The 57,671-nt window shown below is 44.6% G+C and carries 55 protein-coding genes and 4 pseudogenes (1 of these 59 running past the window's edge); 19 read left to right on the top strand and 40 right to left on the bottom strand.

Annotated elements, in window-relative coordinates; genetic code table 11:
• On the top strand, window positions 1-1,257 hold a 1,257-nt coding region (locus tag V7K97_RS02845; RefSeq protein ID WP_334799193.1), incomplete at its 5' end, for a group II intron reverse transcriptase.
• A 268-nt stretch (window positions 1,258-1,525) separates the two neighbouring features.
• Here V7K97_RS02845 and V7K97_RS02850 read toward each other — a convergent pair.
• Complete coding sequence (locus V7K97_RS02850; RefSeq protein WP_334799194.1) at window positions 1,526-2,911, bottom strand: beta strand repeat-containing protein; 1,386 nt, start codon at window positions 2,909-2,911, stop codon at window positions 1,526-1,528.
• Window positions 2,912-3,650: 739 nt separating this feature from the next.
• Window positions 3,651-3,920, bottom strand: coding sequence for a hypothetical protein (locus V7K97_RS02855; protein WP_334799195.1), 270 nt, complete (start codon window positions 3,918-3,920; stop codon window positions 3,651-3,653).
• Window positions 3,921-3,970: 50 nt separating this feature from the next.
• Here V7K97_RS02855 and V7K97_RS02860 point away from each other — a divergent pair, with 50 nt between their 5' ends.
• Entirely contained in the window at window positions 3,971-4,612 is a 642-nt protein-coding gene (locus V7K97_RS02860) for a HEAT repeat domain-containing protein (RefSeq protein WP_334799196.1), read from the top strand.
• A gap of 176 nt (window positions 4,613-4,788) precedes the next feature.
• Here V7K97_RS02860 and V7K97_RS02865 read toward each other — a convergent pair.
• The 3 genes and pseudogenes from V7K97_RS02865 to V7K97_RS02875 form a co-directional block, all read right to left on the bottom strand.
• A pseudogene (locus V7K97_RS02865) lies at window positions 4,789-5,004 on the bottom strand (integrase); the annotation flags it as partial.
• On the bottom strand, window positions 4,970-5,221 hold the full coding sequence (locus V7K97_RS02870; protein ID WP_334799197.1) for a hypothetical protein: 252 nt from the start codon (window positions 5,219-5,221) through the stop codon (window positions 4,970-4,972). The gene V7K97_RS02870 and the pseudogene V7K97_RS02865, both read right to left, overlap by 35 nt.
• 149 nt (window positions 5,222-5,370) lie before the next feature.
• Window positions 5,371-5,784 carry a hypothetical protein gene (locus tag V7K97_RS02875; protein WP_334799198.1) on the bottom strand — a complete coding sequence of 138 codons (414 nt, stop codon included), beginning with the start codon at window positions 5,782-5,784 and terminating at the stop codon, window positions 5,371-5,373.
• Between the two features lie 292 nt (window positions 5,785-6,076).
• Between V7K97_RS02875 and V7K97_RS02880 the strand changes: the two genes are divergently transcribed.
• Entirely contained in the window at window positions 6,077-6,688 is a 612-nt protein-coding gene (locus V7K97_RS02880; protein WP_334799199.1) for a phosphatase PAP2 family protein, read from the top strand.
• 266 nt (window positions 6,689-6,954) lie between these two features.
• Here V7K97_RS02880 and V7K97_RS02885 read toward each other — a convergent pair whose 3' ends face one another.
• Window positions 6,955-7,404 carry a P pilus assembly/Cpx signaling pathway, periplasmic inhibitor/zinc-resistance associated protein gene (locus tag V7K97_RS02885; RefSeq protein ID WP_334799200.1) on the bottom strand — a complete coding sequence of 150 codons (450 nt, stop codon included), beginning with the start codon at window positions 7,402-7,404 and terminating at the stop codon, window positions 6,955-6,957.
• Window positions 7,405-7,941: 537 nt separating this feature from the next.
• Window positions 7,942-8,190 carry a hypothetical protein gene (locus tag V7K97_RS02890; protein ID WP_334706745.1) on the bottom strand — a complete coding sequence of 83 codons (249 nt, stop codon included), beginning with the start codon at window positions 8,188-8,190 and terminating at the stop codon, window positions 7,942-7,944.
• 624 nt (window positions 8,191-8,814) lie between these two features.
• On the opposite strand from V7K97_RS02890, the gene V7K97_RS02895 reads away from it, so the two are divergent.
• Window positions 8,815-9,408, top strand: a complete 594-nt coding sequence (locus V7K97_RS02895) for a DUF1003 domain-containing protein (RefSeq protein ID WP_334799201.1) — start codon at window positions 8,815-8,817, stop codon at window positions 9,406-9,408.
• 225 nt (window positions 9,409-9,633) lie between these two features.
• Here the strand turns inward: V7K97_RS02895 and V7K97_RS02900 are convergent, their stop codons facing one another.
• Both V7K97_RS02900 and V7K97_RS02905 read right to left on the bottom strand, forming a co-directional pair.
• The gene (locus V7K97_RS02900; RefSeq protein WP_334799202.1) at window positions 9,634-11,958 is read right to left on the bottom strand and encodes a beta strand repeat-containing protein; all 2,325 of its coding nucleotides are present in this window, start codon (window positions 11,956-11,958) and stop codon (window positions 9,634-9,636) included.
• A gap of 559 nt (window positions 11,959-12,517) precedes the next feature.
• Window positions 12,518-12,766 carry a hypothetical protein gene (locus tag V7K97_RS02905; RefSeq protein WP_334799203.1) on the bottom strand — a complete coding sequence of 83 codons (249 nt, stop codon included), beginning with the start codon at window positions 12,764-12,766 and terminating at the stop codon, window positions 12,518-12,520.
• Here V7K97_RS02905 and V7K97_RS02910 point away from each other — a divergent pair.
• Entirely contained in the window at window positions 12,765-12,992 is a 228-nt protein-coding gene (locus V7K97_RS02910; RefSeq protein WP_334799204.1) for a hypothetical protein, read from the top strand. The two genes, V7K97_RS02905 and V7K97_RS02910, sit on opposite strands and share 2 nt — an antisense overlap.
• Window positions 12,993-13,437: 445 nt before the next feature.
• On the opposite strand, the gene V7K97_RS02915 is transcribed toward V7K97_RS02910, so the two are convergent.
• The 3 genes from V7K97_RS02915 to V7K97_RS02925 form a co-directional block, all read right to left on the bottom strand.
• Window positions 13,438-15,066 carry a right-handed parallel beta-helix repeat-containing protein gene (locus tag V7K97_RS02915; RefSeq protein ID WP_334799205.1) on the bottom strand — a complete coding sequence of 543 codons (1,629 nt, stop codon included), beginning with the start codon at window positions 15,064-15,066 and terminating at the stop codon, window positions 13,438-13,440.
• Between the two features lie 612 nt (window positions 15,067-15,678).
• On the bottom strand, window positions 15,679-15,870 hold the full coding sequence (locus V7K97_RS02920) for a hypothetical protein (RefSeq protein ID WP_334799300.1): 192 nt from the start codon (window positions 15,868-15,870) through the stop codon (window positions 15,679-15,681).
• Window positions 15,871-16,004: 134 nt separating this feature from the next.
• Complete coding sequence (locus V7K97_RS02925; RefSeq protein WP_334799206.1) at window positions 16,005-16,136, bottom strand: hypothetical protein; 132 nt, start codon at window positions 16,134-16,136, stop codon at window positions 16,005-16,007.
• A gap of 451 nt (window positions 16,137-16,587) precedes the next feature.
• On the opposite strand from V7K97_RS02925, the gene V7K97_RS02930 reads away from it, so the two are divergent.
• Together V7K97_RS02930 and V7K97_RS02935 are read left to right on the top strand one after the other, a co-directional pair.
• The gene (locus tag V7K97_RS02930; RefSeq protein WP_334799207.1) at window positions 16,588-17,367 is read left to right on the top strand and encodes a DUF2092 domain-containing protein; all 780 of its coding nucleotides are present in this window, start codon (window positions 16,588-16,590) and stop codon (window positions 17,365-17,367) included.
• 31 nt (window positions 17,368-17,398) lie between these two features.
• The gene (locus V7K97_RS02935) at window positions 17,399-18,166 is read left to right on the top strand and encodes a DUF6515 family protein (protein ID WP_334799208.1); all 768 of its coding nucleotides are present in this window, start codon (window positions 17,399-17,401) and stop codon (window positions 18,164-18,166) included.
• Window positions 18,167-18,397: 231 nt separating this feature from the next.
• On the opposite strand, the gene V7K97_RS02940 is transcribed toward V7K97_RS02935, so the two are convergent.
• Complete coding sequence (locus tag V7K97_RS02940) at window positions 18,398-18,619, bottom strand: hypothetical protein (protein ID WP_334799209.1); 222 nt, start codon at window positions 18,617-18,619, stop codon at window positions 18,398-18,400.
• A gap of 294 nt (window positions 18,620-18,913) precedes the next feature.
• Between V7K97_RS02940 and V7K97_RS02945 the strand changes: the two genes are divergently transcribed.
• Complete coding sequence (locus V7K97_RS02945) at window positions 18,914-19,057, top strand: hypothetical protein (RefSeq protein WP_334799210.1); 144 nt, start codon at window positions 18,914-18,916, stop codon at window positions 19,055-19,057.
• A gap of 51 nt (window positions 19,058-19,108) precedes the next feature.
• Here the strand turns inward: V7K97_RS02945 and V7K97_RS02950 are convergent, their stop codons facing one another.
• Window positions 19,109-19,252 carry a hypothetical protein gene (locus tag V7K97_RS02950; protein ID WP_334799211.1) on the bottom strand — a complete coding sequence of 48 codons (144 nt, stop codon included), beginning with the start codon at window positions 19,250-19,252 and terminating at the stop codon, window positions 19,109-19,111.
• Between the two features lie 149 nt (window positions 19,253-19,401).
• Between V7K97_RS02950 and V7K97_RS02955 the strand changes: the two genes are divergently transcribed.
• The 3 genes and pseudogenes from V7K97_RS02955 to V7K97_RS02965 all read left to right on the top strand — a co-directional run.
• Window positions 19,402-19,620: a hypothetical protein gene (locus V7K97_RS02955; RefSeq protein ID WP_334799212.1), complete on the top strand. Its 219-nt coding sequence runs from the start codon at window positions 19,402-19,404 to the stop codon at window positions 19,618-19,620.
• Window positions 19,621-19,941: 321 nt separating this feature from the next.
• On the top strand, window positions 19,942-21,741 hold the full coding sequence (locus V7K97_RS02960; RefSeq protein ID WP_334799213.1) for a beta strand repeat-containing protein: 1,800 nt from the start codon (window positions 19,942-19,944) through the stop codon (window positions 21,739-21,741).
• Window positions 21,742-21,960: 219 nt separating this feature from the next.
• Window positions 21,961-22,251: pseudogene (locus tag V7K97_RS02965) on the top strand (ParB/RepB/Spo0J family partition protein); the annotation flags it as partial.
• A 172-nt stretch (window positions 22,252-22,423) separates the two neighbouring features.
• Here the strand turns inward: V7K97_RS02965 and V7K97_RS02970 are convergent.
• Both V7K97_RS02970 and V7K97_RS02975 read right to left on the bottom strand, forming a co-directional pair.
• Entirely contained in the window at window positions 22,424-22,915 is a 492-nt protein-coding gene (locus V7K97_RS02970; protein ID WP_334799214.1) for a hypothetical protein, read from the bottom strand.
• 348 nt (window positions 22,916-23,263) lie between these two features.
• On the bottom strand, window positions 23,264-23,824 hold the full coding sequence (locus tag V7K97_RS02975; RefSeq protein WP_334799215.1) for an IS607 family transposase: 561 nt from the start codon (window positions 23,822-23,824) through the stop codon (window positions 23,264-23,266).
• Window positions 23,825-23,947: 123 nt separating this feature from the next.
• Here V7K97_RS02975 and V7K97_RS02980 point away from each other — a divergent pair, with 123 nt between their 5' ends.
• Window positions 23,948-24,298: a hypothetical protein gene (locus V7K97_RS02980; protein ID WP_334799305.1), complete on the top strand. Its 351-nt coding sequence runs from the start codon at window positions 23,948-23,950 to the stop codon at window positions 24,296-24,298.
• Window positions 24,299-24,474: 176 nt separating this feature from the next.
• On the opposite strand, the gene V7K97_RS02985 is transcribed toward V7K97_RS02980, so the two are convergent.
• Together V7K97_RS02985 and V7K97_RS02990 are read right to left on the bottom strand one after the other, a co-directional pair.
• Complete coding sequence (locus tag V7K97_RS02985; protein WP_334799216.1) at window positions 24,475-24,954, bottom strand: hypothetical protein; 480 nt, start codon at window positions 24,952-24,954, stop codon at window positions 24,475-24,477.
• 167 nt (window positions 24,955-25,121) lie between these two features.
• The gene (locus V7K97_RS02990; protein WP_334799217.1) at window positions 25,122-25,358 is read right to left on the bottom strand and encodes a hypothetical protein; all 237 of its coding nucleotides are present in this window, start codon (window positions 25,356-25,358) and stop codon (window positions 25,122-25,124) included.
• Window positions 25,359-25,542: 184 nt separating this feature from the next.
• Here V7K97_RS02990 and V7K97_RS02995 point away from each other — a divergent pair, with 184 nt between their 5' ends.
• A complete protein-coding gene (locus V7K97_RS02995) occupies window positions 25,543-26,484 on the top strand; it encodes a peptidoglycan-binding protein (RefSeq protein ID WP_334799218.1) in 942 nt (313 codons plus the stop codon).
• 199 nt (window positions 26,485-26,683) lie between these two features.
• Here V7K97_RS02995 and V7K97_RS03000 read toward each other — a convergent pair whose 3' ends face one another.
• The 22 genes and pseudogenes from V7K97_RS03000 to V7K97_RS03105 all read right to left on the bottom strand — a co-directional run bounded on the left by V7K97_RS03000 (window position 26,684) and on the right by V7K97_RS03105 (window position 51,033).
• Window positions 26,684-27,592: a slipin family protein gene (locus tag V7K97_RS03000; protein WP_334799219.1), complete on the bottom strand. Its 909-nt coding sequence runs from the start codon at window positions 27,590-27,592 to the stop codon at window positions 26,684-26,686.
• Window positions 27,593-27,857: 265 nt separating this feature from the next.
• Entirely contained in the window at window positions 27,858-30,401 is a 2,544-nt protein-coding gene (gene glgP, locus V7K97_RS03005; protein WP_334799220.1) for an alpha-glucan family phosphorylase, read from the bottom strand.
• On the bottom strand, window positions 30,398-32,092 hold the full coding sequence (gene pgm, locus V7K97_RS03010) for a phosphoglucomutase (alpha-D-glucose-1,6-bisphosphate-dependent) (protein ID WP_334799221.1): 1,695 nt from the start codon (window positions 32,090-32,092) through the stop codon (window positions 30,398-30,400). Before pgm ends, glgP begins: the two co-directional genes overlap by 4 nt.
• 202 nt (window positions 32,093-32,294) lie before the next feature.
• Window positions 32,295-32,501 (bottom strand): annotated as a pseudogene (locus tag V7K97_RS03015) (hypothetical protein); the annotation flags it as partial.
• Between the two features lie 37 nt (window positions 32,502-32,538).
• Window positions 32,539-32,718 (bottom strand): rhodanese-like domain-containing protein, encoded by a 180-nt coding sequence (locus V7K97_RS03020; RefSeq protein WP_334799222.1) that lies wholly within the window; start codon window positions 32,716-32,718, stop codon window positions 32,539-32,541.
• A gap of 12 nt (window positions 32,719-32,730) precedes the next feature.
• Window positions 32,731-32,886 (bottom strand): hypothetical protein, encoded by a 156-nt coding sequence (locus V7K97_RS03025; protein WP_334799223.1) that lies wholly within the window; start codon window positions 32,884-32,886, stop codon window positions 32,731-32,733.
• Window positions 32,883-33,671 carry a ribulose-phosphate 3-epimerase gene (gene rpe, locus V7K97_RS03030; RefSeq protein WP_334799224.1) on the bottom strand — a complete coding sequence of 263 codons (789 nt, stop codon included), beginning with the start codon at window positions 33,669-33,671 and terminating at the stop codon, window positions 32,883-32,885. The genes V7K97_RS03025 and rpe overlap by 4 nt, the downstream gene beginning before the upstream one ends.
• 53 nt (window positions 33,672-33,724) lie before the next feature.
• On the bottom strand, window positions 33,725-33,865 hold the full coding sequence (locus tag V7K97_RS03035; RefSeq protein WP_334799225.1) for a hypothetical protein: 141 nt from the start codon (window positions 33,863-33,865) through the stop codon (window positions 33,725-33,727).
• A 694-nt stretch (window positions 33,866-34,559) separates the two neighbouring features.
• A complete protein-coding gene (locus V7K97_RS03040; RefSeq protein WP_334799226.1) occupies window positions 34,560-36,152 on the bottom strand; it encodes an ABC transporter permease in 1,593 nt (530 codons plus the stop codon).
• Window positions 36,153-37,274, bottom strand: a complete 1,122-nt coding sequence (locus tag V7K97_RS03045) for an ABC transporter permease (protein ID WP_334799227.1) — start codon at window positions 37,272-37,274, stop codon at window positions 36,153-36,155.
• An 11-nt stretch (window positions 37,275-37,285) separates the two neighbouring features.
• Window positions 37,286-39,265: an ATP-binding cassette domain-containing protein gene (locus tag V7K97_RS03050; RefSeq protein ID WP_334799228.1), complete on the bottom strand. Its 1,980-nt coding sequence runs from the start codon at window positions 39,263-39,265 to the stop codon at window positions 37,286-37,288.
• A gap of 52 nt (window positions 39,266-39,317) precedes the next feature.
• Complete coding sequence (locus V7K97_RS03055) at window positions 39,318-40,673, bottom strand: HlyD family secretion protein (RefSeq protein ID WP_334799229.1); 1,356 nt, start codon at window positions 40,671-40,673, stop codon at window positions 39,318-39,320.
• A 101-nt stretch (window positions 40,674-40,774) separates the two neighbouring features.
• A complete protein-coding gene (locus V7K97_RS03060; RefSeq protein WP_334776479.1) occupies window positions 40,775-40,951 on the bottom strand; it encodes a hypothetical protein in 177 nt (58 codons plus the stop codon).
• Window positions 40,952-41,009: 58 nt separating this feature from the next.
• On the bottom strand, window positions 41,010-43,418 hold the full coding sequence (locus V7K97_RS03065; protein ID WP_442936915.1) for a phosphoketolase family protein: 2,409 nt from the start codon (window positions 43,416-43,418) through the stop codon (window positions 41,010-41,012).
• A gap of 22 nt (window positions 43,419-43,440) precedes the next feature.
• Window positions 43,441-43,965: a universal stress protein gene (locus tag V7K97_RS03070; protein ID WP_334799230.1), complete on the bottom strand. Its 525-nt coding sequence runs from the start codon at window positions 43,963-43,965 to the stop codon at window positions 43,441-43,443.
• Between the two features lie 31 nt (window positions 43,966-43,996).
• Complete coding sequence (locus tag V7K97_RS03075; protein WP_334799231.1) at window positions 43,997-44,560, bottom strand: DUF3611 family protein; 564 nt, start codon at window positions 44,558-44,560, stop codon at window positions 43,997-43,999.
• Window positions 44,561-44,674: 114 nt separating this feature from the next.
• Window positions 44,675-45,229: an HdeD family acid-resistance protein gene (locus V7K97_RS03080; RefSeq protein ID WP_334799232.1), complete on the bottom strand. Its 555-nt coding sequence runs from the start codon at window positions 45,227-45,229 to the stop codon at window positions 44,675-44,677.
• Window positions 45,230-46,076: 847 nt separating this feature from the next.
• Complete coding sequence (locus V7K97_RS03085) at window positions 46,077-47,717, bottom strand: alpha/beta hydrolase (protein ID WP_334799233.1); 1,641 nt, start codon at window positions 47,715-47,717, stop codon at window positions 46,077-46,079.
• A 23-nt stretch (window positions 47,718-47,740) separates the two neighbouring features.
• Window positions 47,741-47,947 (bottom strand): alpha/beta fold hydrolase, encoded by a 207-nt coding sequence (locus V7K97_RS03090; RefSeq protein ID WP_334799234.1) that lies wholly within the window; start codon window positions 47,945-47,947, stop codon window positions 47,741-47,743.
• A gap of 172 nt (window positions 47,948-48,119) precedes the next feature.
• A pseudogene (locus V7K97_RS03095) lies at window positions 48,120-49,304 on the bottom strand (cation:proton antiporter); the annotation flags it as partial.
• Window positions 49,305-49,724: 420 nt separating this feature from the next.
• The gene (locus tag V7K97_RS03100) at window positions 49,725-49,931 is read right to left on the bottom strand and encodes a hypothetical protein (protein ID WP_334799235.1); all 207 of its coding nucleotides are present in this window, start codon (window positions 49,929-49,931) and stop codon (window positions 49,725-49,727) included.
• A 25-nt stretch (window positions 49,932-49,956) separates the two neighbouring features.
• On the bottom strand, window positions 49,957-51,033 hold the full coding sequence (locus tag V7K97_RS03105) for an AI-2E family transporter (RefSeq protein ID WP_334799236.1): 1,077 nt from the start codon (window positions 51,031-51,033) through the stop codon (window positions 49,957-49,959).
• A 554-nt stretch (window positions 51,034-51,587) separates the two neighbouring features.
• Between V7K97_RS03105 and rppA the strand changes: the two genes are divergently transcribed.
• From rppA to V7K97_RS03135, 6 genes are all read left to right on the top strand, one after another.
• Entirely contained in the window at window positions 51,588-52,322 is a 735-nt protein-coding gene (rppA, locus tag V7K97_RS03110; RefSeq protein WP_334799237.1) for a two-component system response regulator RppA, read from the top strand.
• 45 nt (window positions 52,323-52,367) lie between these two features.
• Window positions 52,368-53,702, top strand: a complete 1,335-nt coding sequence (rppB, locus tag V7K97_RS03115; protein ID WP_334799238.1) for a two-component system sensor histidine kinase RppB — start codon at window positions 52,368-52,370, stop codon at window positions 53,700-53,702.
• A gap of 112 nt (window positions 53,703-53,814) precedes the next feature.
• Window positions 53,815-54,825, top strand: coding sequence for a DUF389 domain-containing protein (locus V7K97_RS03120; RefSeq protein WP_334799239.1), 1,011 nt, complete (start codon window positions 53,815-53,817; stop codon window positions 54,823-54,825).
• Window positions 54,826-55,102: 277 nt separating this feature from the next.
• The gene (locus V7K97_RS03125; RefSeq protein WP_334799240.1) at window positions 55,103-56,104 is read left to right on the top strand and encodes a mechanosensitive ion channel family protein; all 1,002 of its coding nucleotides are present in this window, start codon (window positions 55,103-55,105) and stop codon (window positions 56,102-56,104) included.
• 72 nt (window positions 56,105-56,176) lie between these two features.
• Complete coding sequence (locus V7K97_RS03130) at window positions 56,177-57,196, top strand: pentapeptide repeat-containing protein (RefSeq protein ID WP_334799241.1); 1,020 nt, start codon at window positions 56,177-56,179, stop codon at window positions 57,194-57,196.
• 13 nt (window positions 57,197-57,209) lie between these two features.
• Window positions 57,210-57,671: the 5' end (the start) of a Na+/H+ antiporter gene (locus V7K97_RS03135; RefSeq protein ID WP_334799242.1), read on the top strand. The gene runs 1,110 nt beyond the window's last position; only the first 462 of its 1,572 coding nucleotides appear in the window; its start codon is at window positions 57,210-57,212; the stop codon falls past the right edge of the window.

Here is a 57,671-nt window from a genome sequence, read left to right on the forward strand (position 1 = left end):
AAAACCTTTACCATAGCCTGGACGCAGTTGTTTTCGATGAATAGTGACCGAGAACTCTATGGAAGTTTTTGCAAGATTGTAGGAGGGGTAATTTCTCCACTACTTGCTAACATAGCCCTCCACGGTCTTGAAGAAAGGATAAAACGAGAATTTCCCGAAATGAGTTATTCAGGAAAGGAAACTTGGTTTCACAAAAAAGGTGTGGAATTCAAAACGCCCAATATAATCCGATACGCGGATGATTTTGTGATTCTCCATGAAGACAAAACCGTTGTCCAAAGATGCCGGGAAATTGTCTCGGAATGGTTAAAAGGCATAGGTCTGGAATTGAAGCCTGATAAAACACGGCTAACCCACACGTTCCACCCGGAACTAAGCGAGGATGGAATTGCCGGATTTGACTTTCTAGGTCATCATATTCAGCAATACCCGGCAGGCAAGTACAGAAGCAATAAAAATGCCCAAGGTACACTATTAGGTTTCAACACTTTCATCATCCCATCCCAGAAGTCAAGTAAGGCGCATCAAGAGAAAATTAGGAGGATTATCCTAAAACATAGGTCTTCGCCACAATCGGCAATAATCAAAGACCTTAACCCTGTCATCAGGGGATGGACATCCTTCTACTCAAAATCCGACGCTCAAACCGTCGGAGAATTATCAAAACAAGACCACCTCATCTACCTGAAACTTCGACGATGGGCAAAACGCCGATGTGGAAACATTAATGATGGTCACATCAAATACTGGACAACCATTGGCGGTGATAACTGGGTATTCGCAACCAGGGAAGGAAATGCAAACCCCCTCCGGTTACTAAAACATAAGGAGTTCTCTTGCAGTAGCACTAATTATGTAAAAGTTAAAAGCGATAAAAGCCTCTACGACGGCGACTTGGTTTATTGGAGTACAAGAATGGGCGCACACCCCGAAATGTCTTGTCGTCAAGCATATCTGCTTAAAAAGCAGAAGGGAAAATGTACTCATTGCGGATTACACTTTCAAGAATGGGATGTCTTAGAAGTACATCATATTATCCCTAGAGCTTTAAGCGGTAAGGATGAATACAAAAACCTACAACTATTGCATCGGCATTGCCATGACGAAAAGACCAAAGAAGACCTGATTGAAATAAGGAAAAAGGACACTTCCAAATTCCTAGATAGGATTAACAAATTCATGTCGAAATTCAATTGGGAATGGTGTAATGATATTCCTACATTTTTGGGGATTAACGGGTCAGAAGTCCATTATTGACAAGGATGTACACATTGAGTAGCCGTGTGCCATGAAAGTGGCAAGCACGGTTCCGCATGGGAGGGGTGACGCAGTAATGCTCACCTCGACCCTAACCACTTAAGCGGTATCCTTAAATCCTAGCCAGCCACTTTGTAAGTGCTAAATCTGGTAGTGATTCTAGAGAATTAGAAACATTGTTGTTTCGCCTAATTTCGGTCTAATGAATAATAAACTTGTTAAAAATTCTCCGGTTTATACTTATGATTATCCGATTCATTGTCCATAGCTACACCATAAAAGTTTCGCCAATAACACTAGAGAAACTAAAAGCGGCAGCAGGATCACTGGCACTACCAATAAACTCGAAGTTCTTTACGAACATATCTGTCGTTCCATTGTTTACTGTATAGAAGCCCTGGAGATTTGCGGTATGTGAGACTGTATAGCTTCCAGTGCCAAAGAGCAGCTTATCTTTGTTGCCATTGCCGCCATCAAAAAATCCGCTGCCAAATCCTTTGATGATGTCATTGCCATCTCCGAGAATGGTAATGCCATTGCCACCAAAGCCACCATTGAGAGCATCGACGATATCGTTACCACTACCGGTATTGATAGTGCCGTCGTTAGAGATACCGAAACCGTGAGTGGAACTGCCAATGATGGTGTCGTTACCAGCACCAGTATTAATAGTGCCTCCCAGGTTGAGGATGCCAGTGGCAAGGCCTGCAGAAGTGCCATCGGCATTGCCAATGATGGTGTCGTTACCAGCACCAGTATTAATAGTGGCACTCAGGTTGGCAATTCCACCGGCAGTGCTGGGGGAAGTTCCAATGAAATTGCCAATAATGATGTCGTTACCATCGCCAGTATCGATGGTGGATGAGTCGTTTACGATGCCAGTGGCAATGCCATTTGTAAAGCCACTGCCACTGCTAGTGCCACTGATAATGCCAGTGATTGTATCGTTACCATCGCCAGTATTGATTGTGCCGCCCTCGGAGATGCCGATGCCAAAATTGCTGCTATTGCTAGTGATTGTGTCGTTACCAGCGCCAGTATCGATGATGCCAGTGCCACTGCCGATGAGACCAGTGGTTGAGATACCCCTACCGTCAATGCCATTGGATTTGCAAGTGATTGTGTCGTTACCATCACCAGTACTTATAGTGCCGTAGTTTACGATGCCAAGTCCATCGCCACTGGCAATTGCAGTGATTGTATCGTTACCAGATCCAGTATCAATAGTGCCTTCTGGTTGGTTATTGATGCCATAGCCATTGGCAGTAGAAATTCCAGTGATTGTGTCTTTACCAGCACCAGTATTGATTGTACCACCATCGTTGTAGATGCCAATAAAGTCGCCAATTCCAGTGATTGTGTCTTTACCAGCACCAGTATTGATTGTACCACCATCGTTGTAGATGCCAAGGTAGCCTGTGGCACTGATTGTGTCGCAGCCAGCACTGGTATCGATGATGCCAGTGTTTGTGATCCCGCGGGTGCGAAGGCCAGAATAGCCGGAGGTAGGCAGGGGGGTTGTTCCAGTGCCAGTGATCTGGTCTTTACCACCAAGGGTATTGGCAATGCCAGTATTGACTATCTCCGCAGTCCCTAATGGAGGAATGATGTCAGCCTTGTTGGTAAACGTTAGCGTGGAAAGGTCTATAGCCATATTTAAAACAGTAATAACTATTAGTTAGAAATACCTTCGCCAATTTAGGCGAGACTGTGCCAAAACGGGCGAAATGTACGCTAAGCAAAAACTTGAAATGCTGAAATTCATGTCTAGTTTCAAACCCTGTGCATTTATACCAGAGTGAGTCAACACTTAATACCTATCAGCAATTAAGGATTTGGTACAATCTCTCTAAAGGCATAGGAAAGCATATACTTCAAGGTCATCTAGGGGTTCAGCCGGGATACCCGCAAAATAGGACACGTTGTAAATTAATGTTGCAGAGCGTGTTTTATTGATTTACTAACTTGCCCAAAAATGATATTGCGACAATCAAAATTGTTGCACGGTGAAATCAACTCTTCACCCCAATAGTCCCTCAAACTTGCCCATAAACAATCATTTTTGGGAATGTTTCAACTGGAGGAATCAAGTCAAGCTTGGGATTGAAACAACAGTATATCAAGGGTTTGGCTTGATATACTGTTACATAACTTTACAAGGTGTCCCATTTTGCGGGTATCCCGGCTGAACCCCGTCATAGGCATCGCTGTTGGGGTGCAACTTTGACTCTCTTGATTTGATGGGGGCGATGGTCTATGGGTTCGCTTGTATTTGCTGGGGAGCGATGCCCAACTCTTAGAGACGCTCCGCGTAGCTTGCTTCCCCTCCGGGGTACGGCGCAGGCTCAGGGTAAGACCTGCGGCGGTAAACTACGCCAAGTGTAGTTTCTTTCTCAATCAACATTGCGCTTAAACTCCATTTGGGCGAAGTGCTCTTGCAGTAGTTTGTGGAGGAAGCGGTAGCGACCACCAACACGCTGAAGGAATAGGCGATCGGTGCAGTAATTGAGAAATCGGGCGTAGTTCCAGGGGATGTAGCCTGCCCATTTTTCAAGCGAACGCGAAGAGCGTCTCGTAGAGAGGAAACTTGAGCGATCGCCTGATGCCCAGATGGGGAGCGATCGCGGTGGGAGCGTCAATGAAGATAGAATGCTTTCAGGCACGAAATACAAGTTTTCCTAATACCTTAGATTTTCAGGAATAACCAAAGCCAATGCTGCCTAAAGCTTTTGCGCTAAGTGATGAAAATATAAAAACTTTGATTGATTATCTATCCATACTGAGAAAATTTATGACAAGGCTTGCAAGACAACTAGCTCTTCCAACTACCGTTTTCTGTTGCTTTTTATTTCTGCTGCCAACCTATGCAGTCTATGCTCAATCCTTAGGCAAACCCAAGATTAAGGCTGAAATTCAGAAATTGGATACTACGTGTGCAAACACTAACCAAAAGGCGATCAAGACTTTGAGGCAAGCAAGTAAAGAGTCTGTTCCTTTTTTAATTGAAGTACTTAAGAATAATCAGAATACAAAACTTCAGGCATCGGCTGCCTGGGCACTCGGACAAATTAGCGTGGAGTCTAAAGCAGTAGATGCTCTAATCAATGCTTTGAAAAACCAGAATGAACCTGTGCGCCTTCAAGCAGTTGAGGCTTTGGCAAATATCAGTGGAAATAATGTTGATATTACTTTACAAAATAAAAATGCTGTATCTGCACTGATTGCTTTAATAAAACAAGATACTAATAATGAAGACATTCAAGTCGCTGCCATTTTTACTTTAGGAAACATCGAGACAAAAGGAAAAGCAGCAATCCCTATATTGCGGGAAAAACTCAATATAAATAATACTTGAAAAATGTTTACTAGGCAGTAAAAGTAGCAAAGAGATAATTTGCTGTCATGCACAGACTGAAAGGCCTGTTGCAAAAGAGTTACAAAAATAAAGCGCTTTTTTACCAAAAAACGGAGAAAATGCGTCGCAAGCTGGTTGCACTGTCGGGGCTTAGTTGTAGTAACGGAAAATTCACTATCAGCTGCTCGTCCATACTCATCCGTGGACATTAACCCTAACCGCCAAGCTTCCTTGAGCGTCCGCTGCAACGCACATAGCATTTTGTTCGCCATCGCCGGACTGTATTTTTCCATCAGCACCGACCTAACTGCGGCTGTGTGCTGGTAACGCAACTTTGACCAATCCAAAGTACTTGCATCACAAGTACCACTGGTTAGCAGTTGGGCGATCGCCTATTGCCATTATTTGCAAGATATCCAGGCTACTTTTTACAGGGCGTGATGATGCAGCGGGGATTCGCAGATGTAGGGGTGCGTAGCTTGCCAACCTAGGCATCGCCTGTCTGCTACGTTTCCTCTCTTCTCTTCTTAGGCTGCGCCAACGAGACGCTATTCGCGAACGCTTGTATTCTGCACAGATGTCAGGGCGATCGCTGGAATGTTTTTTCATAACATCAACTTCTTGCCATTGCTCCGTGTCATTGCTTTCCCATTTTCAAAGAGGAAAGGAGCGATCGCACCCATTCTGAAGGGAAGACTAACAGTAGGAGCGTAGCTTGCCGCCAACTCTTGGAGACGCTCTGCTGGCCCATTCAGTCTCTATTTATGATGTTGAACATCGTAAAGGGCACGCTTAGTCGCTTTGAGTGCAGCATCGATATGCACAAGAGAACGATGTTGTAAGCCCCGGGCTGTTGGATCGTCTTCCTCACGCCTGACATCGGAATGCACTTTCTTCAATATTTCTTCTGCCTTGTGTAACCGTCCAGGATGATTATTGGGGACATCGACATTTGGATGCTCGTGGATGTCTTTGCCATCATCAATAGATGCCTTCTTAATGTCGTTAATAGTGTAATCTATCTGCCCAATTGCAACATCTTCTTGTCTACTAACGGCAGCATCGCCTGGGCGATGTTCCAGCAACCACCGTGCAGTGCGTAAATCAGTCAGGGCGTGCAGGTAATAAGGATGCTTCCCTGGCAAGTTGGCATACGCAGATCCCGAAGTCATCAAGAGACGATCAATTACACAGTGGTGGTAGACAAGGTTCTGCGATCGCAGATGATTTAATTAAGTTTGCTCACTTATCTGATTGGCGTAATCAAATCCTAGAGTATGCAACCAGCTACTCTTTGCAAGTAAAATTAGATTATCAAGAATTCTGTCAAAAATCATGAGTCTTGCCTAGTCAAGAATCGCCATGTAATTAATTCTGTTTGGTTAGTTATGCCTCTAGTATTAGAGAAAGATTAATTAATGCGGGAGCAAGTTGATGCGCCTCACCAGAAGTCGGAGGGCAGTATTGCTCCTACTGCTTGGCGGATTTATTCCCTTACTGATATTTGGGGACTTAGCAGAGGATGTCTGGAAACAAGGCGGATTTTGGTTCGATGTTCCCCTATTATTAGCTATTCACAGCACTGCCCAACCGAAACTAGATGTTTTTGTCTCACACTTGACGAAGTTAGGGGTGTTTTGGGGGGTATTCCCAGCAGCAGCAATGATTGTGCTGTTCCTACTGATTCGACAACGGTGGCGTGCTTTAGAGTACTTTTTCATCGCCTCGGTGGGCAGTATAATCATTAATCAGACGGTTAAGCTGTTGCTGCACCGGGCACGTCCTCATCTGTGGACATCACCCGCTCCAGAATTTGATTATGGCTTTCCTAGTGGTCATGCTATGGCTAGTATGACTTTGGTGGCAGCTTTGAGCATTTTGAGTTGGAACAGCCGTTGGCGTTGGTTTGTTCTGATTATCGGAACCCTGTTTGTCTTAATAATTGGTTGGACACGTTTGTATCTAGGAGTCCATTATCCAAGTGATGTATTAGCAGGATGGATGGTGGCATTGGGCTGGACACTTGGAGTCAGCGTGCTAATCAACCCACATCAAGTTCGCCGGAGATATCAATAGTAAACAGACTGCTAGAGGGGTGAGTGAGACTTCTGATGTACAGAGTGATGAAGTCAGTATCGGATAAAATATTGGGAATTAAATATTAGACATCTCCGAAAAAGAATTGTTTTGACGTAGCACTGCTACGTCTCTACAAGGGTTCTGGGTAATGCATATTTAATTTCACCAGATGTCTGATCGCATAAATGTTGAGGCAAGTCGATGGGGCCGATTCTAGGGTGTTGAAAAGTTCAATTCATTTGACCCCAATACCAAAATTTATCTTACTGATGCTGTTGCTGCCATTGTGCGCGTTGCTGTTCGAGTTGCTGCCTCTGTTCGGGAGTGAAAACAGAGTCCATCTTCGCTTTTTGCGCTGTTATAATCTGCTTGATTTGAGCCTTTTGACTGTCAGTTAGATTTAGAGATTTCATGACATCACGACGATTAGTATGTTGCCCTTGTTGATGCTGTGTTCTTGCTGCTTTCAGCTGTGCAAGTTGTTGTGGTGTATAAACACCTTCGATTTGCTGCCTGCTATCTTTTTCAATTTGACGCAGCTGTTGTTTTTGCGCGTCAGTCAGATTTAATTTTGCCCAGCGACCGCCTTCTTTTTTGTGAGAATTTTGTTGAGCTTGTGCTAGCAATGGCTGTCCATTATGAATCGCATCTGCTTTAACAATAAAGGGAACTGCTACAACACTTACTGCTACAAGACTTGCAAGAACAGACATGAACTTATTAAGTTTCATCATACTTTAGAGGTAAATTTGCTTTTTGTGTATGTCATCATCATAGGAATCTATGATCAAAACTGAATGAGCTAAAAGTCATGATTTATACTATGACCTTTGTAATAGTGGCGCATGGGAAGGTTCGGAAACCCACCAGTTTCCAATGTTCGGGTTGGGAGTGAAATTCTTGCTAGCCATAGCGTTGTTTGATTAACACTGGCGATCGCACAGTGATCAAGCGAGGAAAAAAGAGCGACACCGAATAGCCCGTCGTAGACATCGCTCTCAATTAATTCTTAGAGGAAACCTATGGGGAATTCAAAAGATTATCGAAGGTTCGTAAGAGAAGTACGAAAGCCAGATTTGCTACATTAAAGGAGTGAAGTGCTGGGCACAAGAAGCTCGATTTGGCGGTATTGTGATTGAAACAATGATAAATGATGATTTGCCTAATCACTAAGAACGCGATCGCCCAGCCTCCCCAATCGTTGCTCCCATATTTCCAGGACTGAATAGTTGTTAAAGGAGGAACATAAGTTATTCTCTGTCAAACAGATTTTCAGTGTCTTGGATCATTCCACCGAAGCCTTTGTTAACTTCAGTATTGATATCGTTATTGATAACTTGATCAACTTCAGTGTTTAGCATTTGCTCAAATCCCTCAGCACCAGGAATGCGATCAGCTACACCGTCAAGAATTGGGTTGATCAGGTTATCTGCGGTTGTGTCGATGGCTGCATCAACGCCGAACTCCCCTGCTTGCTCTGGAAAATTTGGATCTGACATTTGACTCAACTCCCTGAGAAAAAAACTCGGATATCAAAGCAATACTGAATGCTTCTTTATTAAACCTGATTGTGGGGACAGTGGTAGTTATTTCAGTGGTAGAGTTCAGTTTTAGCGTTGCATCCCACCCAATGTTCAATTGGTTACGCTTAGGCGACCACCTAAAATCTCTCTCCTAAAAGGAGAGAGACTTTGAATTTTCATCGGGAAGGGGGTTTGGGGGTTAGGTGTTTCGTGGCTTTTCCACATAACGTGAAAAGTCAGAAAAGTTACCTGGAGACGCTTTACTTTATAATTGATTGCTATTTTGCTTTTAGAAAGGGTGCATTTCCCACCAACAAGCGACTTTCACGCCGATTAATACTGAAGATAACAAACTCTCTTCAAGGACTGCAACTCCATTTGCAGAGGAGGAAAAAGAAGATTCTGATGGAGAAACATTCAGCCTTGATTTTGATTTGTAACGGGAATGTATTGGCACAAGAATGTAACAGCTTTGGCACAGTAAGCTCAAGACTTGAGTTTATAATTAAATCCGACTTCAAGACTTTGAGTTTAAGTAAGCAAAGTAGTCCAGTTAATCTAATTTTTGAAAGGCACTATTCATTACAGGACATTGAAATTATGCAGCAAGTTGGCATGAATGAGGAGGAATTTGAATATTATGAAGACAATAATCCAGCACTGTCTAAAATAATACAACGTAACATTCGGACTCTGATTCGCCTTCGACTTCAGGCTGCTAATAAACGAAATCTGCAAGACCGAATTGCGGATACGATTACCTCTTTTTCAGGACATATAGTTTTTGTTTACGTACATATAGTCTGGTTTGGAGCTTGGATTGTTTTGAACACGGGAAGAATTGGCGTGCATCCGTTCGATCCATTCCCCTACGGACTATTGACAATGGTAGTATCTCTGGAAGCAATTTTTCTGTCAACATTTGTGTTAATTAGTCAAAACCGTCTGAGTGAAGAAAGTGAGTATCGAACAAACTTAAATTTACAAATTGCACTACTGACAGAGCATGAAGTCACACGAGTATTACAGATGCTTGATGCGATTCAAGACAAAATGGGCATTGATAATGATGAAGACAGTGAACTTGCCGACTTAGAAATGGAAACCAAGCCCGAAGATGTGCTAACTGAAATTGAGCGGCTTCAGCAGTTAGCGTTGAAGAGAAAAAAGCGGCTCTTACGTAATTCCAGATAGAGACCATCTGTTCTACAGTTTTTATCTCGCCAGCTTATTCGAGCAGTATTGCAACGCTTCATCATCTTCAAAGAAAAAAGTGATTTGTGTCAATTAGTACCAGAAAAATTCTGAGAGGAAAACTCCATAAGGCGATCGCCCAACAGCAAAGATATGAGCTTCGGCGCAATCAGGGTAAGAAAATAGTCTGTTTATTTGAGCGCCCGCCCTACTAGCAACGCCTGGTTAATTATAAGAAAAAGTACTGCCGCTGAGGTTGCAAATCCAGTTATCATGTCCTTTGCTGATGAATTTCCCTGCCAGATCATCAGACTTGATATACTTACTTGAATCCTCTTGGGGTGTGTCAAAGTTACAAGCGATCGTGCTGTAGTCTACTGTGGCGGTGGCATAGCTAGAGTTAGAGTTGTAAATGCCACCACCATCGCCCGACTCTTCTCCACCAGAACTAAGCTCGATCCCGAAAGCTTTATTGTGCCTGATAGTGCTGTTGCCCACCGTTAGGGTGCCATCATTGTAGATGCCACCGCCAAAGTGTGACTGATTGTTACTAATGGTGCTATCACTTACGGTAACGATGCCTAATTGAGTAGATGGAACGACTCCATAAAAGGAGTCGCCGGCAAAGGCGACGAATTGAGTATCTATATTAACAGAGCCAGAATAGTCGCCACCGTCGTCGGCATTATTGTAGATGCCACCACCCGCTTGACCCGCCGTATTACCACTAATACTGCTATAAATAAGGGTAACGAAGCCTAATTGATTGTTGCTGCCATTTCCGTTAGAGCTAGAGTTGTAGATGCCGCCGCCGTAGTCCCTGGCATAATTATTACTAATGGCGCTGTGACTCACTGATAGAGTTCCATTATTATAGATGCCGCCTCCAGTGGTTGCATGATTGTCACTGATAGTGCTACTGATAACGATGAGACTGCCATAGGACAGCGCAAAAATAGTTCCCAAAACTTGTGCATCAACAGAGGAAAATTGAAGAATGCCATAGTTGTATATACCACCGCCCTCCTGTGCTGTGTTGCCACTTATGGTACTATTGTTTATTACGGTAACATCGCTTACATGGGAATCAGCCAAGTTGTTAGTGTTGAAAATGCCGCCGCCCTCGCCCTTTGCTGTGTTGTCACTAATGGTGCTGTAGTTCAATGTGACATTACCATCGTTCGAAATGCCACCGTTCAAAATGCCGCCGCCCTGTCCCGCCTTTACCTGGTTGCTACTAATGGTGCTGTAGTTCAGTGTGACACTGCCATCGTTCAAAATGCCGCCACCGCCGACCTTGTATGCTATGTTGCCAGTGATAGTACTATGGTTCACTATGAGACTGCTAGAGTTCCAAATTCCGCTGCCGCCATCGCCCGTTGCCAAATTGTCACTGATGGTGCTGTAGTTCAGTGTGATAATGCTCTTATAACTTTCAATGGCGTCGCCAATGTCTGAAATACCGCCGCCGAAGTCTGCTGTGTTGTGAGTGATGGTGCTGTAGTTCACCGTGAGGTTGGCATCACTGTCAATGCCGCCGCCGCCGACGTCTGCTGTGTTGTGAGTGATGGTGCTGTAGTTCACCGTGAGGTTGCTCAGGCTGCCAGTGTTGTAAATGCCGCCGCCGATGCCTGCTGTGTTGTCACTAATAGTGCTGTAGTTCACCGTGAGGCTGCCATCGTTGGCAATGCCGCCGCCTTCGAAGTTTTTTACTGTGTTGCCATTGATGGTGATGTTGCTCACCGTGAGGCTACCAGTGTTGTAAATGCCAGCGCCGTCCGCTATGGAGTTATTGCTGCTAATATTACCCCCTTTCATTGTGAGGGTGCCAGAGTTGTAGATGCCACCACCTAAGCAACCTATGTCGCGGTATATATCACCTGTTGCCGAGTTCTCAGTGATGGTACTGTAGTTAACTGTGAGAATGCCAGAGTTATAGATGCCGCCGCCGTCACCTTCAGCACTCTGAGAATCATCGGTGTTGTTACCAGTAATAGTGCTGTAGTTCACTGTCAGGGTGCCAGAGTTATAGATGCCGCCGCCGTAGTAGTAGCTGCCTGCCGAATTGCCACTAATGGTGCTGTAGTTCACTGTGAGGCTGCCAGTGTTGTAAATGCCACCGCCCGCGTTGGTGACATCTTCGTTGGGTGTTGTGTTGCCGTATCCGTATAGTGTGTTGCCAGTGATGATGCTATTGCTCAAGGTCAAGACACCTTCATTGGAGATACCACCGCCTCCACTTGCGCCATCATAGCTATTGGTAATAGTCAGACCGTTGATTGCTGCCGTTACACCTTTACCAATATCAAAAACACGGTCAGCACTATCATCCTTAATAGTTAGTAAGCTCGGATTTGTGCCTTCAATGGTCAAGTTGTCTGTGATCCTCAGACCACTACCAGTCAAACTGATGGTATGAGCCAGCCCATCAGTAAATAGTCCACCAAAATTGATAATGTCTTTTCCTGTCAGGGCATTGGCATCTAGAACTGCCTGCCTTAGTGAACCTGCACCACTGTTGTTAGTATTAGTGACGGTAAATGTAGACATTCAGATGACTCCTATTTTTTGACCTTGTATAAAAATTGATATTAAGAATCATGCTGATATTACTACGAATCTGCAAGCATTTTTTCTACTGCTCACCTGTAGTCAGAGGTCAAATTCAAAAACTGCGATCGCCCTACAAACGTGCAGTTAAGTAGGCGTGATGAAACCAAACTAAACCTCATCTAAGTTGAGAACCGTAGTTTTCGCCCTCACCCTAAATCCCTCTCCCAGACATGGGAGAGGGACTTTGAAATTCTGGCTCCCCTTCTCCCATATCTGGGAGAAGGGGTTGGGGGATGAGGGCAAATCTTTTTGATCAGGGATAGGACTTACGCAAAACTGCACGCTGTAGGGGCAATTCATGAATTGCCCCTACCTCAAAATCAGGGTTATAGCTATTGTTTGCGTAAGTCCTGAGGGAAAAACTACAGGTTTCAAGATAGATATGGTTTATGTACCATATTTCATAGAGAGAGCCAACTCTTGGAAACGCTCTGCGCCTTCGGCATCGCCGATTTCCTCTGTTGCAAAACCAAGGATTTAACCCTAAAAAGCCTGGTTAATTATAAGAAAAAGTACTGCCGCTGAGGTTGCAAATCCGATTATGATGGTATTTAGTGATGAATTTTCCTACTAGATCATCAGACTTGATAAGCTTAGTTGAATCCTCTTGGGGTGTGTCAAAGTTACAAGCGATCGTGCTGTAGTCTATTGTGGCGGTGCCAAGGCTATAGTTATAAATGCCGCCACCATCGCCAGACTCTTCTCTACCAGAACTGAGTTCGATCCCGAAAGCTTTATTGTGCATGATAGTGCTGTTGCCCTCCTTTGAGCATCACGTTTCAACATGGTTGTTGGGTCAATCATCTTTGAAAATTTCTTCTAGTATTAGTGGTTTGCCAGCGAGGAAAGAAGCTAAATCCCTCAGTTTAAAAAGAGTCTCAAGTGGGTGCAAGAGTGCGATCGCTCAAGTTTCCTCTAAGAATGCTGATAAGCGGCGATGGTCAGCGATTGCCAGAGTGCGCCGGACTTAAGAGCGAAAATAAGTGTGCTTGAAAGCGTTGAGTTTACGGAATTGTTCGTGGCATATCTGTATCCGTATTTGCTTTTAATGTTCATCTCATCGTCACACTTACTTACAATTTTCTCGCTAACCATCTTGACAAATCCTGTTTGAAAAAGAGGAAAAGGGGCAGGGAGCAGGGAGCAAGGGGGATAGAACAGAAAAGGGATTCGACCCCTCCAATACGAGAACCACTTAGCAGAAGTGGGGGACGTAAGAACATGTTCCGCTCCGCAAACTAGGCAGGAGTCAGGGGTCATTTCCCCCCGCTCCCTGCCCCCTGCCCCCTGCCTCTTCGTTGAAATGGAATGAATCAGCCCTGCCTGACGACCCATGCCCACACCCCTAAACCCCAACAAATAAGCCAGCAAGGAGGTTTCACATGAGTCTTCATGCCATTGGGTGTAGACTACTTGCTATTCAGGCTCGTCAATATTTAGATGCCTTTGCCCTGGCTCAGTGGGGGATTTGCCGGGATTTCTCACCACAAATTTCAAAGCCTTATAAAATCGAGATTCCGGTTTTTCACACTGCATCAAAAAATAACCTTTCAAAAATGCCCGAAATATATTCCGCGCAAGGATGGCGAGGAGTAAAATCCCGTAACTTGTGAGCGATGCGGGACTCGTCGGAAGAGTACCGACCAAACTAGATTGGTTGAGAAGTTGAAAATTATTCAGGTTGAATGTAGGTATAGTAATATTATTGATGGGAAAGGTATTGTTTATTAAGTTGTTATCAAGAGTGGTGTTCACGGTAGTACTGCTATTTACAGTGTTAGTGGTGTTCACGGTAGTACTGCTATTTACAGTGTTAGATGTGCCATTGAGAACTTGACTTTTCGAGGTAGGAAGTTGGTATGCACCAATGTTAACCGATGCTGTGCCAGTACCATCGCCAGTTATGCTATTGAAGGCATTGGAGCCAGCATTGATCGCAGGACTTCCAGGTTGAAGACTAAAGTTGCCATTTGTTGGATTAACAAACAACGGGTCTTGGTTTAAAATATTACCTGCTCCAATGGCGTTAAAAACTCCCTTGTCAGCAAGGTTATTGTCAATTGTAAGGTTAGTAGACTTGTTATTGAGAATGAGAAATTCTCCCTGGTTCCCATAGAGAATATTGTTATAAACTTGAACATTTTTAGCACTGTTAAGAAAAAGTTCTCCGTTTGCAATTACTTGTGAATTTTGGTAAAGTGTATTATTCACAACGTCTACAGGGTTTTCTCCCTTAAAAACCTGAATACCTGCCCCACCATTATTGTAAGCAAAGTTGTTAGTGATTAAGACTTTACCTATGTAATTTCCATCACTTGCAGAGTCAAGCATTATTCCATGACCCTCGGTTATTTTTCCGACTGCGCTCCAAGGAATTAATGATTGATTATTAAAAACAGTGTTACCTTGAATAATTATTTTGTAACCTGTTGTGTTGCTGTCAGAGTTCCAAGGTCTAAGCATTGAAATACCTTGTGTACCATAAGGAGAGTACCAAGCATTTCCAGAAACAATATTATTTTGGACTGTAATGTAGTCGGCTGAAAGTGTTGCAATCCCACCTCCGGGAAAATTAGAAACATTGTTATTACTAATTGTGATATGACTGGAATGTTGATTTGGATTGTTACTGCTGACATCAGCTGAAATACCATTTCCAGATGTTGCTGGGTTACTCAAATTGTTTTTTTGCTGTTGGGCATAAGCTAATGTAATATTATCCCTATTCCCTACTAATTTTAAGCCTTGAATTTTGATATAGGTCGAGCCTGTAATTGATATAGCATTCCAATTTTTTCCGTTTGCTTGTAAAACAGGTGTCTGTCCGGGTAGCGCCGCAAATGTGATCGGTGCATTAGCCGTACCCTGCTTATTTACAATACTCAGGATATTGGCGTAAATTGAGGTGTAAGTGCCATTCATAATGTAGACATTATCACCTGGTAGCACTAAATCCCCGGCTCGTTGGAGGGTGGCAAATGCGCCTCCCTGACTCAAGCCACTATTTCTATCATTGCCTGTTCCAGAAACGTAGTATGTAGTCATCTGTTTACTCCGAATATATGTAAGGGATGTAAGGGAAATTAGAAGCAGACTTTTTCAGCAACTTAAGAAAGTTGCTAGGTAGTTATTTGAATGGGTGATCTATCTGGATTTTTCAGACAGTCACAGTCGTCCGATAGCGACTTGAAATCGCATCAGTTGTAGAAACGCTGTTGTCAAACTGAAAATTTTTTCTCCTGTCAACCGTTGATGGTTAAACCAGTGGTATCGATATCGTCAATCGTCAGGGTTTGAATTCTTCTTCAATGGTTGTCTTAGGTCAGGAGGTTGCCAAATCCGCATGGGAAAATGCACCTCCAGGCTAATAGCTGTAGACTCAAAGTTACAGTAGTCAAAGTTAAATTGGTTGAAACTTTAGTCGGTTGGCCTCTTAAGTTAAGAGGACTAATGTAACAACTTAGTCAAAGCTGTTCTAAGCGTTGTAAGTAAGCTTTGTGAACTTAGTCAAAAGTAACCTTTACAAATCGCAGATGATATCAGTAAAAAGCCGGATCTTAGTAATTTTTTTTACAACAAAAGCCAAAAAACTATGGGAGTTATGAGGTATCAGCTTCCGTTTTAAACGTAGATGTGATAGATAGCGATCGCCCTCCCTCAACTCCCCTCACCTATCCACTCCCGCCCCGCCTTCTGTGCAGCTTCAGCCGAGTAATAAATCTTACGTTCCCCAAACACCGCACCACCAGGGCTAATCACCCGAAATTGCCAGCAATGGGCATCAGTATAAAACACAACCATTGTGCAACCATTGATGTTGACAACTAGATGAACTGTGGTTTTATTCATGAAAAGCGGCGGGAAACTCCACCCCAGGTGTCTGTAGAGGGATAGCCGCCCCGCCGCTTTAGTCATTAGTCAAAAGTCATTGGTCATTGCTACTAATGACTAATGACTAATGACTAATGACTAATGACTAATGACTAATGACTAATGACTAAAAACTCCATCCCGCAAGTGGCGTGGAGTTTTTTATGATGCAGTGCAACAGTTACTATGCCGACTGCATCAACTCTAAAAGATTCTGAATCAGATATCTGATCTGAGCCGTCCATTGATTTTTATTACAATTTATATCGTGATCAATCAATTCATGCAGTAAATCACACGGTAGTTACTCAGAATTAGTAAATGAACAAGGTTATCTGTTAGAGATGTTCCTCTATAAATGGGTATCAAAATCACATCTGGAGAAACACTGGGCCGATATTTGCATTGCTTGCCACCAGATACGATAGCTACCTTTGATGAGAGTTATAGAATGGCGCTGATTCTGAACAAGGGTGATCTTTTCTCCCTTAACGTCTTAAGTAATCTGACAAAATTAATTACACAAAAATCTGGACTGAAATCCAAGACTTGCAAAGGATTGGTAAATAACTAACATGTAATTAATTCTGTCCAGGGACTTAGTATCTCTCACCATTGAATTCTTTGAACACAGCTTCATTAATGAGTCCAACCCTCAGAAATTCTTCTTTTGACAACGCAATCAAACAAAAACTCATGAAAACCTGGAAAGCTCGCATCTCAGTATCATTATTTGTGATTTGGATCGCCACCTTCATAGCTCCCTTCAAAACCCTTGCTCAAGTACCACCTGAGTCACCTATCTTCCCTCAGGATGAACCGGAAGGGATTCTGAAAAAAGTATGCAATACATTAAGTACAAAACAAGCGTTTACCGTTGATGTCGATATCACTTACGACAATGTGCTGGATTCTGGTGAAAAAGTTCAGTACAGCGCCTTTCAACAGCTATGGCTAAAACGTCCCAACCAGATCAAGGCAGACTACTCCGGCGACGAACGCCACACCAGTTTCTATTACGATGGTAAAACCTTCACGCTGCTTGCGAACAAATTAAAATTGTATACCAACAGACCCGCTCCTCCTACCATTGATGCTGCGCTCGGAGAAATTGAAGAAAAGTACGACGTTACTATCCCCCTAGCGAACTTATTTGTTACCGATCCTTGCAAGAAAGTCATCCCCGTGATCCAGAAGTCTACATACGTGGGATTTGACATGGTAAATAGGGTTCCTAGTTATCACTTCCTATTTACGGGGAAAGACAGGGATTTTCAGATTTGGATTGACAAAGATACCGACCCAGTTATTCAAAAAATTGTGATTACGTACAAAGATCTGCCCGGCGCGCCTCAATACACAGCAATTCTTTCCAACTGGAAATTCAATCCACAGATCCCCGCCGAAATATTTAACTTCAGACCACCCGCAGGCTCAGGTAAAATCGAATTCCTTTCACCTTCTGAAACCAAATAATATCACTTACCGATAATAAGTAATAAATGAGATGAAATTTTCTACACATCAAACCTTTTTGGCTTTGATTTTAGCTCTTTTGTCTGCTAGTGCGCTGCCTCTGGATGCAGTTTATGCCCAACGCCCCAGCAACGGTAACGTTAATAGAACGGGCGCTTCTTTCCGCGTCAACAGTAGAGTCAATTTACAGAACAGGGGAAATATCAACCCTGGAAATGTGAATCGCTCTAATATCAACCCTGGAAATGTGAATCGCTCTAATATCAACCCTGGAAATGTGAATCGCCCTAATATCAACCCTAGAAATGTGAATCGCCCTAATATCAACCCTAGAAATGTGAATCGCCCTAATATCAACCCTAGAAATGTGAATCGCCCTAATATCAACCCTGGAAATGTGAAGCTTAGAAATACCGTCAATGTTAGACGAGCGATTCCACAAGGTGGTAGGTTTGGTGGTGGTTGGAATGGTCACGGATATGACACCCCATCAGGTTGGGGATTGGCTACCTTCGCATCTGGTCTAGTGATTGGTGGGATCATTAATACTCTCCCACCCTATTACATCCCCATAGATGTGGGAAGCACAAATTATATTTACTCAGACGGCGTTTTTCTGCAACCGAGTGGCAACTCTTACATCGTGACCAAACCTCCTATTGGTGCAGTTGTACCTTTTCTACCCGATGGCTGCACGGCAATTAATATGGGTCGACTAGTATACTACAACTGTAGCGGCATCATCTATCAACCATTCTATCAGGGTAGCAATCTGGTATACAAAGTTGTCCAATACTAGTAGTCTGTCAGGGTTGAAATGAGGGTACATATAATGATTGGGGTCTTAAACCCTTTGATTGACGATAAATTGTTTTTTGCCCCAAAATCCAGAATACAGCACTTCCGGCAGCTATGAGGTACATCCTCAAAGCTGAAATCTATGCTCTTGAGGGGCAAGGAGAAAAGTGGCAAACTTCGCTTGTCAGATAGCTGCACTGATGGCAGAGCAAGCAAATCTATACTTTCAGGACTAATCATCTTTAAAAATCTCCTCCAGCATTAGCGGTTTACCAGCTAGTTCAGAAGCTAAATCCCTAAGCTTAAAGAGAGTCTCAAACTGCCCACGCTCAAGTTGCCCTTTTTTGGCAGATGACAAGGTTCTTTTGTCCAAGCCAGTCATTTCTTTGGCTTTTTGAATAGATAAGTTTTTTTCTTCTGTCCAATAACGAGAAAGGTCAACATACTTAGGCATGGAAGAACCACATAATTTCTATTTTTCAACTTAATTGACGCACCAAAAGCGGATTTTGGTGCGTCAATACATTAACACGCCAACGCGCTTGATAGTTTTGCTGTTAAAACTACGTTAAAACTCTAACACACCAATACGTCAACGTATGTATAATAAAGGATATAACAAAGGCGATCGCCCTCCCACCAAGAAGTTGCGATCGCCCAAGTTGTAAACCCGATTTAAAAGGTCAAACGATGAATCCAATAATAGTGGATGCTCAAGTTCTCGCGCAACTTGAGTTAGAGCAGTATTTTGAAGCAGCAAGCAGAGGATATTGCCCCAGAGTTTGAGGTTGACTCTGTGGATGATGCTGATTTCGGTGCTTTATATCGGCTGTGGTCTGGTATGAGGCTACTGGGCACGTTGAGACGCGCTTACGCCATCGCTTGTAAATAGCGTAGTTTACCGCCGCAGGCATCGCTCCCCCCTCCATTGCTCAAGTTTCCTCTAAGAAACCTGACTCAACGCCCTTCCCCGCAGTTCAATACTTGCCTTGACACTGGTAATATCCACGGGTGATATCAACTCTAACCGCAGCGCTTCTGTCTTTAGAAAGATTTTTAGCGGAACTTCTATATACACATTTGACATATTAATGACACAACTAAGACATAGATGTAAATAAAAGCTTAAAAAAATAAGAACTGTTAGTTAATGAATTAATCTACTTAAATTCATCACAATTAAGTCAAAAAAATAACTGGCTTAATTGTCAAGAGTTCAATAAAGGAAAAAGATTCATGAACAGGATTATTGCAGCAATAGTGGCAATACCAGTGTTGGTTGCCTCCATGCCAAAACAGGCATCAGCACTCTCAGTAGTCAACCCAGATGTTCAAAAACCACAAGTCGGAACATTACTTGCAAGACAAACCCAGCGTCGTCGGTGGATACGTGGGCATTGGATAACAAGAAATCACCATCGCGTATGGGTTAAGGGTCATTATCAGTATTACTAACCACGAACTAAGCGTGAGATTTAGATATTTTTGGTGCTAAATCTCACGCTTAGTAGTTCGCCCTTGAGTGAACTTGGTTATTTATTGGGGAAAGGGAGAAAACACTTTCCCTTTAACCTTTTATATACACCCCAATCCGAAAAAGCGCATTTTGGGGTTGGCAGACCAGTACGGCGATCGCAGTTTTTCTTTCTTGACTTTGATCTCTTACTACGGATGAGCAGTAGAAAAAATACTTGCATATTTGCATATTCATAGTATTATCAGCATGATTCTTGATATCAATTTTTATACAACGAGAAAAAAATTGGAGTCATATCAATGTCTACATTTACCGTCACTAATACTAATAACAGTGGTGCAGGTTCACTGCGGCAGCAAATTCTAAATGCCGATCTCGCTGGCGGAACAAATATCATCAATTTTGGGGGATTGTTTTCTGATGCGATCGCTCATACCATCAATCTGACTGGTAGTAGTCTGAGTATCACAGACAACTTGACCATTGAAGGCACAAATGCCAGCTTACTAACAATTAAGGATGATAGTGCTGACCGTGTTTTTGACATTGGCAAAGGTGCAACATCTGCAATCAACCGGCTGACTATTACCAATAGCTATGATGGCGCAAGTGGAGGCGGTGCTATCTCCAACGAAGGCGTCTTGACCTTGAACAATAGCATCATCACTGGCAATACAGTCAAACCAGACAATAATGTACTTTCATCCGAAGTTAACGGCGGTGGCATTTACAACACTGGCACCCTCACGCTGAACTACAGTAACATCACTGGTAACAACAGCTATGATCTTGATAATGGTGAAGGTAACGGCGGCGGCATTTATAACACTGGCACCCTCACAGTGAGCTACAGTAATATTACTGATAACTCGACGACAGGTGACAATTACCGCGACTTAGGTGCATCAGGTGGCGCTATTTATAATACTGGCGTCCTCACAGTGAAGGCGAGTAAGATTAGCAGCAACAACTCGATTGATTTTGGTGGTGGCATTTACAACTCTGGTAGCCTCACAGTGAGCAACAGCACCATCAATGACAACACAGCAACATATCAGTCGGGCGGTGGTATCTACAACGATGCCACTGCGACTGTGAATCAAAGCACTATTAGTGGTAACACGGGAAGTGGAGGAGGCGGTGGTATAGGTAACAACGGCACTCTATTTGTGAACAACAGTACTATCAGTGCCAATTTTGCATCAACAGATGACGGCTTCGGCGGTGGTATAGGTAACAACGGCACTCTATCTGTGAATCACAGCACCATCAGTGGTAATCAGGCATATTTTGGCGGTGGTATCAGCACCCAAGGCACCCTATCGGTGAATTACAGCATCATCAGTGGCAACACAGCAACCCAAGGCGGCGGCATCGGTTACTTAATTAATAATTACTTAAAAGACATCCTATCGGTGAGTAACAGCACCATCAGTGGCAATACGGCAACCGAAGGCGGCGGTATCTACAACTATGGTTACTCTGCCGACTATGGTAGCCTAACGATAACCACTAGCACTATCAAAGACAATCATGCATCCACTGGAGGTGGGATCTACAATAATGGTACTCTATCGATTACTAACAGCACTATCAGTAATAACTATGCCAGCGACTATGGCGGCGGCATCTATAACTCTAGCTCTAACGGGAACCGCAGCGACAATCAATTAGGCGTCGTTAACGTGAGTTATAGCAACATTACTGACAATACGGCACTTACTGCCGGCGGTGGCATCTACAATAATGCCGATGACTCTGGCGACTATTCTGGCACTATTACATATACTCAATTAGGCATCATTAACGTGAACCACAGCACCATTAGTGGCAATCAGGCACACTTTGGCGGTGGCATCTACAATGATGGCACCCTAACGGTTGGCAACAGCATTCTCAGGGTGAATAAAGCTTTCGGCATCGAACTCAGTTCTGGTCGAGAAGAGTCTGGCAAGGGTGGCGGCATTTACAACTCTAGTGATGGCACTGCCACAATAGACTACAGCACCATCGCTGGTAACTTTGAAACACCCGAAGAGGATTCAAATACGTTTATCAAGCTTGATAATCTCGTAGGTAAATTCATCACCAAAGGTTGATTCGTGAGAGTTTAAAACGACATTATAGATTCTAGCATTTTCTAGTCTGGTGAGGTACAACCCGCGTTATGTTTATGAAGCTTTCTTAGGAGCCTTGTAAAAATAACTTGAACAATTTTGATGGGGAAGTTAAGCTCACAACTTGTTCCAGATTAAATTTGTACAACTTATTTTTAGATGATGCCTTAGAGGATAAGAGGCGATCGCTATAAACAAGAAAATTCCGAACTGAGACATAACGTTATGTCTCAACCCCAAACTCAGATAATTGAAGAATTATTCGCGTCTTTGGGGCGGATGAGTTGGGAATCGTTTGTCAAAAATCGCCTACCACTGCTCAATCTGCCCCTAGATGTGCTAGAAGTACTGCGTTCTGGGCAAATCGAATATACCAAGGCAAAGGCGATCGCACGAGTTGAAGATGAGGAAACAAGAAAACAACTCTTAGAAGATGCGATCGCCTACAATCTCTCATTAAGCGAAATCAAGCGTCAGATTCAAGAAATTGACTTTCTTTCTTTCTTTCTTTCTTTCTTTCTTTCTTTCTTTCTTTCTTTCTTTCTTTCTTTTGCCTTTTTACTTTTTACTTTTGCCTTGTTCGGTCATTAATTTGAGCAGATTTATGCAAAGAAAAAGGAGAGTATTGCTACTCTCCTAACATAATTGGAAGAAAAATTTTAGCTTAGTGATTCAAACGGGCTTGACGTTGACGCAATTCATGAGCGTGTTGTTCACGAGCTTGACGCTGACGCAATTCATGAGCGTGTTGTTCACGAGCTTGACGTTCACGCAATTCATGAGCGCGTTGTTCACGAGCTTGACGTTCACGCAATTGACGAGCGCGTTGTTCACGAGCTTGGCGTTCGTGTTGGGCTTTACTGTTATTAAAAGCTACAGTATTACGATTCAAATGATCATGCTCAGATTTGAATTCAGCAGCATTAGCATTTTGAGAAAGAGCCGCAATTGAAGCAGCAGCTAATAAGCTTCCAAGAATCAGAGATTTTAAGCGATTCATATATCCTTTAATCTGCCTTGCATTACGTGATTTGTATATTCTTAATGTAATCGTCATCATCAGGCACACGCCTGTATACAAAGTCATGTTAAAACGGTTACTTTTGTCACTAATACTAGGATTGATATTTGATTTTTGAAATTGGTGATTATTCAAAACCTTATATAACTGGAATGGGCGATGCCCTTCGGCGCACGCTCAGGGTAGGACCTGCGGCGGGCTATGACGCTCTCTACGAGACGCTAAAAGCGAACGCGGACTCGCTACCGCTACGCTATCGGCGTCGCACTGATTAAAAGATTTTCTGAGAGGATGCCATCGCATTGTTGTGATGGGGTGTGCGATGTCTGCGACGGGCTATTCGGTGTCGCCTGCCTGAAATTCCTCTGCCAACGCTCAGATCAAAATCTGTTGTGTAGTGAATTTCCCAGCGATTATTTCTTTACCTTTTACTTTGCGTTTCATAGTCTCGACTCACTACGTTTATATGTATTGCACACCTATTCACTCCGTTTCACTACTGTCTTCATCATGAATTGCAGATATATTTTGCTCTTCCTCTATCTTCTTTTTATAAGCACGTAGAAAATAGAGTTTTGAGCTAAAAGTGTGCATAATCGCCATGAAGTCTTGGATTAACTCCTCATGGGGAGAGAGTTTCACGTTGTTGATAATTACAATTTTGCAGTGGTGAAGATTGCAAAACCATTCAACAAACTCAAAGCCAAACCGACAAAGCCTGTCTTTATATCCCACAACTATCTCAGATATCTCATCGTTGGAGACTTGAGTCATCAGCTTGATAAAGTTCTTGCGTTTCCAATTCATCCCACTGGCGATATCTTTAACTACACGGCATCCAGGATATGACTCGCTAAGATATTCAATCTGAGATTTCATCTCCTCTATCTGACTTTTGGTACTAACACGAGCATACAGAACCCTTTCTCTGTCAGCTTTTGACTCAGATATCAATGGCACTAAGGAAAGCCCAAAGGCTTGTGTAGCCTCGTTCCCAGCCTCCAGGCTGGGAATGTATTCTGAGGGGCTGCTGCCTCTGGTCAAGGTACTGGAGGCGGCAGCCCCCCCAGAATGGCTTCCCAGCCTAGAGGCTAGGAAGCAGTCAGAGCAAGAGCTGTATCTTAACTTAGTGCCATTCGGGTTAGAACCAACTATTTGGTAGACCCAATGCGTGGTGTGTCTCAAGTGTTACTTGAATATAACGCTAATCGTCAAGTTACTGCTGAGTATACTTACGGACTGGGATTAATTAAGAGCGATCGCAGTGGCAATCAAAATTACTATCACACTGATGGCTTGGGTTCTACTCGCGTATTGACAAATGCAACGGGGCAGGTTGTTGATAATTATACCTACGATGCTTACGGTCGTTTACTGTCTAGTACGGGTACTCAAAAAAAGGGGGTCATTTGGAAACGAGCGAGAAAAAGTCATAAAGGGAAACAAGACCCAAAAACCAGAGAAATCAAGCAAGCAGACCTAGATATTGCCTTTCAGTTCTCTTGGATAATCAGCTAGTCGGCACGCTCCCGGTAATACCCTTGGAACTAAATCAGCTAGACCTATTTCCAGAAGTTAAACCCACACCAGCGCCATGATTGCCAGTCCCAAAAACGACGGCTCAAACCCTGATTCTTTCTTCAAGTTCCAAAAGTTTTCGGTCTACTGACTTTCTCCGACGAAATTCCCCACCCCTACCATCTTCCATAGTGTCTCCCTCCGTAGAACCCTCTTCCAAATCCGAAGTTAATGCCAAAAGTAGGATAAGGCGACCCATAGATGGCATAAGGGTTGTAGATGTAAGTAGGAGGAGGCGCTACGTTGTAATAACCATCTTCATTACAAACCTGAGTAGTATGTTGTACAATTGTTTTCGGTGCAACAGTCTCTTGACCAGTATAAGGTAGATTAAAGTACCCATCCTCAAAACCACGGGCAAATTCACCTCCCACAGCCCGAGGTTTATAAGCAACTCTATTCCGAGCGGTTTGTTCTCCTTCTCGATAACCATCTGCATAAGCATGCGGATGATCCGCCGCCGATTCTTTGATCACCCTGTTGTAAGTAACAGGATAACAGGAAACAATAGGATCAGCTTTAGCGGCTTGGGTAAAAAGTAAAGATGTTGAGCCAGCGATGAAGCTGAATATTGCAGCAACAACTATTTTCTTCACAGCCTTTAACCTCATTTATGCTTAATGCTCTAAGCCCTTTAACTTTAATTATAAAACCTGAATTATCAGGTGACATGAGCCAAAAATATTAAATCCCCTGTCAACACCCCTGCCTTTAGGCATGGGGATTCTAGCCTCAAGTCTTAGGAATACCACGGCGCAATAGTTTATTTATTGAAAGCGACGGGAAACTCCATCCCAAGAGTGTCTGTAGAGGGATAGTCGCCCCGTCGCTTGGGGCATTGGGCAACATCTTCCCCATGCCCAAAAACTCCATCCCGCAAGTGGCGTGGGGCAGTTGGCTCTCCGGCGAGTTCTGGCGCAATGGCTGCTGACGAAACAACAATATTTTGCATCCCTCGCGTCACGCAGGTTTGGGCGCGGTCGGGTAATTGAGCCAGCATATTCCTCAACTAGATAAATACTCTTATCTGCATAATCATGAACCGGATAATCATAAGTATAAACCGGAAAATTTTTAACTTGTTTTTTATTCATTAGACCGAAATTAGGCGAAACAACAATGTTTCATAAGTCTGTTAGTGACAAAATAGTATTACTCTGATCACAAAAGAAAGCAGCAATTCTATGCCAGTTACATCTACTGATAATCCTCATTCCTTGCTCTATGGTTTAGCCAATGGGTCAGTCAAAGCACTCGCAACGGAAGAAGCGATCGCTGCAAACAAGACTTTGGCACTGCAATTACAGTCTAGACTTCAAGATTTTTGGCTCTTAAATTCACCTGATGGACTTTGGGGACCAAAATCTGCCAGGGCGCTAAATGCTTATAAACATTTTCAAAATCTCAGTGAGCCAGGGATAAATCCCCATATTGCTGCTAGCCTGCTCAATACCAATCCGACTGACTTAATACCAGGATTTCAACTCAACGGTGACTGGCCGAGTCGAACCGTGATGTGGATCAGCTTACATAATCAACAAATCAGCAGTAACGGTAACGATGGAGAAATCAACATCGTTTATTTTCGGGGATTAGACCGTAATGGACAGTGGAATGGTAATGCACCATTTGTCTGGAATGACCGACGTTGTGTATTAGTAATCAAAGATAAAGTACCAACTTTTGCGGGCAATTGGTTAGGCACTTGTGACCCAGGAGAATATTACTGGGAAAATCCCATGAACAAGGAAGGATGTGCAGATATCAAGGCATGGCAATACCAAGCTTGGAGCGTTGGTCATCACCACGGTAGCACCGGAGATCAATTGGCTCTGGTGCAAACTGGGGATATTACAGTGTTGCGTGGCTCTGATCGCTTACCGGATGAGGGTAGTAACTTCAACGTAGACCAACACACTACTGATAATCCAGATGGTGATGGGTTTGGGGAACCAGTCAAAGGTTGGTCTGCTGGATGCATGGTGGGGGCTAGTGCCAACGAACATTACCACGAGTTTATGCCTTTGGTGCAAGCAGATCCACGAGAAAAGAATGCCCCAGGAAAATATCAGCACTGGACAACAGTGATTAATGGCAATGAATTTCTAGATATTTTCCCTGGGTAAATCTTCACAAAGCTATGTGAGTCCGGCGTATGAACTTCGCATGGCTCTTAAATGTGAACACAAAGCCGTAGCACAGATAACGTAGAGCAATAGGTTTTGTGTTAGCGAAGCGTTAGGAGTCTGCGAGCGTCCGGGGATTTAGCTAAGGCATCAAAACGTGCTGCCTGTAGAGACTCTTGACTTAAACCCCCAAAGTTCGTTAAGGGTTTGCGATTAATTTAGTGCCATTTGGCTCTACAACATCCCTCATTGATTGAATGCCTTCTTGCTTTCTGATCTCGCTTTTCTCCTGGCCCAATCCCATAGTCAAGGCTGTCATCCCGGCAAGACCCCCTAGTTGCATACTTTCTACGGCTGTGCTGGGTACAATGACGATCGTGGCATTGTCTTTTAAACCCTCATAAAGCATATTCATCGCCCTCAAATGCAGAGCCACAGGGTTGTTGATATAAGTCTTAGCCGCTTCCCCAAATTTCTCTGCCACCTGTCGCTCAGAATCTCCGAGAATCACACGCGCCTGACGTTCTCTTTCCGCTTGAGCCTGCATCGACATCGCATCCTCCAAGGCCGAGGGAATCAGTACATCCTTAACTTCCACCGAGATAACATTGATACCCCATGACTGGGTGCGCTCGTCAATGATTTTCTGCAAATCCTTACTGATTTTCTCTCTGCCTTCCAGCATATCCGATAGCATGGTCTTGCCGATGACATCCCGCAAAGCCGTTTGGGAAGCCCAACTAATAGCACTTTTATAGTCCGCAACATCCAGGGCTGCTTTCTGAGGATCTACAACCTTCCAAAACAGAACTGCATCTACGTCAACCGGCACCGTATCCTTAGTCAGAGTCTTCTCCGCCTGAAAAGAAGAGGTGATCACGCGAGTGTCAATCCGGTAAGGTATGGTGTCAATGATCGGAATAATGAAAACGAGTCCCGGTCCTTTGAGAGCGAGGAATTTTCCTAACCGCAATACCACCAATTTTTCCCACTCATTCACCACCTTAATAGCGCTCGAAAGAATTGAAGCTAACACACCTCCAACACCAATAATTACCATTAAAAGAAGTAATGGGTTAGTAGTGTAATACGGGACGGAGTTTTGCATAAATAAGGACGAATTTACTGTGCTTTGGGACGTACTCGCTATCAGCTTTCCCGCTTGAAGTTGATAGCCAAATAATGGATAAGAGCTGATTGTTTTCATTTCAATTACCTTGATGAGTTAGACACTTGAATTTGATAACCATGATTTGTTTTTTCTGAACTAGTAAGCAGAACGACGGGGAAAAACCAAACTATGTTAATAAAAGTAAAGTAGACTTAAACCCTCCTGCCTCCTGCCTTGCGGCAATCCTCCATGCAAAAATGAATCATCGCTGCCACAGGATTCGTGTATCTTCCAGTGGAATCGCAACCCCGTCGCAGTATGGTAGAATACGCACCGTATATTCTGTGGCTGGGCGTGTTGCGGATACCTGCGTGTTAAAGATGTAACCGTTCCCCGTGGTCAATGGCTGACTGCGCTTCATTTCCTGTCGCGACCTGTTGCCGCCGTTCACTCCGTTGGCATATAGTTCTACCCGCACACTCTTTGGGTCAAGGCTACCGAAAAACACTTCAACTGTGAATGTGTGTCCTTGTGCGTCGCTCACAACCTTGATTTCGCCGAAGCACAACGTTGCCCATTTATCTTGCAGAGTGTGCTGCCAATCGACGATTTGCTTGCCGACTTCGCCGTTGTTCGCAGCGCGATCGCGGTAAGCAGTGGCAGCCGGCAGGTAGTATTGCTCCGTATATTCACGTACCGTATAGGTGGCGGAAAAGCGCGGTGTCAACTGCGCCATACTTTCTCGCATCCGCTTGACCCATGCCGTGGGGATGCCGCTGTCGTCTCGGGTGTAAAACTCCGGGATCACTTCCTGCTCTAGCAGATCATAGAGCGCGTTGGCTTCTACCGCGTCCCAAGCGGGATCTTCGCCATGCTCCTGACCGTCCCCCAATGCCCAGCCAACTTCAGGATTGTAGGCTTCTGCCCACCAGCCATCCAACTCAGATAAATTGATGCCGCCATTGACAAGTATCTTCATGCCGCTCGTCCCGCAAGCTTCCCAAGGTCGCCGTGGCGTGTTGATCCAGACATCCACCCCTTGCACCAGGTGTTCGGTCAGAAGCATATCATAGTCACTGAGAAACATCGCATGGGGGCGCATCTCAGGTTGCCGGATGAAACGTACCCATTCTTGAATCAGGGCTTGTCCCCCCTGGTCTGCCGGATGCGCCTTGCCAGCAATGATGAGTTGCACCGGACGCTGCGGATTGGTCAAGAGACGAAGCAGGCGATCGCGATCGTGCAGCAGCAAGTTTGGTCTCTTATAGGTAGCGAAGCGGCGGGCAAAGCCCAAAGTTAATGCGTTGGGACTAAACAGATGCTTCGCGCCATTAATTGCCTCCGGCGTGTCGTTGGAGACGATCAATTGCTGGGACAAGCGTTGGCGGGCGTATTCAACCAGAGACTTACTGGCGGCTGTCCGAAACTGCCAGAGTGTGGTGTCACAGACGCGGCGAATGTCCTGCCCCAGGTTTTCTGTCGTACCCAGCCAGCGCTCCTTTCCACAGGCTCCCGTCCACAGATCATCGGCGGGAGACGATTCCCAGCTTGGCATGTGGACTCCGTTGGTTACGTGTCCAATCGGCACTTCGTCCTCTGGCCAGTGGGGAAAGAGCGGCGTGAAAATGCGCCGGCTCACCTGACCATGTAAGCGACTCACCCCGTTTACCGCCCCGCTTCCACGGATTGCCAAATAGGCCATATTGAAACTCTCGGATGAATCATTTGGATTCTGACGGCCCAGGGCCAGCAAATCGTGGACTGTAATGCCCAGCTTGTCTTGGGCATACCGACCAAGGTATTGCTCGATGAGAGCCGGAGCAAAACGGTCAAAACCAGCAGCCACCGCCGTGTGAGTGGTGAAAAGGTTCCCCGCTCGCGTGACCGCCAGTGCGACCTCAAAAGGCTGCCCGGTCTCGTTCATGAAAGTTCGGGCTCGTTCCAAAATAGCGAATGCCGCGTGGCCTTCATTGAGATGGCAGACTTCCGGCTGGATGTCGAGGGCATCAAGCAGTCGCCAGCCGCCAATACCGAGCAGCATTTCTTGCTTGAGGCGTAACTCTGGTCCGCCGCCATACAGTTCGCTGGTAATGCCTCGATGGGCAGGAAAGTTTGCTGCGTCATTGCTGTCTAGCAGGTAAAGCTTCACGCTGCCAACTTGTACCTGCCAGGTGCGTAGCCAAACCGAGTAACCGGGCAAGACAATCTCCAACCGCAACCACTCGCCGTTGGGGTGGCGCAAGGGTGCGATCGGTAACTGTCCGGGATCGTTGTAGGGATAAAGGGCTTGCTGTGCGCCGTCCTTGTCAATCACCTGACGAAAATAGCCCTGTTGATAGAGCAATCCCACAGCAACCACCGGTACACCCAGGTCACTGGCGGCTTTGAGCTGATCTCCGGCGACATTGCCGAGTCCGCCTGAGTAAATGGGCAGCGCTTCACTCAACATGAATTCCATGCTGAAATACGCGACACATTTCAATGGAGACTGCGGATACCGTTGCTGAAACCAGGCTGGTGCAGTTGCCTCCTGACGCCTGATTTGCAACAATTCATCCACATTCTTACAGAAGGCTGGATTGGCTAGCGCCCTCTGGAGTTTGTCCCTTGAGACAGTCTGTAAGACCACCCAAGGGTTTTGAGTCAACTCCCAAAGTGCAGGATCAAGCTGCCGCCAGACTTCATCAGTAGTATGGTTCCACGACCAACGCAGATCCAAAGCTAGTTCGGTAAGGGAATCGAACCCCTCGACATCTGTCGGTAAAAAACGGTTGTTCGACGTGCTGAAAGGTGTTTGTTGGCTCAAGGGTTCTCCTTTTGGTTTGCCTTGGATGCAATCCCCAACTTCTGTGGGGATGCCGCCAAAGCATTGCTGACAATCGTCTGTGCTTGTTCCAGGATGTGGTGCAGATGCTCTGTTCCTTGGAAGCTCTCTGCATAAATCTTGTAGATGTCCTCGGTTCCTGACGGACGTGCCGCGAACCATCCGCTTTCGGTCATCACTTTCAATCCACCAATGGCAGCACCGTTGCCTGGTGCATGAGTGAGTACCTTCTGAATTTTTTCACCCGCCAGTTCGGTGAGCGTCACCTGTTGCGGTGAGAGGTTTGCCAACTTTTCCTTTTGCTCTGGAGTAGCGGGTGTCTGAACGCGATCGTAGACAGGCTCACCGAATTCGTGCGTGAGTTCGCGGTAGATTTCGCCGAGATCGTGGTCTGTCCGCGCTGTAATTTCCGCCGCCAGCAAACAGGGAACGAATCCGTCCTTGTCCGTCGTCCAGACGCTGCCATCCAGACGAGCGAACACCGAACCCGCGCTCTCTTCTCCCGCAAATCCCAGTGAGCCATCTAGCAATCCTCCCACAAACCACTTGAAACCGACCGGTACCTCGAAAAGCTGCCGGCCAAGTTTGGCAGTTATCCGGTCAATCATCTGGCTGCTCACTACCGTTTTGCCGATCGCCGCTTCCTTGTGCCACTTCGTCCGGTTTTGAAAAAGATAGAAAATTGCCACGCAGAGGTCGTGATTAGGCAGTAGCAATCCTTCGCTTCTGGTGACAATGCCATGTCGGTCGTAGTCGGTGTCACAGGCGAAGGAAAGATCAAAGCGATCCTTCATCTCGATCAGTGGTTGCATCGCATAGGGCGAAGACGGGTCCATCCGAATCTGTCCATCCCAATCCACCGTCATGAAACGAAAGGTGGGATCGACCGTCTCGTTGATAATGGTCAGGTTTAAACTATGTTGCTCCGCGATCCGCGCCCAGTAATGGACACCAGCACCGCCAAGGGGGTCAACGCCGAGACATATCTTGGCGCTGCGAATGATATCCAGGTCGATTACATTGCCCAGGTCGTTGACGTAGGCGGTCACATAGTCGTGTCGATGCGTCGTGGCACTGTGTAGAGCCTGCTCGTAGGGAATTCGTTTCACTCCTTGGAGTCGGGCTTCCAGCAGCGCATTCGCCGTTCCTTCAATCCAACCAGTGATCGTGTTGTCGGCTGGCCCACCAGGCGGTGGGTTATATTTGAAACCACCGTCATGGGGCGGATTGTGGGAGGGTGTGATCACAATCCCGTCAGCGAATCCGCTTTTGCGATCGCGATTGTAAGTCAAAATCGCATGAGAAATTACTGGGGTTGGGGTATATTCGTCCCCAACGGCGATCATCACTTCGACTCCATTTGCTGTCAGTACCTCAAGTGCAGTAGCGCCAGCCGGAACAGAGAGCGCGTGCGTATCCATACCGAGATACAGAGGGCCAGTGATTTTTTGTTGCGTGCGATAGAGGCAAATCGCCTGAGTAATTGCCAGGATGTGCCATTCGTTGAAAGCCCGTTTGAATGACGAGCCGCGATGACCAGATGTGCCAAAGGACACTCGCTGTTCCGGTACTGATGGGTCGGGAACCTCGGTGTAGTAGGCGGTGATCAGCCGTGGCACATCGACTAGTATTTCCAAGGGTGCAGGCTTTCCGGCCAGGGGACTGATTTTCATGACGCTTTCCTCAAAGTCCGTGATGGAGTTAGTCTCCATTAAATAATTCGTAATTAAGTTTTGTGACTGGGATTTAGCGCAAAGTGCGGTCTTGGGGTCTCCCCAAGACCGCACTTTGCAAGACAGACCCCGACCCAAAACTTGCTGATTTTTTGAATCGGGGGATTTAAACCCACGGTACTCCGTTAAAGGATTGTGGTCTTTATTTCTGACTCTCAAGCATTTCCTTTGCTTGCAAAAGTTCCTGGTGTTTTGCTTCGCTGACTTTGGGATAGTTGAGATTGAGTGCCTTCAATTGGGCATAAATGATGCCTGCTACCACAAGGCGAGTAAACCATTTGTGATCTGCTGGGATTACATACCAGGGTGCCCATTCTGTGCTGGTGTGATTAAACATTTCTTCATAAGCAACCTTGCCGATCGATAACCGGCGGAACAGTACAGCACTACAGGGCGTAGGCGTAGCCCGCCGTAGCATCGTGCGGAACTTGCTCCAGATTGTGCGCCAGGGTTTGGAGGGGAATATTGATTGCATCAGGTATATGTCCAGACTTATACTCAGAGGCTTCTCGCACATCCACCAACACAGTTTGAGGGTTCTTTAATAGGTTTTTTAACCCTTCCACACTAGCGATCGTCTAATAGCCTGGTGGAATCGATGTGAGAAAGCGATCGATTGCTGATTCCAGATTCACGGTTTTTTCAGACATTGCTTGCATCTTTTCTTGTGCCAGCAGACCCTGATTGTCAGCAACAAGCATCTTCGCGGTTTCTATCAGCTTTTGGACATTCATTTCGGGTTGCTCCACTCTGGAAGGTGGATCTTTTGGATGCAAAGAAATGAATCAGGTGAATTTGATTCGCCCGTTGATTTCAAAATTTCCCATCCGCTAGCGCCGGGTTGGTTCTCGTTAACAATCTGGCGCATTTTTTTGACGGCAACTTTCAGGCTGGGGGCACCGAACAAGCTCGTGCCCGCCACAAATGTATCTGCTCCGGCGCGGGCGGATTCGGCGGCAGTCTGGTCATTGATACCGCCATCTACGCTGATGCGGTAGGACAGGTTTTTTTCGCGCCGCCACCCTTGGGCCTGCCGGATTTTGGGCAGGCATTTGGGGATAAATTCCTGTCCGCCGAATCCGGGATTGACAGTCATCACAAGCAATAGATCAATTTGTTCGAGAAACGGCTGGACGGCAGCGATCGCAGTCGGTGGATTGATGGCGAGTCCAACTTTTTTGCCGAGGGATTTTATTTTGTGGATCAGGGATGGGACTTGTTCGCCAAGTTCGATGTGAATGATCATTTCGTCCGCGCCGGCTTTCGCAAAGGGTTCGAGCAGGATGTCTGGCTGGGAACACATGAGATGAACGTCAAAGAAAAGTTTGGTGAGTGGGCGGATGGCTTTGACAACTTGCGGACCGAAGGAAATGTTCGGGACGAAGTGGCCATCCATGATATCGAGGTGCAGCCGATCGGCACCAGAACGTCCGGCACGTTCGGCTTCTTGTCCTAAGCAAGACTGGTTGGAGGCAAGGAGCGAAGGTGCAATCATCATTTCAGCAACATTTGATTTCATATAAATGTTTTTATTTCGTTCCATATGGACATTCGGAACTCCTTTGCCTTATTTCAGGTCGGTACAGGTGTTTTTCCTACCAACGGTTTCTCTCTCGGTGTTGCACCCGAACTCCACTTCCAATTACGGATTTCCGGCAAGTCTTCTAATGCTTGTGAGAAATGCGGGTTATGCTCAATTAACTTGTCCAACATGATCGTGAGAATAACGATTATAGTTGTTCATCCAGAGCTAACAACTTGCTTATTAGTTTCTGTTGATTAACTTTCAACCTCCACAAAATTCCTGATTAGTTTTCTGATTTCTCACTTTTTCACTAAAGCATAAAGCATCAAATACTTCTTATATCTTGCTAGGTATATAAGTTTAATTTCATCTACCACTTTTGAATGTTTTATCAGAATTTGTATAAGTTATACATAACTCAAACATTAAATATGACTTGTTGATAATTGCTTGTGGCTTCAAACTCTGATTATTTTGATATTTCCAGACTTAAATAATTCGTAATGGGCTGCGCCCCGCTACGCTAACGTAATTCGTAATTACAGCAGTTTTCATGTATTTAGACCACAATTATGAGACCTAACCCCCAGCCCCTTCCCTTGTAGGGAAGGGGAGAAAATGAAAGCCTCTCTCCTTTTAGGAGAGAGGAATGGAAGTGAGGTCTGTTTGTGGTTCATTTACCTGAAAATCGCTGTAAGTTTTGTGTTAGCGAGTCTGCGATAGCGCAGCGTAAAGCCTTCGGCATGGCTTCGCTTAGAGCGAGTAATCGAGCGTCGCATCCGGGGATTTAGACCCACGGTACTCGGTTAACGGGAACAACATTGAGATATTTTGACAACGATCTGATTTTCTGTTCGACTAATCACTTCACTGCGAAAAGAATTACGCAAGCTGACGGCTAAATTGGCGCACGCTGAGAGTCAACAATATGGCCGCAAACGCGATTAAAATCAAAACTTGAGACCACAGAACTTCTAGCCCCACACCTTTGAGGATGATGCCACGACAGACTTCAATGAAGTAACGCATGGGGTTCAAGTAGGTTAGCGATTGCATGAACAAGTTCATCGAGGCAATAGGAGAGGTTGCTCCACTGAGAAGCGACAGGGGCGGGTTGATAAAGAAAGTAATGAGCTGGCACTGCTGCTGGCTTTTGGCGTAGCTAGCAACCAGAATGCCGATACTGATTCCCACCGTAAAGTAAAGGATCGAAATGATCAGCAGAAGCAGTAAGTTGCCTCGAAATGGCATTCCAAAAATTAACCTACCTACCACTAACCCCACTAATAAATCAAAGGTGAGTAGAATTAGCAGCGGAATAATTTTTGCCAGGATGATCTGAGTGCTGGAAGTGGGTGTCATGACCAGTTGTTCGATCGTTCCTGCCTCTTTTTCCCTGACCACTAATGATGCGGCTGTTTGAGAACCAAGCACAGTCATCAAAATGCCAATAATTCCCGGTACAATAAACCAGGCGCTATCTAATCCCGGATTGTAAAGCACCTCTGTTTGCATCTCAACTTGATTGCGCTGTAACGATTGGCTGGAGGGAGTATCTATTGATGGGCTTGAGGTGTCCTGCTGATTGGCGCTGTTGGTTGAAGTGTTTGAATTCTGCTGATCAGAGTTGTTGGTCGCAGATCTGACGTTCTGATCAATTGTGCTGCTGATCGAACTATCAGAACTGATGTTTGATTGATTTGCGTTACTAGTTGTAGAGTTATTAGTTAGGGTATTAGAAGTTTGATTGATGGCATTGGGAGAACTTTGACTAGTAGAGTTATTAGTTAGGGTATTAGAAGTTTGATTGATGGCATTGCTACTTGAAGTCTGAGTACTACTATTGTTCTGATTGCTAGATGTGCTGATTGAAGGCTCTAAGTTTTGATTTGTCGTTAACGGGCTGGAGCCGATAGTCTGTTGACTGGAGGGATAGTCCGTTGAAGTAGTGGTATTATTAGTTGCTTTACTGGCACTGGCGACTTCTTGACTGTAGGCGTTTACTTGCGATCGCCGCTGATTATAATCGTTGACCAATTGGCTGACATAAGTCGATGCTGTAGTGGCGGTGTTAGCATTGATCGCATCAAAGAGTGCCTGCACGTCAGCCGTGCGTCTGCGGGCAATGTCATCGGCAAATTCAGGTGGAATCACAATGCCAAGCGTGAGGGTACCCTTTGCTAGATCCGCCGTCATATCCTGTTGATTGGCATAGTGGTTGCTGACAGTAAACGCATCCGTTTGGCTAAAAATTTCTGTGAATTCGCGGGAAGCACGACTATGGCTGTAGTCTGTAATCCCCACTTTCAGTCCTTTAACATCAGGATCGAGCGCGACACCAAACAAGATCAGAAAGAGAGTTGGCGGCAACAGCAATTGGATCACCAGGGCACGGTTGTGCAAGATTTGAGTACATTCTTTCTGAAACAACGCCCAGAAGCGACTACCCAAAATTCTGTCAATCCAGTGCATCATTTAGGACTCCACCTGCATCGTTTGCAGTTTGCGCCAAGCCAGGAAGAAAAAGAGGATTGCCAGCAGCAGCAACCCTAGTAAGGGACTCCAATCACTCACCCAGCCAGAGCCACGGGCGTAGGCATTGCGTGTCAGCAGAATGTAGTGTCGCGCCGGAATCAGCAGCGATACCCACTGGATGGCGATCGGAATATTTGCGATTGGGTAAATGAAACCCGATAGCTGGAGGGAGAGCAAAAAGGCGGTGAAGGAAACGTTCTGAATCACCGTACTCTGGGAGTTGGTACTGGCACCTAAAAAGATGCCCCATAAAACGCCACAGGCAATGTAGAGAACGGAACCCAGAATAACAGGCGTAGGGTCGCCCACAAACCACAGTCCAAAGCATAGCCAGGACTCCAGGTTGACAAGCAAAATTTCTGCCATACCCACCAGCCAAAATGCCACTGCTTTCCCCAACAGGTATTCTGTACCCGTGAGGCTAGAAGCGTACACTTGTAGAATCGTGCTTTGTTCCCGCTCTTTTGCGGTCGCTAAACCCGCCAGCAGGGGTGGAAACAGCGTTACCGTCATAGCGATCGCGCCAGGACCGATATATTTCAGGGTTTCCAAGCCGGGATTATACCATAGTCGTGATTGCAAATTGACCGGAGTAGTCGCACCAGATGATTGTAAGTTCTGGACAAAGGCGCTGTTCGTCGCGTTGGCATAGCCACGAATCACATTAGCGGTGTTGGAATCGCTGCCATCCAGCAAAAGCTGCACGTTTGCTGTGCGATCGGCTCGGTTTAAATCCCGCGAGAATTTGGGGGGAATGATGATGCCGCCGGAAATCCGCCCCTGATCCAGCAGATGAGGAAGATCCACACCAGGACCCTGTGTAACCAGCTGGAAGGTCTGTGTGCGTTCAAAGGTGGCAATGTATTCCCGGCTGCTAGGGGTCATCGATAAATCTTGAAAGGCAAAGTTAATCTCGTTGACTTGCAGCGAGACGGCAAAGCCATACAGCAGCAACAGCAGGATGGGTAAACCCAGTGCCATTGTTAAGGTCAGGCGATCGCGTCCCAGTTGGGTCAGTTCTTTGAGGATTTGAGCAATGATCCGTTTGGGTCGTACTGCCACAAGTATTTCTCCTAATCGACTGAAATCTCAAGCCCGCGCTGCCGTGCTTGCTCCACGACGCTGATAAACACGTCTTCTAGCGAAAATGCAATTTCACGGTGACTGTGAATGGTGATCCCAAGCTCCTTCAGCCATTGTTCGATTTGCGGCACCTGACTACTGGGGTCATTGAGAATAGTGTGCAACCGGGAACCGAAAATGGAGACGCGCCAGCGATCGAACTTCTGTTTGAGCAGATCAGATGCCTGCTGCAACGGTTCGCACTCCCACTCAATCAGCCGTCCCGGTTGGTCATCTTTGACTTGTCGCGGTGTCCCCTGAGCGACGAGTTCTCCAGCCACCATGAAGCCCAGGCGGTGACACTGTTCAGCTTCTTCCAGATAGTGGGTAGTTACCAAAATTGCCATTCCTTCCCGCGCAAACTGATTGATCCAACGCCAAAACTGTCGTCGTGCCAGTGGATCAACACCCGACGTTGGCTCATCCAAAAAGACAATTTTGGGTTCGTGCATCACCGATGCGCCAAAGGCAACTCGCTGCTTCCAGCCGCCAGGTAAGTCACCCGTCATGCGATCGCCTTGTCCCACCAGGTCGCTCATCTGCAACACCCAATTTTTCTTGGCGCGGCGGTGTTTACGTGGCACTGCATAAACACCGCAGTAAAATTCCAGATTTTGGTTGATCGTCAGGTCATCGTAAAGCGTGAACTTTTGAGACATATAACCAAGTTTTTGGCGCACCTGTTCACTCCGCAGTTCACCTGTTTCACCTGCCAGCATGACCTTGCCAGAACTGGCTGTTAGCAAACCGCACAGCATTTTTATGGCGGTGGTTTTACCCGCTCCATTTGCGCCCAACAGCCCAAACACCTCCCCATATTGGATGTCTAAATTGATGTCTTTAACCGCATTGAAATTACCGAATACTTTATTGAGATGTTGAGCGCCGATCGCCGTCCCTAGCGATCGCTGTTGCCGAAAAATATGCGGATATTCACCTGCTGCTATGTCCCCTTTGAGGTCGCGCAGACGCAAGACGAAGGCGTTTTCTAAGGTCGGTGTATCGGTTACAACATTCTTTACCTGGATCTGATGCCGCTCCAGAACGCCCTGGAGGTCAGTGGTTGTTTGCTGGGGTTGGGCGGTGAGGACATCCAGGTGATCGCCAAAGCGCTGCACATCAGCAATCGATTCTTGCAGATCCGCATCGTGCTTGAGCTTATCCTCTGCGTCGTCCAACTGGTCAACGGGTAGATACACTTCCAACCTCTGCATACCCAGGCTGGCTTTCACTCTGGCTGGTGTATCACATTGCTGAATTTTTCCCTCATACATAAAGGCGATGCGGGAACAGCGCTCGGCTTCATCCAGGTAGGGTGTAGCAACCACGGTTGTGAGTCCTTCCGTGCTGGCAAGCTGCGCCAAAATATCCCAAAACTCCCGCCGCGAAATGGGATCAACGCCTGTCGTTGGTTCATCTAGCAGCACAATGCGGGGATTGTGAATGAGAGTGCAGCACAATCCCAGCTTTTGCTTCATCCCGCCAGAGAGCTTCCCCGCTAGCCGTTCTTTGAAGCGTGCCAGATCCAACAAGCCGAGGAAATGTTCACTGCGGCTTTTGAAGTCGCGATCGCTCACCTCCCGCAAACCTGCCGCATATTGCAGGTTTTCCGCAACGCTCATGTCCAGGTACAGGCTAAAGCGTTGCGTCTGGTAGCCCATCTGCAACCGCGCCTCCCTGGGATGCAACCCCATCACTTCCACAATGCCGCTGGTTTGCGGCATCACTCCAGAGAGAATCTGAAAGGTCGTCGTCTTTCCAGCGCCATCGGGACCAATCAACCCAAAGATTTCGCCAGGATAAATGTCTAAATTGATGCCAGCAACAGCATCCTGGGCTTGCTTACTATAATGATGCCGCAAATCACGCAGGGAAATGATCGGCGCATTCGTTCGCTGGGATGGAGTCGTTGCCTGAAGAGCCTGTGTCATTTGAATTGTTAATTCCCTTTTCCCGACAAGTATTGGAACTAGAGGAGGACGGTTAGAGGAAGCCAAGAAAATTGGGCAAAAGAACCGACACACGCTTTTGGGACGCTGCGGGAATGAGGATGCGTCCATCAGAGGGCATTCCCTGTTTTGCTAAACCCTGGGCATCTTTGAGGGTGAGTTCTACGCCAAAGACCTGCAACACCCGGTCTTTTTGGAAATAGATGTTTTCAGGCGTAAAGCTGGCTTTGGGATCGATACGAGTGACAGTTGCTTCCAGAGGGCGATCAGGAGCCGAATCAAGATACACCAGCGATCGCTGACCCAGCTTGACACTGCCAATCTGCCCTTCTGCCACAAAGCCGCGCAGATACAGCTTGTCCTGGTTTACCAGCGTCAGCAGTGGTGCCCCGGCAGCAATCACCTCACCCGGTTCCGCATCCCGCGTGATCACGTTGCCCACCATCGGACTTTTAATCACCAGATAATTCAAATTCGCCTGGGTTTGCGCCTGTGTTGCCTTAGCATCTAGCAGCGCTTGCTCATAGACACTGATCTGAGTTTGCGCCTGGGCAATTTGTTTCTCAATCTGCACTGCTGCCGCTGCTTTAATTGGTGTATTGCTTAACGTCGCTTGTGCTTGCGTCAGGGTTCCTACTGCCGCTCGCATGGTCTGACGGGCAGCTTCAACTTTGGCTTGGGCAGTGGCGGCAGCATTCTTATACTGATCGGCTAAATCAGCCGAGACAGCACCCTCACTATACAAGGCTACATACCGTTTTTGTTGACTTTGTGCCAGCTTCAGATTCGCCAGTGCTGCCGCCAGATCAGCGCGATTGGAGGCAAGGGCGTTCACTGCCTGCGTCACTTTACCCTGGCTATCCTGTTGTGCCTGGTGGGTCGTCACGTTTGCCTGCTGCAATTGAGCTTGCAGGATCGGCAACTGCTGCCGATAGCTCACTAAAACTTCTTTTGCCTGACTCACGCGAGCAATAGTACCTTGCAACTGTGCCTGTAAGTCCGAGTCATCCAGACGCACCAAAACCTGACCAGGCTTCACGTCATCCCCTTCCCTCACCGCCACATTAGCAACTTTGCCGCCTGTTTTGGCGGCGATGTCGGTTTCGTAGCCTTCAATCCGCCCACTGAGAAACAGTCCCTCTGGCTCGGTATGGTAGAAAAACAGGTGGTAAACCCCGTATCCTACGCCAGCGAGAATGGCGATTGCCAGGATAATACCTAAAGCTTTAGGCACCTTTTGCCAGGGTTTCTGGGGTGGGGGCTGAGGCTCAGAAGGCAGGACTTCTTGCACCTCGGCAGGTTTTTCTTTTTCAATGACAGTGCTACCAGTTGTCTGGGTAGAACCACTTTGAGAATTATTTTGAGAATCATCAACCTGTCTGGATGTCATAGTGACTCCATTGTTGTGCCAGTGGCTATCAGATCATGTGAACTCATGTGATCTCTCAGTGGCGCGCAGGGCGCTCGTCGCTGGAAATAATGCCTTTTTACTCACCGCTCTACCTCGGCGAATGTTCCATCGGAATACAGCTCATAGCGCTTGCCATCCAAAACTGCGATCAACGGAAAATCACTCTCCTGCTGCTTCTCCAAAGACTGCCAGCGCCGCTTTTCCCAATCCAGTGTGAACGGAGTGTTCCGACCTTTAACTTCAATCTGGGTGGTCATGTTCGATCTCCTTGAAAAATTCCCAAAATGTAGAAACAGCACACGAAAGCACGTGCCTTCATTTGGGGTGGCTCCACTTCCAATTGCGGATTTCCGGCAAGTCTTCGCCGTGCTTGTCGATGTAATGCTTATGTTCGATCAACTTATCCTGCATCATCTGCTTGAGATAGTCTCCCTTACTACCCAAATGCAGCAGACGATCCACCACGTCTTGCACCAGATGAAAGCGATCCAGGTCATTTTGCACCCTCATGTCAAAAGCCGTTGTGATCGTGCCCTCTTCCTTGTACCCCCGGACGTGGAGATTGCGATTGGTACGGCGGTAGGTCAGCCGATGCACCAGCCAGGGGTATCCATGAAAGCCAAAGATGATATGCTTGTCTTTGGTGAAGAGTGAATCATAATCTGCTTCACTCAGTCCGTGCGGATGTTCGCTCTCGGACTGCAACTTCATCAGATCGACAACATTAATTACCCGAATTTTCAGATCCGGCAGATGTTCTCGCAGGATGGAAACGGCAGCCAAAATCTCTAACGTCGGCGTATCTCCACAGCAAGCCATCACCACATCCGGCTCGGTATCCTGGTCGTTGCTAGCCCATTGCCAGATGCCAATGCCTTCAGTGCAATGCACGATCGCCGCTTCCATACTCAGCCATTGCGGGAGGGCGTGTTTGCCAGCAACTACCACATTCACGTAGTGTCGGCTGCGTAAACAGTGATCGAAGACCGACAGCAGACAGTTCGCGTCGGGTGGCAGGTACACACGCACAATATCGGCTTTCTTGTTGATTACGTGGTCGAGGAAACCGGGGTCTTGGTGCGTGAAGCCGTTATGATCCTGCTGCCAGACGTGGGAGGCGAGCAGATAGTTCAGCGATGCAATCTTCCGTCGCCAGGGCAGTTCCGATGTTACCTTTAGCCACTTGGCGTGCTGGCTGAACATCGAATCAACGATACGAATAAACGCCTCATAGCTGTTGAATAGCCCGTGCCGCCCAGTTAGCAGATAGCCTTCCAACCAACCCTGGCACTGGTGTTCACTGAGCATCGAGTCCAATACTTGTCCGGCGGGCGCGAGGAATTCATCATTTTTTTCTTCCCGTGCTTCCCACTGACGGTTAGTAACTTCAAACACCGCGCCCAAAAGATTCGAGAGTGTCTCATCGGGTCCGAAGATGCGGAAATTGCGCTGATTCAGCTTGACTACATCACGCAGGAATTGGCCCAGTACGAGGGTATCTTGACCGTCAACAGCACCAGGCGAAGGCACCTGCACTGCATGGTCGCGGAAGTCCGGCATTTGCAGGTCGTGCAGTAGTATGCCGCCGTTGGCGTGGGGGTTCGCACCCATGCGGCGATCGCCCTTCGGGGCTAGTTCAGCCAATTCCGGCAGGAGGCATCCGTTTTCATCGAACAGTTCTTCTGCCTTGTAGCTTTTCATCCAACTTTCCAACTGTTGGACATGATCGGGATGCTCGGAGTTCACCAGTAGCGGCACCTGGTGCGATCGCGATGTGCCTTCGATTTGCAGACCATCCACGACTTTTGGCCCCGTCCAGCCCTTGGGCGATTTCAGGACGATCACCGGCCAGCGTGGGCGAGTCATATCGTTCTTGTTGCGCGCATTACTTTGGATTTGCCGAATGTCTGCGATCGCCTTGTCCAGGGTGGTGGCCATAAGTTCATGCATCTTTTCCGGCTCGTCACCTTCCACAAAGTAAGGTGTCCAGCCGCAACCTCTAAGAAATTGCTCTAACTCCTCATGCTCGATGCGAGCTAAGACGGTTGGGTTGTTGATTTTGTAGCCATTCAGGTGCAGGATTGGCAGCACGGCACCGTCGGTAATTGGGTTGAGTAACTTGTTAGATTGCCATGCGGTCGCTAAGGGGCCTGTCTCGGCTTCCCCGTCGCCGATGACGCAGGCGACAATCAGTGAGGGATTGTCGAAGGCAGCCCCGAAAGCATGACTGAGGGAGTACCCCAACTCACCCCCTTCGTGAATTGACCCTGGCGTTGTCGGCGCAACGTGGCTGGAAATCCCACCAGGAAATGAGAATTGCGTGAACAACTTTTTCAACCCAGCTTCGTCCTGAGTGACGTTGGGATAAACTTCGCTCCAGGTACCTTCGAGGTAAACGTTGCCCACAATTGCTGGGCCCCCGTGACCAGGGCCAGCGATGTAGAGCATATCTAGGTCATATTTCTTAATTACCCGATTCAAGTGTACATAGATGAAGTTCTGTCCCGGTGTCGTACCCCAGTGTCCAACCACCAGTGGTTTGACATGGGAGAGTTTCAGAGGCTCTTTCAGCAATGGATTGTCGTAGAGATAAATTTGCCCAACTGACAGATAGTTGGCGGCACGCCAGTAGGCATCTATCTTGTGAAGTAGTTCTGGGGAAAGGGTCTTTGTTTTTATGGTTAATGTCCCAATTTCTAAGCCGATTCCGCCAGTCTGATCAATTACTTTCACGGTTCTTCCCTCTTTATTTATCTTTATCAGGATTTGTATCTTTTATGACTAAAACAGAACAATTCGCACGATCAACCACATGATTGCTGACACTACCGACGAAAAATTCTGCGATCGCTTCCAGTGGGGCGTAGCCCATCGCAAAGTGGTCATGCCGACCCAGTACGATCAGATCGGCATTCCACTCTTGAGCAACACTAGAAATCGTTGCCCCTGGCTCACCAAAATGGTGTTGATATTCAGTTGAAATATTTCGGGCAGTTGCCTGATCACAATATTCTTGTAACCAAGTTTTTGCCTGCTCAATCTCTAGCTGAAGTGTTTCCGCGCGAAATGATGGAGAAAGCCCAGTGTTGATCGGATAGGGTCCAAACATCCCACCTGACTCGAATCCTGGATCGATCCCAGTAAAATCTACGAGGCAATGAAGGATCATCAATTTAGCTTGCTCTTGCTGCGCTAAATTGAGTGCCCGATCAAACACGATGGATGTTAAAGGAGAATGATTAATGGCAACCAGAATGCGTTTAAAGTTCATTGTTTCGAGCCTTCAGGTTCATCTCACTTATCTAATGGTGTTCTACGCGACTTGCAAGCCAAAATGGAATTCCAATTCCCACAAATTGAGCCACAATCATACTGATATTTGCTTGTACGACAAAAATATCAATCGGCTCAATCAGTTGTCCTGTCCGATAGATAGCGGCTCCTGGTGGAACTGATAGTGTTTTGAGAAGCAAGCCGCCAACAATTGTTTCGATACTGACTAACGTCAGCAACATTGCTGCCAAGTTGACTAGAACTCCTAGTTGTAAAACTTGAATTATTTTCTTACGGCTAGGATGTAAAGCTGGTTCCGGGGCTGACAATTGTTGCCCAAGATGAACGTAGCGAAAGAACCAGTAAATGCTTAAGCCTAAAGCCGCAATTCCACCAATCACGGACAGCAACCCGATCCCTGATTTGAGATTGAGGTTGAGAGTCGGATCGAGAATCGCGAACCCTAAAATGAGAAGAGAAACAATGGTTAAAACAAACTGTATCCAAAACCCACTCCACCCCAATGATCGCAGTAAACTAGCAGCTTGCTGCCTCTCTGAAGGATGAGATTTGGATTCTAGGTAGCTAGACATAAGGCATTACTCTCTAAATCTTGGCTTTGAAAAATAGCAGGTGTGTCAAACTGTGAGACACACTCGACAAACGCATACCACTTGTCCTGCTGTGTGCGGTGCGGCTCTGAATCTCTACTGTAAAGTGCGTCGCTGTCCTGAATGCAGAGTCAGCATCCAAACTCCATCAAACAAGAGATTGATTCCAATGAAAGTGCCAATCAGCCAAATTGCGCTAAACGGAAAGTTAGACCAAACGAAAATACCGAAAATAATGCCGATGATTCCGCTCACCAGCATCAATCCCCAGTTAGGTGAAATCCGGCGCATTTGAAATGCAATGGACACTTGAATGATGCCTTGCACAAAAATGGTAATACCCAAGACTAACGTGAAAGCCAGCACCCCTTTTAGCGGATTTGCCACTACTAAAATTCCAGCCAGAAAATATAAAAGACCGAGAATCAGCTTCCCGACAACTTTACCTGCACCTCTCGATTGAAAGGCATAAACGATTTGAGTAATTCCGGCAAAGATGAATATCCAGCCAAATAGTAAGGTTGAAGCAACGCTGGCAAAGAAGGGAAAGGCGATCGCAATGATGCCTAACACGATCATCAGAATAGCGATCGCGGTTGTCCATCCAGAGCTAACAACTTGCTCATCAATTTCAGGTTCAATAGTTCTCATGTTGATCTCCTTTTGAATCAAATCTTAAATGACCGCAGAGTTCTCGAAGAATTTCTTCACTGTTGCACTCGCTCATCACTTTCTGTTGATTAACTCTCGACCTCCGCAAAATTCCTGATTAGTTCCCTAGCTTTTCACTAGAACAGAAAACATCGAATACTTCCTGTATCTTGATAGGTAAATAAGTTCAATTTCATCTACCGCTTTTGAATGGTTTATCAGAATTTGTATAATTTATACATCAACTCAAACATTAAATCTGACTTGTTGATAATTGCTTGTGGCTTCAAACCCTTATTTTGATATTTCCAGACTTAACGGGAAAATTCACGTCGTTTCCTCCGAATTCAAAATTAAGAATCCCCATACTTCAACAAGCTCAGTAACCATAACTAAAGGGAGCATCTCAATGAGTGTAAAAACACACCTGCCCTGGCGAATATAATAGAGCCTACGGCACGCTGACGCGTAGCTTGCTTCTCCGTAGGAGTACGCGGCTATACAGACAAAACCCACCTCCGTGGGTTTCAAATTCCTAAAGTCCGCGCAGGCGGCCTACCCTTCGGGAACGCCAAGGGCGAACGTTTGTGTAGCCGCGATTTCTAATCGCCTGGTATATTTGCCGTATATTTTTCTTTGTTAGTCATACCAAGATCCACTAACCCTCCAACACTCGCTTCGACACCGCAATCAGTTAAAATTTAATTCGACATTTGATATTTTCAAATGAGATAGAAATTAATTTAGATTGCATTTTTTTATTAGTAACCGATTTCTCACCGATATTTCAACTTCTAAAATGTAATATGTTTAGTGTTGATTTCATCAATCTATAGCTTCAAAATCTTTATTTAAACGCTTGTTCTAATTCTTCAGGTGTCAGAGATTTAATTAAACTTAACGGTAGTGGCTGCTGGCTAATTGTATTAACGTAATCTGTACTCAAATAAGGAAGGTAACTCGACTGTTCAGCAATGTATGTTTCAAAAAAGGGAACACTCAAAGCTTTAACATAACGACGTGCCAAAGCAGGACTTGAACCGATTACTTGTGTAGGAAGAGGTACGGTTGCATTTGGTGATTCTGCAATAGTAGAAAAATGTGTACCACCATTGATAAGTACTAAATATTTACTTGGAGTTGTTAACCAAGTAAAAGGCTGAATTTGCTCTGGTAAAGCCGGAGCAACTGTATCAGAACTGCCAGATACAATCATCACCGGAATTTTGATTTGGCTGAGACTAGCTTGACCAAAAATACTACTATCAACTGGATCGATCGCAATTACTGCTTTTACCCTTGCGTCAGATAAGTTATATTTAGCATTTGGTAAATTTAGCGCTAAACATTGAAGTAAAAGCGAAACATTTAACGTATCTTTTAAGGCTGGACAGTCAGCTTTCAGTTGCTCAAAATTAATCTTTGCACCCGCCAATGCTAATGCCGTATATCCACCAAATGATTGCCCTATTACACCAACTTTTTCTAAATCTAAACGTCCCTTAAATGTTGAATCAGACTGTGATAATCTAGTGAGTTCATCTAGTAAAAATTTAATATCTAAAGGTCTATCAATTAGTTCTCTAGGATTAGTAACTCTATCGGCTGTACCTGCTAATAATGCTTGCAGTTGTTTTGCATCACTACCAGGATGTTCTGGAACAGCAACCACAAAACCATATGATGCGAGATGTTCAGCTAGATATGCAAAACTCGTTCTATCAGAACCAAGTCCGTGTGAAATGACAATTATCGGACGAGGAGTTTGAGCAGTTGGGAGGTAAATATCAGCAGGAAATCTCCTCTGACGCGAGAGATCATTAAGTGTAATAGTTTGCTTTGAGAAGCGAAAACTTCCGGTTTTTCCCAAGTCAATTAATGGAACAGTCTTAAGTGTAGAAGCTGTAGTTACCTTTTTTTGAGATTCTTGGTTAATAAGTGCTACTGCATTTTGAGTTTGATTTACTAAATTCTGTAATGACTCTGCTATTGCCAAACTCTGGTCTAAGTTAATTGAAATTGCGCTTGCTGGAAACTTACGTAATACATTTAAAAGTGTAAAACTTTTTTGATCTGCGGCTGACAAAATCAGTGCTGCACGAATTGCATAGAACCCTGATAAGTGAGATTCTGTCTGAATAACTTTCCCCAATTTTTCTAATAATCGCTCACCAATGGGTGTATAAAGAAATTGCGAAACTTCTACTTGATTTAAAGGAATAGGAGTTAGTAAAACCTGACGCAGTTGAGCTAGTTGTTTTTTGTCTACATAATGACTATATCCAGCTAAATCATTGTCTACTTTGCCTGTTTTAGCATAGGTTTCGAGCGAACTAATTGGGATAGAGCTTTCTAAAAGACCATAATTAAATTTTAGGCGCTCTGCACCTAAAGCAGAATGAGTAGTTAGTGCAGGTAGCAATCCTATACTAAAAATTCTCAAAGCCAATTTTAGCCAAACAGTTTTTTTATTTATCAAATGAGTCATGGTATATCAGTTAAAATAGTACACTATGCAACAGTAAAATTAGCGGATAATAAAAGTTGATAGAGATTAACATCCCTTTCAACTAAGCAAGCATGACCGCTATGAGGTAAAGTTATTATCTGATGATTAGGGAAAATATTACTTAAATATTGTGCTTCTACTTCTGAAGGTAAAAGTCGGTCATTTCTACTACCAATTAGTAAGACAGGTTGAGTAATTTGAGATGGCATAAATAAACTAATTTACGAGAACAAGAGTGATAATTTCGATAAGTTAGTAAAAAATTTTTAGCTACGACTCAATTAACTCAGAAGCAAAGCTGTTTTTATCTACATCTTTTTGGCTATTGACATCATCATTAGTTCCTTGCAAAGAATCTTGATCTATTTGATCTATTAAACGTAAATCAAGCAGACTGGCGACCCAACCAGCCGTCAATCCTTGGAAAAAAACTGTCATCATTATTGTCAAAAATACTAAGGCTTTAATTGAATCACCGCCATTGATACCCTGTTTTGTAAGTGAAACTGCAAATAAAGAAGCCAAAGAAGCAGCTACAATTCCACGAGGAGCAACCCAAGATAAAAATAACTGCTGTTGCCAGTTAAAACCTTGATTCCAGGTAGATATTAAAATATTAATAGGACGCACTATTAGCATCAGCACTAGAACTGTCAGAACACTACCCCAACCTAAAGCGAAAACACTGGCAATTGATAAGTCTGCTGCTAACAGAATGAACAAAACCGAATTAGCTAAAATGCTCAACTGTTGATTAAATCGACGCAATAAAGGCTCCGAAGGCAGGTTATTAGCTCTTAAAACTATCCCCATAACTACAGCAACCACCAAACCAGATTCACTACGTAACACCTGTGCCAAACTAAATAAACCCCAGACACTAGCTAAAACGACTAGATTTTTTAACTCTTGGGATAAGAATTGATCCTGTTTGATAATTTGGGATAGTAACCAACCTCCAGCTATACCAATAACTACGCCTATACCCAAACGCAAAACTAGACCCTTAATTAAAATGAGTGGCTCCAAATTTCCACTCAAAACAAAGTGAAGCACAATCACAGCCAAAATCGCACCAATTGGATCGATAAAAACACCCTCTCCTTCTAAAAGTGTTGAGACTTTTTTTTCCACACCAATTTGTTTGAGGAGTGGATTAATTACTGTTGGGCCTGTCACAACCACTAAGGAGGCATAAAGAAAAGCAATTGACCAGGGAAATTCACTCAGCCAGTGTGCAGCCATTCCAGCACCAGTTAAGGTAATCAGCACTCCCAAAGTGACAAGATTACGAAGACTACTAGAAACCTCTTTTAACTCTCCTAACTGTAGATTTAAACCACCCTCGAATAAAATCAGCGCCACTGATAGGGAAACCACAACTTCTAAACCAATGCCCAGTAAAGATGGATTTAAAAAATCAAACCCATCTCGTCCCAGAAGAATCCCAAACAGAAGTAGCAAGACTATACTAGGAATGTGAAAATAACCAGCTAGAACTTGAGCAGCAATACCAGCCACAACTGTTGCACTGATCAGAATAGTAATGGGCAATGATTCTTCCATAGAAAAATTAAGTTGCGCTGTACAACCTCCTAGAACTGAATACTCCTAAATTATGAGGTTTATATTTCAGGAAAAAATGATAGCTGGTGAGTTTAGTTACTACAAACTACGACAAAGTTCTCATGCAATAGGGTAGGAAAAGCTCTATCCAAATTAAACTTTTTTATAGATAAATTCAGTAACTAAATAAAATATGCAATCAGAAACTATGATATCGAGATTGCTATAGTTTTTTATCGTCCTCTAGAAGGATATAAATTGTGGATAGCAATGTCAAGTGAGTAAACTGAAAGCAATAACTAGCTTTTTAACAGGATGATGCTTCAAGCGATGGGCTTCTCTGCGTTACCTGTGTGTCATTCATATATAGAGGCTTCTCTACGACACGCTACACGTAGTTTGCTTCACCAAAGGAGTATATTAACGCACGTCCTGGAAGTCTTCAATTTGACAACGGGATTGGTGACTTATACCGTCGTTGTCAGTCCAGACGTGCCAGTATTCAATTGTTGGTTTGGGTGATGAGTTATTCTGCATAATAATGGCTCTTTTTGATCCGAAATGTATTGAAAGGCGATCGCTATTTAATACCTTCGCCAATTTACGAAGCTTAGGAATAGTGTTCACCTGAGTGAATATGATAGTTGTTTATTTAGTCGTTCGATTTAACATCTATTCTACCTTCAATTCCTACTGACTCTATCAGCTTTTCTTCAGGCGTAAACTCATCAATAAGCGTAATGATCACTGCTGCTGCAGGCACTGCAAGCAGCACACCAATAAATCCAAATAGCTTACCCATTACCAAAAATGTCATAATCACCATTACTGGATGGATATTAACTTGCTGACTCATCACTAAAGGTTGAACAATATGGGCATCTATTTGATTCATTACAAAGAAAAGTATCAATACAAATATTAGTTTTAGCGGTGAAATACTCAATGCTACTAATGCTGGTAAAAAAGCGCCAATAATCGAACCAAAGTAAGGAATTATTTCAAATAATCCTGTAATAATCCCAAATGTTAGGGCTGACGGAATCCCCAAAATCAAAAGTCCAAACGTTACTCCAGCACCCAGAAATATCATCGCTATTCCTGTACCAAAAATCCAGCCTCGCAATCTTATTTCACAAGCCTTAAGGATTCGTTTAAACCTCTGTTGATGTTGCCTTGGTACTAATCTTAAAATCCCTTTCACTAAGGAATTAGGATCGTAAGCCATGTAAAGCGCTAAAATTAACGTCGCTACCAACTCAACGGTTAAACTTAAAGCTTCACCTAAGAAAACTGGTACTCCCCTTAGCAACTGCTCGGTCAAATTCCGTAATTGTATTAGTGCTAGCGAAATGTCAGGAATAAAAGTGAATTTTTGGCGCAGTCGCTCAACATCTCCTGTCAACGTATTGAGATAAGTTGGTAATGTTTTGATTAATTTTTGAGATTCAAATGTCACATTAGGTAGGACTACAGTAGCTAATACCACCACAAATCCGATGATTAATCCAATCAGTAGCAAAACAGCAATATCCTGTGATTTGACTAACTTTTGCAAAAATCGTAATAGAGTTCGCAAAATTAAAGCGATCAATGCTGCAATAACTAAAAGTTCTAATACTGGTAAAAGTTGATATAAAATGTAGAGTGCCGCAGCTACTATTACTGCCAATGGCGCACCACGAGTTAACTGCGACCATCCATTGTCTGTATCTCTGGAATTCGACATTACTATCACTTCTTATTATGTTTTGATTTTTCAAATTTAGTGCTTGGGGTGGCGCAGAAGTTTTCTCTTTAAAAGTAGCTGTGAGCCTGATTATCGCAAGCCTAGTTTTATTTACTTTAGCCTATAATGACCAGATAAGTTTAATTTTTTTATTTTATGCCTTAAAAATTCCCTTCCAGATTTGCGAGATTATTTCACTATTGTGACAACTATGTTATTGATAGTTGTCACATCGTTTATAAAATAGCTATACCAGTCCTACATCATTCGTGAAAATCTCTATTTATTACCTCTCCGTGTTCTCTACATCTCTGTGGTTCGATTAAAAAACTATTTTTCAAAACTGATTTATGATTGCTATATAAAGTTTGCTTCCTACTATTAAGATAATAAGTATTGATAACTGAACAAGCAGAAAAACTTTATTTTTGTATAAATCAAAAACTATGCAGGCATCAATATTTATTTCTTTCTTAAGTAGAATAAAAATTTCATAATTATTTCACTTTTTCGTGAAAGCGTAATTAAAGAAGGCTTTTAGCACTGGGTTGACTATGCGGCTGATATTAGTTGAGGATGAAGCAGATTTAGGTGCAGCAATCAAACAAGTCCTGAGCCATGAGGCGTATATAGTTGACTGGTTTCTAGATGGTACTCAGGCATGGCAATATTTAGAAACTGGCTGGACTGAGTACACACTTGCGATTTTTGATTGGATGCTGCCTGGAGTTTCGGGGATAGAGTTGTGTAAATGGTTGCGATCGCGTCAATTAACTCTACCTGTATTAATGCTAACGGCTAAAGACCGAATGGAGGAAAAGATTATTGGTCTAGATAGCGGTGCAGATGATTATTTGGTTAAACCCTTTGATATGGCAGAACTGCTGGCAAGATTGCGGGCATTACAACGGCGATCCTCTTACGTAGGAGCAACGCTGACACCTCAAGTCCAACCCCGACGCTTACAAGTAGGTTGTTTGACACTCAATTACAGCACTCATCAACTTACTCGTCAGTATGGTCACGGAGAAAATCAAGTATTATCTTTAACTGTCAAGGAATTTCAATTGCTGGAATATTTCATGAGACATCCTAACCAAATTGTCAGCCGCGACCAAATTATTAATCAGCTTTGGGAAATTGGTGCAGAACCAGTTAGCAATGTCGTAGCAGCACAAATTCGCTTATTGAGACGCAAATTAGGAGAAGAAGAGAACGAATCTTTGATTGAAACTGTTTATGGTGTGGGCTATCGTCTCAATATTCCAGCTGCGGAAATAGGCAGATGATTTCTGCTAACTCGACAGCGACACTTTCAGCAAGGTTATAGAAATATGGAACGCAACCCCATTTTCCACCAGACTCGGTTGCGGCTGGCAGCTTGGTATACCCTCGTCATGGGCGGTATTTTAGGGCTATCTAGTTTGGGGGTTTATAGTGTGGTTGCCCATGCCTACTATGAAACCATAGACCAGGGATTGCAATCAGTCGCAAACGCACTCCATAAAAGCATTGAACCGGCTTGGCAACAACCCGGACAATTACAACGCCTGAATCAAGAATTTTATTTAGAATTATGTGTGGCTCAGACAAATTGTTTGCCTAAAACAACAGCTATTAAAAAATCAATCACAGAGGCGGCGAATCCAGTTAATTACTATATACGCTTATTGGATCGCTCAGGAAAACTTTTTGCTAGTGGAGGTATGGAATTTGACAAATTACCTATTACCTCAGAATTACAGTATTGGCAAATCTTAACAGATTCCTCTGGCACTCGATACCGCGAAATCACTTTACCTTTGTATACTCAAAAACAGATTTCGGGTTATCTACAAGTGGCGCGTAGTATCACCGATTTAGACCAACATCTGGCTTATTTAAGATTAGCTTTGGTGTTGGGATTACCAATTTCCATGATTTTCGTTGGGTTGTCTAGTTGGTGGTTGGCAGGAAGGGCAATGCAACCTGTATATCTTTCCTACCAACAAATGCAACAATTTACTGCTGATGCTGCCCATGAGTTTCGCACACCTTTAGCAGCAATGTACTCTACTATTGAAGCTGCTATTAAGTTACAGCAAGAACCAAAATCCAATGGGGGAATTTTAGATGTACTCAAACGCCAAAATCGGCGACTATCACAACTAGTTGGAGATTTATTGCTATTAACGAGGATAGACCAAAAACAACTAACAGGAGAATATCAGTCTTGCTGTTTGAATGATTTAATTAGCGACTTAATTGAGGAATTAGCATTTTTGGCAGTAGAAACTAAAGTCAATCTCTCTAAACAAGTGCAAATCTCAGAAAAACTGTATGTGATGGGAAATGAAGAACAGCTTTATCGCTTAATTTCTAACTTAATTGCTAATGCAATTCAAGCCACATCTAGCGGTGGAAAAGTCACGGTTTTTTTGGAAAAAAGTGAGCTTTACGCCATGATTAAAATTCAAGATACGGGAATTGGTATTGCTGTTGAACATCAACAGCGAATTTTTGATCGCTTCTACCGAGTAGATCGCGACCGCTCTCGTACCTCTGGCGGTTCGGGTTTGGGATTAGCCATCGCAATTGCGATCGCCAGAGCGCATAAAGGCAATATTCACGTTCAAAGTCAACCTGGGCTAGGTAGTATATTTACAGTTCGACTTCCTCTTTCATCGTGATTTCTGGAAATAAATGTTGCTATCTAGTGCATTATTTATCTTGATAACGATATTCTATGCTAAAGCTTTTGTTTAAAATCCAGAATCTAAAACCATTTGATTTGGAGGAGTTTTGATAAATAATATTCGTAATCGCTTTAGGGGTTTTAAGCGCAAAAGGGTTGAACCATCACAACTAAAACAGTTGGTAGATGAATTGTTGTCAGAGTCTAGTCTCGACGCAACATATTTGATTTTGATTATTGGCTCATGTGCGATCGCTACATTTGGTCTACTTGCCAATAGCACTGCTGTAATTATCGGCGCAATGATTATCGCACCTTTAATGTTGCCAATTCGAGGTTTAGCCTTTGGTGCATTAATTGGAAATATCAACCTATTTCGTAAAGGCGTAATAGCAGTATTCTTAGGCACATTATTAGCACTTGTAATTTCTTGCAGTATCGGTTGGATCGTTAATCTACCTAGTTTCGGCAGTGAAGTGCTATCTCGCTCCAAACCTAACCTGCTTGATTTGGGTATTGCAGTCGCAGCAGGTTGTATTAGTGGCTACGCTAAGGTTAATTCAAAAATCTCTGCTAGTGTGGCAGGGACAGCAATAGCTGTTGCCCTTATGCCCCCAATTTGCGTCATCGGTTTAGGTCTAGCAAAATTTAACTTGTCACTCAGCTTAGGAGCGACTTTGCTCTACCTAACGAACCTTTTGGGTATTAGCCTTGCTTGTATGCTGACATTTTTATTCACCGGCTATTCTCCTGTCGATCGCGCCCAAAAAGCACTGCTATGGGCATTGGGGTTAACAGGTGCTTTATTAATACCTTTAACTGTGAGCTTTACCCAATTAGTTAGACAAGCAGAACTCGAAACCCATTTGAGAAAGGCACTCCTGAACCGAACTGTCACATTTGGGCGTTTGGAACTACTGAAAACTGATACTAATTGGCTGAGTAATCCGCCTCAAGTTCGCTTGAGCGTTAGCGCACAAGAACCTGTAACATCAAAGCAAGTAAGTCTTTTAGAAGCGTTTCTTGAAAAAGAAACTGGGCAACGTTTTTCCCTAATTTTTGAAGTTAGTCAGGTGAAAGAAGTCAGAGGAGAATCTGATATTTCTCCTCACAAATAAAATATCTAAAATCCTATTATCTCACGCGATATGCAACTTTCTTTCAAACCTAACCCCAACCCCTTCCCTACTAGCGTTGGGGAGCAAGAATCAAAGCCTCTCAGGAGTGGGGGAGAGGAATGGAAGTGGGGTTCTAAGAAGTTGCATATCGCGTTATCTCGCCCTAAAATAAATTTTTCATCCTATTTATAGATAGGAAAAACTAACTAAAGGTGGAGTTAGATATCAGGATATAAAAATATCCTTATTAAGGTTGACTAGTTAAGCAAGTAAGATCATGAATGCAGATATATCCGCACTCTGGGACAGAGTTCAGGGAATGATTAAAGGATTCATTGTCCTACTGCCGAATATGGTGCTGGCATTGATTGTATTTGCAATCTTCTTCGCGGTGGCTAGAGCGATTAAGAGAGTAGTTAAACGATTAACTCGCGATCGCCACCAAGCTCGGAATCTAGGACTAGTACTGGGACGCTTGGCGCAAGGTACAATACTATTAATCGGGCTATTTGTGGCTTTGTCGATTGTAATACCGACATTCCGAGCCGGAGATTTGATACAACTACTGGGGATTAGTGGTGTAGCCATCGGCTTTGCCTTTCGTGACATCCTACAAAACTTCTTGGCTGGGATTCTGATCCTCTTGACAGAGCCGTTCCAAATCAATGACCAAATAGTTTTTCAAGGCTTTGAGGGAACTGTAGAAAATATTGAGACACGAGCGACAACAATTAGAACTTACGATGGTCGTCGCATTGTCATTCCTAACTCAGAATTGTTCACTAATTCGGTAACTGTAAACACTGCCTTTGAAAGTCGCCGACTAGAGTATGATGTCGGTATTGGTTACGGTGATGATATAGACCGAGCCAAGAAGTTAATGCTTGAAGCATTGCATAGTGTGCCGGAAATACTGAAAGATCCTGCACCTGATGTGCTGCTCATGGAACTTGCCGAAAGTACCGTTAATATCCGCATTCGTTGGTGGATCAACCCGTCACGACGTGCAGATGACCTCGCCTCAAGGGACAAGGTGCTTTCTACAATTAAGAAAACCTTAGTTGAAAACGGCATCGATTTACCCTTTCCCACACAGCAAATTTTATTCCATAACCAGACAGAAGAGATAGATGGCGATCGCTCCCGTCAGCGTGAAGGTTGGCCATCTGGTAAAAGTGAAGTACCAAAACCCCGCAACATTGGTGATTCACTCAGGTTACTGGCTCAAATGCAGACACAAAGAGATGATAATGGTAAGGTAGATTCTCCACAAGCGTAGTCCTTGCACCGACTGCATTAAGTCGGATTAGTTGGGTACAAGTTTCTTTACACAACTTTGAGAGGTTCATCAATGAGTAATAATACTAATACCAATACCAATACCAATAAACTTGTAATTCTGGCTGTTGTAATCATTCTAGTAATTATAGGATCTTACCGCTTCTCCTGGTCAGGATTTGGGGAAAGTACTACTATCAATTCATCGACTACTACGGAAAAGCAACCCGAGAACGAGGGAGTTGAGAAGATAACTAAGAAGACAACTACCGATAAGCTTGAATCTGCAAAAACGCTTTGGGACTGGATAGGGTTATTAATCCCCCCAGTCATGGTAGCTTCTTTGGGTTGGTTTTTTAAGGACTTACAGGACAAAGCTGCTACTGCTCAACAACATGAAGTAACTTTACAGGATTACTTGAAAATTTTGTCAGAATTTACTGTCGATAAAAAATTAATGAAAATACTTGAACCCAAAGCAGCAGATGTTCCTAATATTGATCCTGAAGCAGCAGATGTTCCTAATATTGATCCTGAAGCAGCAATATCTATCATTACAGCAAAAACATTATCCCTATTACGTTTGTTTAAAGATGACATTGACCGTCAAGCAAGTGTTTTATCCTTCCTTGGTGATATCGGCCTTTTAAAACACTTGAAAAATTTAGACTTATCAGGGCTTAATTTTACAGAAGCCGATCTCAGTAAAGTCAATTTAAAAGAAGCCAATCTCGAAGGAATTATCCTCAAGAAAGCAAAACTCCATTGTGCAGACTTCACGAAGTCCACCCTCACGAAAGCGGACTTCACGAAGGCCGACCTCACGGAAGCGAAATTTACAGAATCTATCCTTACGGAAGCGAAATTTACAGAATCTATCCTCACGGAAGCGGACTTCAGGGGAGCTAGATTTCAGGATAGAGATTTTAAGGACGAGGACCTCATTTTGGCAGGAGGCTTCAATAAAGAGAAGTTAACAGAATATAATATTAAATTTGGAAAGATTGTTAAGTGGAAAACCAATATCCTTGAGGAAGTTGAGAAGATTATTTATGATTTTACCGTGACGATTGATCCTAAATATTCTATTTAACTGGAATCCCCTAATGGTCTTAGATTCTACCACGAGTGAAGTCGTAATTGCAGAACAACTCAAGCAATTTCTACTAGTACTATCTGTCTCATTGGGTGTAGCAACACTACCACAAATTTTTAGTTGGTTGCGCCGTATTCCTTATACACTCTTACTAGTCATAGTGGGATTAGGATTAGCATTCGTTAATGTGCGATTGATTAATCTCTCTCCTCAATTGATTCTGATGATTTTCTTACCGCCACTGCTGTTTGAAGCTGCTTGGAATTTGAAATGGTCAGACTTAAAGCGGGATTTGTTCCCTATTTGTCTGTATGCAGTAGTAGGGGTAATAATTTCTATTGCTGGAGTAGCACTCGGTCTTCATCAATTCGCTGGACTTGAACTTAGCATTGCTCTATTAGTTGGAGCTAGTCTATCAGCAACCGATCCGGTTTCGGTAACGGCTCTATTTCGGGAACTAGGAGCAAGCAAA

The organism is Nostoc sp. (genome assembly GCF_036917815.1).
Lineage (GTDB): Bacteria > Cyanobacteriota > Cyanobacteriia > Cyanobacteriales > Nostocaceae > Nostoc.

Excerpts from the sequence above, each read along its gene's own strand:
- V7K97_RS02850 (WP_334799194.1), bottom strand. The coding sequence starts at position 2,911 with ATGGCTATAGACCTTTCCACGCTAACGTTTACCAACAAGGCTGACATC.
- V7K97_RS03085 (WP_334799233.1), bottom strand. The coding sequence starts at position 47,717 with ATGACTCATTTGATAAATAAAAAAACTGTTTGGCTAAAATTGGCTTTG.
- V7K97_RS03075 (WP_334799231.1), bottom strand. The coding sequence starts at position 44,560 with ATGTCTAGCTACCTAGAATCCAAATCTCATCCTTCAGAGAGGCAGCAA.
- V7K97_RS03070 (WP_334799230.1), bottom strand. The coding sequence starts at position 43,965 with ATGAACTTTAAACGCATTCTGGTTGCCATTAATCATTCTCCTTTAACA.
- V7K97_RS03055 (WP_334799229.1), bottom strand. The coding sequence starts at position 40,673 with ATGACATCCAGACAGGTTGATGATTCTCAAAATAATTCTCAAAGTGGT.
- V7K97_RS03105 (WP_334799236.1), bottom strand. The coding sequence starts at position 51,033 with ATGTCGAATTCCAGAGATACAGACAATGGATGGTCGCAGTTAACTCGT.
- V7K97_RS02870 (WP_334799197.1), bottom strand. The coding sequence starts at position 5,221 with ATGAAAAAACATTCCAGCGATCGCCCTGACATCTGTGCAGAATACAAG.
- V7K97_RS02860 (WP_334799196.1), top strand. The coding sequence starts at position 3,971 with ATGCTGCCTAAAGCTTTTGCGCTAAGTGATGAAAATATAAAAACTTTG.
- V7K97_RS02925 (WP_334799206.1), bottom strand. The coding sequence starts at position 16,136 with ATGGACGGCTCAGATCAGATATCTGATTCAGAATCTTTTAGAGTTGAT.
- V7K97_RS02960 (WP_334799213.1), top strand. The coding sequence starts at position 19,942 with ATGTCTACATTTACCGTCACTAATACTAATAACAGTGGTGCAGGTTCA.
- V7K97_RS02950 (WP_334799211.1), bottom strand. The coding sequence starts at position 19,252 with ATGTCAAATGTGTATATAGAAGTTCCGCTAAAAATCTTTCTAAAGACA.
- pgm (WP_334799221.1), bottom strand. The coding sequence starts at position 32,092 with ATGAAAATCAGTCCCCTGGCCGGAAAGCCTGCACCCTTGGAAATACTA.
- V7K97_RS02910 (WP_334799204.1), top strand. The coding sequence starts at position 12,765 with ATGATAGTGCTGTTGCCCTCCTTTGAGCATCACGTTTCAACATGGTTG.
- V7K97_RS03040 (WP_334799226.1), bottom strand. The coding sequence starts at position 36,152 with ATGATGCACTGGATTGACAGAATTTTGGGTAGTCGCTTCTGGGCGTTG.
- V7K97_RS02895 (WP_334799201.1), top strand. The coding sequence starts at position 8,815 with ATGCAGCAAGTTGGCATGAATGAGGAGGAATTTGAATATTATGAAGAC.
- V7K97_RS02905 (WP_334799203.1), bottom strand. The coding sequence starts at position 12,766 with ATGCACAATAAAGCTTTCGGGATCGAACTCAGTTCTGGTAGAGAAGAG.
- V7K97_RS03025 (WP_334799223.1), bottom strand. The coding sequence starts at position 32,886 with ATGAATGTCCAAAAGCTGATAGAAACCGCGAAGATGCTTGTTGCTGAC.
- V7K97_RS03060 (WP_334776479.1), bottom strand. The coding sequence starts at position 40,951 with ATGACCACCCAGATTGAAGTTAAAGGTCGGAACACTCCGTTCACACTG.
- rppA (WP_334799237.1), top strand. The coding sequence starts at position 51,588 with ATGCGGCTGATATTAGTTGAGGATGAAGCAGATTTAGGTGCAGCAATC.
- V7K97_RS02900 (WP_334799202.1), bottom strand. The coding sequence starts at position 11,958 with ATGTCTACATTTACCGTCACTAATACTAACAACAGTGGTGCAGGTTCA.
- V7K97_RS02990 (WP_334799217.1), bottom strand. The coding sequence starts at position 25,358 with ATGCTGGCTCAATTACCCGACCGCGCCCAAACCTGCGTGACGCGAGGG.
- V7K97_RS02890 (WP_334706745.1), bottom strand. The coding sequence starts at position 8,190 with ATGTCAGATCCAAATTTTCCAGAGCAAGCAGGGGAGTTCGGCGTTGAT.
- V7K97_RS02940 (WP_334799209.1), bottom strand. The coding sequence starts at position 18,619 with ATGCCTAAGTATGTTGACCTTTCTCGTTATTGGACAGAAGAAAAAAAC.
- V7K97_RS02995 (WP_334799218.1), top strand. The coding sequence starts at position 25,543 with ATGCCAGTTACATCTACTGATAATCCTCATTCCTTGCTCTATGGTTTA.
- V7K97_RS03035 (WP_334799225.1), bottom strand. The coding sequence starts at position 33,865 with ATGTTGGACAAGTTAATTGAGCATAACCCGCATTTCTCACAAGCATTA.
- V7K97_RS02885 (WP_334799200.1), bottom strand. The coding sequence starts at position 7,404 with ATGTCTGTTCTTGCAAGTCTTGTAGCAGTAAGTGTTGTAGCAGTTCCC.
- V7K97_RS03090 (WP_334799234.1), bottom strand. The coding sequence starts at position 47,947 with ATGCCATCTCAAATTACTCAACCTGTCTTACTAATTGGTAGTAGAAAT.
- V7K97_RS03125 (WP_334799240.1), top strand. The coding sequence starts at position 55,103 with ATGAATGCAGATATATCCGCACTCTGGGACAGAGTTCAGGGAATGATT.
- V7K97_RS03080 (WP_334799232.1), bottom strand. The coding sequence starts at position 45,229 with ATGAGAACTATTGAACCTGAAATTGATGAGCAAGTTGTTAGCTCTGGA.
- V7K97_RS02875 (WP_334799198.1), bottom strand. The coding sequence starts at position 5,784 with ATGACTTCGGGATCTGCGTATGCCAACTTGCCAGGGAAGCATCCTTAT.
- V7K97_RS02920 (WP_334799300.1), bottom strand. The coding sequence starts at position 15,870 with ATGAATAAAACCACAGTTCATCTAGTTGTCAACATCAATGGTTGCACA.
- V7K97_RS02980 (WP_334799305.1), top strand. The coding sequence starts at position 23,948 with ATGCGTGGTGTGTCTCAAGTGTTACTTGAATATAACGCTAATCGTCAA.
- V7K97_RS02930 (WP_334799207.1), top strand. The coding sequence starts at position 16,588 with ATGAAAACCTGGAAAGCTCGCATCTCAGTATCATTATTTGTGATTTGG.
- V7K97_RS03000 (WP_334799219.1), bottom strand. The coding sequence starts at position 27,592 with ATGCAAAACTCCGTCCCGTATTACACTACTAACCCATTACTTCTTTTA.
- V7K97_RS02935 (WP_334799208.1), top strand. The coding sequence starts at position 17,399 with ATGAAATTTTCTACACATCAAACCTTTTTGGCTTTGATTTTAGCTCTT.
- V7K97_RS02955 (WP_334799212.1), top strand. The coding sequence starts at position 19,402 with ATGAACAGGATTATTGCAGCAATAGTGGCAATACCAGTGTTGGTTGCC.
- rppB (WP_334799238.1), top strand. The coding sequence starts at position 52,368 with ATGGAACGCAACCCCATTTTCCACCAGACTCGGTTGCGGCTGGCAGCT.
- V7K97_RS02915 (WP_334799205.1), bottom strand. The coding sequence starts at position 15,066 with ATGACTACATACTACGTTTCTGGAACAGGCAATGATAGAAATAGTGGC.
- rpe (WP_334799224.1), bottom strand. The coding sequence starts at position 33,671 with ATGAAATCAAATGTTGCTGAAATGATGATTGCACCTTCGCTCCTTGCC.
- V7K97_RS03050 (WP_334799228.1), bottom strand. The coding sequence starts at position 39,265 with ATGACACAGGCTCTTCAGGCAACGACTCCATCCCAGCGAACGAATGCG.
- V7K97_RS03130 (WP_334799241.1), top strand. The coding sequence starts at position 56,177 with ATGAGTAATAATACTAATACCAATACCAATACCAATAAACTTGTAATT.